The sequence below is a fragment of the Micromonospora polyrhachis genome, assembly GCF_014203835.1.
Lineage (GTDB): Bacteria > Actinomycetota > Actinomycetes > Mycobacteriales > Micromonosporaceae > Micromonospora_H > Micromonospora_H polyrhachis.
The window spans coordinates 4,288,387-4,344,119 of record NZ_JACHJW010000001.1; the positions used below are offsets into that span (position 1 = coordinate 4,288,387).

A 55,733-nucleotide genomic window follows, 5' to 3' on the forward strand; every position below is an offset into this window, starting at 1 on the left:
CGGCGTGGACGGGCGCGGCGGTGACGCCGGCCTGGCCCGGGGGCATCTCGACGCGCTCGGTGACGTGGCCGCCCGGTTCGCCAGCGATTCCGGAGGCGGGCAGCTCTCCAGCTTCCTGGCCTTCCTCACCGCCGCCGAGGACGAGGAGCGCGGGCTGGCTCCGGGCGAGGTGGAGGTGGTGGAGGGGGCGGTGCAGATCCTCACCGCGCACGCCGCCAAGGGCCTGGAGTGGGACGTGGTCGCGGTGGCCGGGCTGAGCCGAGGGGTCTGGCCGGGGCCGGTCCGTAACTCCGACCACTACCTGCGCGGGCTCGGTGTGCTGCCGTTTCCGTTGCGCGGCGACGCGGACGGGCTGCCCGAGTTGGATCTCGACAGTGCCGAGGACCAGAAGGGGGTGGCGCGGGCGCTGACCACCTTCACCGAGCACTGGTGGGCGCACGACGAACGTGAGGAGCGCCGGCTGGCGTACGTCGGGGTGACCCGGCCCCGGCGGTTGCTGCTCTGTTCCGGCTACTGGTGGGGGGAGGGCACGAAGCGGCCCCGAGGCCCGTCGGTGTTCCTGCAGGAGGTGTACGACTGCTGCCTCGACGGCCAGCGCGCCGGTGGCCCGGACGACGGCTACGTGATCGACACCTGGGCACCCGAGCCGGCCGGGGACGCGGTCAACCCGACCACCGAGGTGGTGCTACGGGCCGAGTGGCCGGCCGATCCGTTGGGTGCCCGCCGACCGGTGATGGCCGAGGCGGCGAATCTGGTCCGACAGTTCCTCGTCGCCGGCCCGCCGGCCGAGCCTGGCCCGCCGTTCGAGCCTGGTCCGTCGCCTGCGACCGGCCTGCCGGCCGAGCCTGGTCCGCCGTTCGAGCCTGGGCCGACGGCAGAGGTCGACTCCTCGCCCGATGCTGGGCCGACAGCAGAGGACGTGGCGGGGCCGACGACGGAGGGCGTGGCGGGGCCGGCCGCGGGGGAGGCCGATCCGGACATCGTGCGATGGCGGCAGGAGGCCGCCCTGCTGCTCGCCGAGCGGGACCGGCTGGCCTACCGGCACGGCCCGGTCGAGGTGGCCCTGCCCGGCCACCTGTCGGTCTCGCAACTGGTGGCGTTGCGCCGCGATCCGCAGGCGCTGGCGCGTACGCTGCGTCGCCCGATGCCGGTCCGCCCCGACCCGTACGCCCGCCGAGGCACCGCCTTCCACGCTTGGCTGGAGCAGCGGTTCGGCGCGGATCGTCTGCTGGACGTGGACGAGTTGCCGGGCGCGGCCGACGAGGACGCCGCCCCCGACGAGGCCCTGATCGAGTTGCAGGAGCGGTTTCTGGCCAGCGAGTGGGCCGAACGGGTGCCGATCGAGGTGGAGGTGCCGTTCGCCACAGTCGTCGCCGGGGTGGTGGTTCGAGGCCGGATGGATGCGGTGTTCACCGCCCCCGGTGGCCGGTACGACGTGGTCGACTGGAAGACCGGTCGGCAACCGTCCGGCCCCGAGGCCGCCGCTGCGGCGGTGCAGTTGGCCGCGTACCGGCTGGCCTGGGCAGAACTGGCCGGGGTGCCGGTCGAGCACGTGCGGGCCGCATTCCACTACGTCCGCGAGGGCACCACTGTACGTCCGGCCGACCTGCTCGACGTTGACGGATTGGCGGCGCTGGTGGCGGGGCTACCCGAGGCGGGACACCCCAACTGACCCAAGTAAGTCGGGCTGGAGCGAGCCGAGCCGACCCAGCCCGGGGTGGGCGAGCCCTGGCGGAGATGGGCGTCTGTGCTAGGATGATCGAGTTGCAGTTTTGGTTCCCAGAGACTCTGTGTGCGCCTGGCGGGATTGTGGCCCCAGGCGCGCTTTGTTGTGTCCGGAGTTCTCCGGGCGGGGCGACCAGCGCGACACCGATCCGCGCAAGTCGGCGCGGACGACCCTCCTCGGATCCGCTGCACAAGCGGGCCCGATCGTTCCGTCAAGGAGACGAAACAAATGGCAATTGGCACCGTCAAGTGGTTCAACGCTGACAAGGGCTATGGCTTCATCACCCCGGACGGCGGCGGCGCTGACGTCTTCGCCCACTTCTCCGCGATCCAGTCTTCCGGCTACCGCAGCCTGGAGGAGAACCAGCGGGTCGAGTTCGAGGTGACCCAGGGCCAGAAGGGCCCGCAGGCGGAGAACATCCGCCCCGTCTGAGCTGGGCATCGCTCAGTCCTACCGCGCCCTCCGGGCGCGGTGACGCGGCCGACCCGTGCCTACCGGCACGGGTCGGATCCCGCGCTTCTATTCCGGTTCGTGCTTGCGACCGTTGGCGGTGGTCCTACCCCAGCGGCAGCGCTCGCCTGTGCGGCTTTCCGCCTGACGAGCCTTCCTCGACACGTGCCGCCATCGAGGAAGGCTCCACATGACTACCCCTGCCATCAATACGTTCGCCGACACACAGTTGGCGCCCGTGCTGCACGCCGCGCTGGCCGCGAACGGCATCACCGAGCCGTTCCCGATCCAGGCGGCCACCCTGCCCGACTCGCTCGCCGGTCGGGACGTACTCGGCCGGGGCCGTACCGGTTCCGGTAAGACCCTCGCCTTCGGCCTGCCGCTGCTGTCCCGGACCGCCGGTCGCCGAGCCCGCCCGGGCCAGCCGCTGGCCCTGGTGCTGGTGCCCACCCGTGAACTCGCCCAGCAGGTCACCACGGCGCTGGCACCGTACGCCCAGGCGGTCAAGCTGCGGTGTGCCACCGTGGTCGGTGGCCTGTCGCTGCGCCGTCAGGCGGACGCCCTGCGGGCCGGTGCCGAGGTCGTCGTGGCCACACCGGGCCGGCTGCACGACCTGATCGACCGGGGGGACTGCCGGCTCGACCAGGTGGCCATCACGGTGCTGGACGAGGCCGACCAGATGGCCGACATGGGCTTCCTGCCGCAGGTCACGAAGCTGCTGGAGCAGGTCGCCCCGAACGGGCAGCGGATGCTCTTCTCCGCCACCCTGGACCGGGGGGTCGACCGGCTGGTCCGGCGGTTCCTGACCAACCCGGTGTCGCATTCGGTCGACCCGGGCACCGCCACCGTCACCGCGATGACCCACCATGTCCTGCACGTGGAGTTGGCCGACAAGGCCGCCACGCTCACCCAGATCGCCGCCCGCGAGGGCCGCACCATCCTGTTCATGGGTACGAAGCACCGTGCGGACCGCCTGGCCCGGCAACTGCTGGCCGCCGGCGTACGGGCGGCGGCCCTGCACGGTGGCAAGTCGCAGCCGCAGCGGACCCGGATCCTGGAGCAGTTTCGCACCGGCCAGGTGACCACCCTGGTCGCGACCGACGTGGCGGCGCGCGGCATCCACGTCGACGGGCTCGACCTGGTGGTCAACGTGGACCCGCCGACGGAGGCCAAGGACTACCTGCACCGGGGCGGCCGGACCGCTCGGGCCGGTGAGTCGGGCGGTGTGGTCACCCTGGTGCTGCCGGAGCAGCGCCGGGACGTGTCCCGGCTGATGAGCACCGCCGGGATCAAGCCGGAGTCGATTCGGGTCCGCCCCGGTGACCCGGAGTTGGTCCGGGTGACCGGGGCGCGCGTTCCGTCCGGGGTGCCGGCGACCATTGCGCCACCGGCCCAGCCGGCAGCGGCGGCTAAACCGGCACCGGCGGCTCGATCCGCGCACCGTGGCTCCGGTCGGCCGCGTCGCCCCCGGCGTCGCCCGGGTCAGCAGTCGACAACCTAGCGCGGCGCAGGTCGGCCAGAGCGTGTCCGGCGAGGACGATGCGGACCAGCGCGAGCGTGGTGGCGAGCACCGCGACGGCCACGCTGGTCTGCCCGAGGTCCGGTGCCCAGAGCAGCACCTGCGCCGGGCCGGCACCCGACGCGGCGGGTAGCCCCCAGACTGCCCCGATCGCCAGGGCGGCGCAGCCGACCAGCCAGCCGACGGTGGTGGCGAGGAGCCGGCCCCGGGTCGGTGCCCCGCTCGGCCGATTTGCCGACCGACGCCGCCGGATTGCCCGTACCAGCGTCCACACCAGACCGGCGAGCAGCAGGCCGGCGATCGTGACCATGGCGATGAGTGCCCCGGTCAGGAGGGGGTCCGGCTCCGCCATGGTGGGGGCGCCGCCGTGCAGGATCCGGGCGACGTCGAACGCGATGCCGGTCAGCGGTGGGTCCATCGCCAGGCTGTAGACATTGGACAGTACGACCACCGCCAGGTCCGAGCCGGGTACGAGCAGGACGTGGCTGAAGGAGTTGGGGACGGCCCCGGCGTGCCAGACGATCCGGGTGTCGGTGTCGGTGCCGGTGCCGGTGAGAACGGTGTCCCGCCAGCCCAGCCCGTATCGGCCACCGCCACCGACGGGCATCTGATTGGTGTGCGCCTGCGCGATGCCCGAAGCGGAGAGCAGTCGGGTATTCCCGTACCGCCCGTCGTTGAGCTGAGCGATGGCGAAGTGGGTCAGATCGTCGAGGCTCGCCGCCAGATAGCCGTACGGCACACCGGAGGTGTCGTACGGGAGGTCGAAGCGTTGCGGGCGACCGAAGTGGTAACGGTGGCCGGCGGTGAGGCCGACCGCCGCCGCCTCGGCCGAAGTGGTGGCGGTGTGCCGCATGTCCAGCGGATCGAGCACGTCGCGTCGCAGGTACGTCCCGAACGGTTGCCCGGTGACCGCCTCGACGAGCGCACCGAGGATCTGGTAGTTGGCGCTGCTGTACTGGTGGGTCTGCCCCGGGGCGGCAGTAGGGCGTAGCCGGGCGAGGTCCCGTACCGACCGGGTCAGGCCGTCCGGGGTGTTGTCGGCCCGGTCGGTCAGGTTACTGCCCTCGATGCCGGGCAGGCCGCTGGTGTGGGTCAGGAGTTGCCGTACGGTGATCAGCTCCGTCGCCGCCGGATCGGCGACGCGGAACCACGGGAGGTAGTGCCGGACCGGTGTGTCGAGGGCCACCCGTCCCGCCTCGACCAGTTGCAGCACCGCCAGTGCGGTGAACGGTTTGGCGACCGAGCCCAACAGGAACGGCGTCTGCCCGGTGACCGGCTGGCCGTCGCCGTCGACACCCCAGGCTCGCTGGTAGACGACCTGGTCGCCCCGCACGATCGCCACGCCACTGCCCGGTGTCTGGAGGTCGGCCAGCTGTCGGCTCAGGTACGAGTCCACTTCGGCGAACTCGTCGGCCGGCGGCGTACCGGCCGCTGGCAGGGCTGAGGTGAGTAGGGCGGCCAGAAAGGCCACGCCTGTCACCAGGCGTGCAAGGATCTTCATCTTTGTCCCCGTCTGGTCCGATCGTCCTGCTGCTCAACCGATCTGGCTGAGCAGCTTCTCCAGGGCGGCCAGGCGTTGTTTGACCGCTGCCAGTTCGGTGTGGGTGTTCTTCAGCTCCGCGCGTACGCCCTGGAGTTCAACCACTGTGGCCTGCGTACCGTCGGCGAACCTTGCCTCGGCGGTGGTGGCCTGTTCGGCGAGCGTGCGGTAGTGGGTCTCCCGGGTGGCGGAGTGCCGGGTGCGGTAGACGCTCAGGCCCACGAACGCGACGATGGCGACCAGCGCGACGAGCATCACCATCGAGCCGATGGAGGCCGTCTGGGCGAGGTCCAACGCGATGACAGGTGTGGTGTCCACTTACTTCCCTTTCTTTTCGGGGCTTTCGGTGCTCAGGGTCCGTACGGCTTCCGCGATCGCCTCCGGGGTGAGTGCCATCGCGAACGGCACCACCTCGAAGTACTTCACCGAGCTGCCGTCCCGGGATGTCTCCAACGTGCCGTTGACCAGGCCGGCAGCTTCAAGGCGCTGGAGGTGCATGTAGAGCAGCGGGCGGTTCATCTGGAGCTGGCGGGCGAGTTCGCTGACGTAGTTCCGTCCGGGAGTGAGCGCGGCGATGATCCGTAGCCGATGGGGACTGGCCAGGGCGGCCAGCACCAGCAGCAGTTCGTCGCCCGACGGCCCTGAGCCGTCGGTAGGTCCTGAGCCACCGGCCAGTCCTGAGTCGCCCGACAGTCCTGAGTCGCTGGGCAGTCCCGCTTCGTCGTGCATCCCGTCCCACGTCCTCCCCGGGTGTCAGAAATAGCTGACACCCCTGTCGGATCAGGCTGACACCCGGTTCGTCGTGAAGTCAAGTCGGATGGACGACTGTGCCGGGACGGGCGACCCGCGAGCCTGTTCCCCTAGGGAAGGCCCGGCGTCCCAGGAAGTCTGGAGAGGTGGCCATGGTTGGTGAGGCGGTGCGGGAACTTCTCGTGGTACTCACGCTCGCCCTCGTCGGGCTCCTGCTCGCCCTGCTCGCCGCGTTCACCCCGTGGTACGACGCAGCCACCTCGACCGATCTGCCGGTGGTGGTCGAGATGTACGCGCCGGGTCGGTCTCCAACGCCGGTACGACCGACGGAACACTCCGGGTCCAGGTCCGACCTGACCGCCTTCCCGGCCGGCTGACCCGAGCTGACGATCCGATGACTCGGGTCAGCCAGTCGGTGGTGTTCACTAGAGGGGATGGCTTCCACCACGCCCCCGCCCCCCGAGTCCGGACCGAGGTCCGGACCGAGTTGGTCGGCGGGCATGGTCACCCGGCTGGGGACGCCGTCGGTGACCGCCCGCTCCGACGCCGCTTCACCGGCATCCGAGCCGCGTAACCGTCAGCGGCGTCGACTGTGGTGGTTCGGCGGCGCGGCCTTGGCCGTATTGGCGGCCGGCCTGGCCGTCGTCCTCGCGATGGTGCTCTCCGGTGATCCCCGGATCCTCGGCGACGACTACGAGGCACCGCCCGACACCCGACCCCAGCTGGCTCGGATGTGCCCCCCGCCCGCCTCGCCCCCGGCGAGGACCGACCAGCCCCCCGTTGACCCCGGCCCGCCGCCGTCCGGTGCCCGGACCGTCGACCAGGAGGCCGGGATCTCGTACGCCGCCCTCGGTGCACCCTGGCAACCGTGGGACGTGCTGTGGAACGCCGGGGCGCTGGAGGTGCCGTACAAGGTCGGGCAGCACTTCGTCACCGAACCGCAGTACAACGGCTTCAGCGACTACCACGCCTCGATCCTGTCCGCCGCGGTGCCGGCCGCCGACAACGACGCCCTGATACTCGACATCGAGTGTGTCGGCCGGCGGGTCGCCGACGACGTGCGCGCCGAGTACTACCCGCAGCCGAACCGGATGGAGCCGATCCGGGACGAGCGGGCCACGATCGGCGGTCGACCCGCGTGGGTGGCGGTGTTCCGGCTGCACTTCAGCCGGCCGGGCCTACGGGCCACCGACGAGTTGGCGGCGGTGGCCTGCATCGACGTTGGTCGGCCGACCGCCGCCATCCTCTACATCTCGATTCCCGGCACCCACCGACAGTACGACCCGGTGGTCGACCAGGTGCTGAACTCGGTGCGGGTCCGCTAGTGCCCGCCGGGCAGACCTTGGTGGGAAATGACCCCTCGGGAGGCCACGATCCACCAGGGTCTAGAACGGTCTGGAACTGCGCTACCCGTATCCGATGCCTCAGCCGGCCGTGCTGTCCAATATCCCCCAACGTCGGCGGATGGCCCGGTCGGCCGCGCCGAATGCCGCGTCCACCAGCAGCCCCACCAGCAGGATCACGATCATGATCGCGATCAGCCGCTCGGCATCGGACAGTTCCCGGGCATAGGTGAGCTGTGCGCCGATGGAGGTCTTCGTCGCGATGACCACCAGCAGTTCACCAGCCATCAGACTGCGCCAGGCGAACGCCCAGCCCTGCTTGAGGCCGGCCACGATCGCCGGCAACGCGGCCGGTGCGATGACGTACCGGTAGAGGCTGATGCCCCGGGCTCCCAGGTTGCGGCCGGCCCGCAGCAACAGGGGCGGTACGTAGTCGACGCCGTGGATGACGCCGTTGGCGATCGAGGGTGCCGCGCCGAGCACCACCACGAAGAAGATGGCCTGTTCGCTGAGTTGGAACAGCAGGATCGCCAGGGGGAACCAGGCGATCGACGGCATGGTCTGCAAGGCCGTGATCATGGAGCCGAGGGCGGCGCGTAACACCCGTACCCGGGCCACGGCCAGGCCCAGGAGCAGACCTACCGTCACCGCTGCGGCGAAGCCCACGACGGCCCGCCGGCCGGTGGTCGCCAGGCCGTTCCAGAGTGCCGGGTCGACCAGGTAACCGCCCAGGTCCCGGCCGACCGTCACCGGACCGGGCAGGGCGTACTCGGGCTTCCAGCCACTCCAGACCACCGCCTGCCAGGCCAGCACCGCCAGGCCGAGAGCGGTGAGCTTGGGCCAGGTCGAGGCCCAGAGCAGCCGGGCCCGAGAGGCGGTCTTCTCCCGACTGGCGATCTCCAGGGCGTCGAGCCCGGAGATGGTCTCCCGGCCGGTTCCCCGGGTGGCGGCGTCAGCTCCCCGAGCGGCCGCGTCGGCTTCCTGGGTGGCGGCGTCAGCCTCCCGATTGGCGGCGTCGGTAGTCGCGGTGGTGGTGATCGTGTCACTGGCCATGGCGGCCCACCTCCGTACGCAGTCGGTCGGTGACCTCGGCGGCGATGGCCGCGATCTCGGGGGAGTCGATCCGGCGTGGCCGGGGTACATCGACCCGGGTGTCGTGGATGATTCGGCCGGGCCGGCTGGAGAGCAGCACGATCCGGTCGGCGAGGCGGGCCGCCTCGCGTACGTTGTGGGTGACGAAGAGGACGGTCAGTCGCCGCTGCGACCAGATCCGTTCCAGTTCGTCGTGTAGCAGGTCGCGGGTCATCGCGTCCAGCGCCCCGAACGGCTCGTCCATCAGCAGCACCGGGGTGTCCAGGGCGAGCGTGCGGGCCAACGCCACCCGTTGCCGCATTCCGCCGGAGAGTTCGTGCGGGCGGTGCCGGCCGAATCCGGTCAGGTGGACCGTCTCCAGCAGTTCGGCGACTTGGGCCCGGCGGTCGGCGCGGGCGAGGCCGCGCAGCTTCAACGGCACCTCGATGTTGGCCGCCACGGTCAGCCAGGGGAAGAGGGCCGGTTCCTGGAACATGAACCCGGGCCGGACGGCTGGACCGTCGAGCGAGTCGCCGGTGAGTTGGACCGCCCCGGAGGTCACCTGGTCGAGCCCGGCGACCAGGTTGAGCAGGGTGCTTTTGCCGCAGCCGGAGGCGCCGACGAGGCAGACGAACTCGCCGGCCCGGACGTCGAGGTCCACCCCGTCCAGGGCCAGTACGGCGTTGTCGCCCCGGCCGTACACCTTGGTCACGCCGGAGAGTGCGACGGCGGTGGTCGTGCGCTGCGGTGCGGTACGGGTGGTCATGGCTGGGGGATTTCGGTCTTGCCCTGGGCCTTGAGTACCTCGTTGAGGTAGCTCAGGTCGTACAGGCCGTCGAGGTCGACCGGCTGGGTCAGCTCGACGGCGACCGCGTGGTCCAGTCCGGTCCTGAGTGAGGACGCGATCGGGTCGTTGAGGAACTCCAACGTGGTCCAGGCCTGCTTGATGAGTGCGAGGTCGAGCGGCTTGCCGGTGATCTTGCCAATGTGCGCGGAGATCGCCTGCTGCGCCTCGTCGGGGCGGCTGTTGACGAACTCGTTGGCGGCCACCTGACCTTCGACGAGCTTGCGTACCACGTCCGGGTGGGCCTTGAGGAACTTCGTACTGACGATCAGGTTGGTGATGACGAACCGCTTGTCCGGCCACAGGTCCCGCTCGTCGACCAGCACCTTGCCGCCGGCGTTGACCAGTCGGGAGACGAACGGTTCGGGGACCCAGGCACCGTCGATGGCCCCGGTGCCGAAGGTCTCCACGGTCTGCGCGTTCTCCTGCGGCACGATCTGTACGTCGCCGCCGCCCTCCCTGGTGGTCCGGAGTCCCTTCTCCTTGAGCCAGTGGCGGATGGCCACGTCCTGGGTGTTGCCCAACTGCGGAGTGGCGATCTTCTTGCCGCGTAGGTCCTCGGCGCTGTCGATCCCGGGCTTGACGACCAGGGCCACCCCGCCGGAGGCGGCACCGGAGATGACGCGTACCGCGTCGCCCTTGGACTTGGAGTGGGCGTTGACCGTCGGGTTCGGGCCGATGTAGGTGGCGTCCAACGCGCCGGAGAAGATCGCCTCGATGGCGGCTGGGCCGGCATTGAAGGTCTTGGTGTCGAGCTTGACGTTGCTGCCGAGCTTCTCGGCGAAGATGCCGCGTTCCACGCCGACCACAGCGGGGGCGTGGGTGATGTTCGGAAAGTAGCCGAGCCGGAGGGTGACCGGGCCGCCGTTGGCGGTCGCGCTGTCGTCGCTGCCGCACCCGGTGGTGCCGAGCGTCGCGACGGCCACGGCCGCGAGGGCGGCCAGGGTGCCGAGTCGGCGGTACGGGAGACGTCTCATCGCGCCATCCAATCCATAGTTTTCCTACTTAGTTGATAGGAAGAGTGGGTTGATCGGCTGGCTCGGTCAAGCGGTCATCCACATCCTGGGAAGTCGGGCAAACCACCCGGGGTCCGTAGATCAGCGGGCGGACACGCTAGGGTCGGTGCGTGGCGGCGCGGAGATCGAGAATTCCAGCGACGAAGTATCCGGTCGAGCGGTTCACCCTCGACAACGGCCTTCGGGTGGTGCTCACCCCCGACCGCAGTGCCCCGGTGATCGGGGTCGCGGTCGTCTACGACGTGGGCATCCGATCCGAACCGGAGGGGCGGACCGGCTTCGCGCATCTCTTCGAACACCTGATGTTCCAGGGCTCGGAGAGTCTGGAGAAGCTGGCGCACTTCCGGCACGTGCAGGGGGCCGGCGGCACCTTCAACGGCTCCACCCACCTGGACTACACCGACTACTACGAGACGTTGCCCAGCAACGCTCTCGAACGGGCGCTCTTCCTCGAAGCGGACCGGATGCGCGGCCCTCGGCTGACCGAGGAGAACCTGCGCAACCAGGTCGACGTGGTCAAGGAGGAGATCCGGGTCAACGTGCTCAACCGGCCGTACGGCGGTTTCCCCTGGCTGAAGCTGCCCCCGGTCATGTTCGACACGTTCCCCAACGCCCACGACGGCTACGGGTCCTTCGACGACCTGGAGAGCGCCACCGTCGCCGACGCGGCCGACTTCTTCGACCGCTACTACGCCTGCGGCAACGCGGTCCTCGCGGTCAGCGGTGACCTGGACGTCGCTGAGGCCACCGCGCTGGTCGAGCGGCACTTCGGGGACGTGCCGGCCCGACCCGCCCCGACCCGCCCGGACTTCGCCGAGCCGGACCTCACCGCCGAGCGGCGTGAGTCGTACGTCGACCGGCTGGCGCCGCTACCCGCCGTGGCCAGCGGTTGGCGGGTGCCCGACCCGATCACCCACTTCGCCGACTACCTGCCCTACGTGGTGCTCGCCGAGGTGCTGACCGACGGGGACGCCTCCCGGCTCGTCGAGCGCCTGGTGCTGCGCGACCGTACGGTCACCAGCGTCGGCGGTTACCTCGGCTTCATGGGTGACCCGTTCGACGTACGGGACCCCACCGTGCTGCTGCTCCAGTCGCACCTGCCGCCCGGCGGCGACGTGGACAAGGTGCTGCGCACCGTCGACGAGGAACTCGACCGGCTGGCCACCGACGGGCTCGCCGACGGTGAACTCGACCGTATCCAGGCCCGCATGGCCACCCACCTGCTGCGCGATACCGACGCGGTGCTCGGGCGGGCGTTGCAGATGGCCGTCCTCGAACAGCAGCGCGGCGAGCCGGGGCTGCTCAACGAACTACCCCGGCTGGTCGGTGAGGTCACCGAGGAGCAGGTCCGCACGGCGGCGGCGGCCCTGAAGCCGCAGCGCCGGGCATCGATCGAGGTCGTCCCCGGAGGTGGCAAATGACGGTACGCACGCTGCCCGCCCTCGGGCCGAACCGCAAGCTCAAGGTGCCCACCGAGGTGGAACGGACGCTGCCCAACGGGCTGACGGTGATCGCCATCCGGCGGCCGGCCGTGCCCCTGGTCGAGCTACGGCTCTGGCTGCCGTTCGGCCCGGGACACCTGGCCCGCAGCGTGATGCTGTCGCAGACCCTGCTCGCCGGCACCGACACCATGTCCAGCGTGGAGATCGCCGCCGAGTTGCAGGCGGTGGGCGGCGGCCTGTCGGCCGGGCTCGACCCGGACCGGCTGATGGTCGCCGGTAACAGCCTGGCCACCGGCCTCGACCGGATCCTGGAACTCCTCGCCGGGGTGCTGACCGGTGCCGCGTACCCCGACGACGAGGTGGAGATCGAGCGGGACCGGCTCGTCGACCACATTCAGGTTGCCCAGAGTCAGCCGGCCCACCTGGCCCGGGAGGCGCTGCTCAAGCGGATGTACGGCACGCACCCGTACGCCGTGCAGACCCCGGAGCCGGAGCAGGTACGCGCCGTCCGCCCGGCCGACCTGCGCAAACTGCACGCCGAGCGGGTGCACCCGAACGGGGCGGTGCTGCTGCTCGTCGGCGACCTCAACCCGGAGCGGGCGATCGACGCCGCCGAGCAGGCGCTGGGCGGCTGGGACAGCACCGGTCGTCCGACCGAGCTGCCGCCCACGCCGCCGCTGACGCCGGGACCGTTGCTCCTGGTCGACCGGCCCGGCTCGGTGCAGTCGTCGATGCGGCTGGCGCTGCCGGCGGTGCCGCGTACCCACCCCGACCACGCGGCATTGCAACTGGCCAACCTGGTCTTCGGCGGCTACTTCTCCTCCCGCTGGGTGGAGAACATCCGCGAGGACAAGGGCTACACCTACGGGCCGCACTCGATGGTCGAGCATTCGGTGGCCGGCTCCGCGCTGGTCATCGCCGCCGAGGTGGCCACCGAGGTGACCGGGCCGGCGCTGCTGGAGACGACCTACGAACTCGGCCGGTTGGCCTCGCTGCCACCGAAGGAGGACGAGCTGGAGCAGGCCCGGCAGTACGCCCTGGGCACCCTGCAACTGGGGATGTCCACCCAGGCCGGGCTGGCGGCGGTGGCCAGCGCGTACGCCGGGGTCGGGCTGCGCCTGGACTTCCTCGCCAAGCACGCCGAGCGGCTGGCCAAGGCCACTCGGGACGACGTGGCGCGGGCCGCGGCGACCTACCTCGCGCCGGCGCGGGCGGTCACCGTCGTACTCGGTGACGCCGAGCGGATCGAGCCCTCGTTGGCGGTCCTGACCCCGATCGAACGGGCGGCCCTGCCATCATGACGGTCGAGCGGAGGGCCACGCCGTCATGACGGTCGGACGGGCGGCCACGCCGTCATGACGGGAGAGCGGGCGGGCCTGCCGCTGGCCCGTCCGACCCTCGATCGGGCCGCGCATCGGCGGACCGACGAGCAGTGGCTGGCCACGGCCTGGCAGCGGGCCCGGGTGCTGGTGGTGGACACCGCGGGCGGCGGCTTGGCCCTGGTCACCGCAGCGGAGGGCAGTCCGGAGCTGGTGTTGTTCGACGCCGGTGCCGTCGGTGTCCGGGACGTCGGTGATCGGCTGTTCCTCGGGGTGGCGTCCGACGGCACACCGGTGTTCGCGATCGACGCCCCACTACCGACGGTGCCGCAGACCCGGGCGGTGGCGCTGCGCGAGGTCGGGCACCTGCTGTCCGACTGGGACGCCGGGCTGTTCGCCACCGCCGTGGCGCTGGCCAACTGGCATCTGCGACACACGTACTCGGCCGACACCGGGTTGCCCACGGTGGCGGGCGAGGGCGGTTGGTCGCGATCGGACGACGCGGGCGGGCAGACCTGGCCGCGTACCGACCCGGCCATGATCGTCCTGGTGCACGATGGGGGAGCCGGCCCGGCCGGGCGCTGCCTGCTTGGCAACAACACCGCCTGGCCCGACCGGGACGGTGTCCGAAGGTTCTCCTGCCTGGCGGGTTACGTCGAGCCGGGCGAGTCGGCGGAGGCGGCGGTGGTCCGCGAGGTCGGTGAGGAGGTCGGGCTCGCCCTCGACGAGAGCCAGATCCGGTACGCCGGCAGCCAGGCCTGGCCGTATCCCGGCTCGCTGATGCTGGGGTTTCTGGCCCAGGCAGATCCGGAGCAGCCGATCCAGCCCGATCCCGCCGAGATCTCCCAGGCGCGCTGGTTCACCCGTCGGGAGATCGCCACAATACTGGCTGGTGAGCCGGTCGATGCCGGCGATGGTCGGCGGGCCAGCCTGCCGACGCCCGCGTCGATCGCGCACTTCCTGCTGCACCGGTGGCTGGACGAGGCGGTCGGTGAACGCGGTCTCCGGTCCGCCGGTCTCCGATAGCCAGAGCGGTCCCGATCTGTCACTGAGCTGTCCTGCTCGGTTGCTGAGCGGTCCTGCTTGGTTGCTGAGCGGTCCTGCCCTGTCATTGAGCTGTCCTGCTCCGGTGTTGAGATGTCTTGGTCCGTGATCGCCGTTGCCGCGACGATCACGGACCAAGATCTCAGGCCGTCGGGGCCGGGTTGCGACATGCGCGGATGCGCGGCGGGGGAGCCGGCCCGGCCGACGACGGTCGTCTAGGTGGGATGAACTGGCCGTCCGGGGCCGAGGGAGCCCTCCCGATCCCACCGGCGTGCCGTGGCGGGGAACTGGTCGGGGAGGGGTAATACCTTGACCCGCTGACGCCCGGAGCGCACCGCGCCGACCGTGGACAGCGCGCGGGCCAGCAGCATGGCAGCGTCTCGATCCTCCGCGTGGACGGTCTGCCGGCGTAGCTCAGGGCTGGTCTGCTCGTCCCGAAGTCGTCGGCCACCGGTCCATGCGGCGACCAGATCGCCTTCAGCGGCGGCGCGGATCTCGGTCCGAACGATTAGAAACCGCATGGCTGTCTCCGGATGAACCGTGACGGATAATGATCATGCGACTACATCTTGTGGTTGCCGCGTGGAACTTCCACGGCCGTTCTCTCCGTCATGTTACGCAGCGTTCCGGAGTCGGCAAGTCGAACCCCACGATCGGATTTTTACCTTGTCCGTTCGGATGATGCCTGGTCAATGGCCAAATGCCAGCCATATGCAGGAAGGCTGTCACCCCCGTGACGGGGGTGCCAGCCTTCCGGTGGAGCCTTCGGTCCGTGGCGGACCGTGATCGTCGAGAGGTTACTGCTCTGCCAAACTTTCGCCGCTACGCCGACTACGTTGGGTGGGCGGTTTGGTCCGCTGACCCAGCGGCAACGTGGATCGGCTCGATCGAGTGGACAACTCCTTCGCCTTCTCGGCCAGCCAGTCCCTGGTCTCCTCGGGTGTCAACGCCGCAGCCCGCAGCCAGTCGAAGACCACGCTGTAGCGGTGGAGTTCCTCGTGGTCGGTCAGCACCTGATTGGTGGAGATGCCCTCGATGGCGAGGGTCTGCGGATCCAGCGGATCGGCGAGGCGGTAGAGCGAGAACGCGGTGTGGGCGAGGTACCACTCGGCGATGATCGCGTCCCGGAGGAGCACCTGGATGGTGACGTTGGGCAGCTCCGCATCCTCGCGCAGCTTCGCCAGTTGGCCGCGGATCACCTCGGGCGGCCCAGCCCGGCGGCCCAGCGCTGCCTCCTCCAGCACCGCGTAATAATGCGGCGGCTCGAACGACTGACGCAGCAGGTCCTGCCGAGACTTCCGGGCCCTGACCTCGTTCTCCGGGGTTTCCGTCTCGTTCTTCTCCGGCTTGTCGGAGATGCTGGTCAACGGTCGCATCGACGTGATCCGGGTCATCGCGTACAGCTCGGTCTGTAGTAGGCCAGGCACGATCACCGGGCTGTACTCCCGGATCTCCGCGCAGCCGGACTCCAGTTCGGCATAGACCCGCTGGCTCTCGGTCATGGCCGGGAATCGGCGTAACCAGCTGCGGATGTCACCGGCTTCGCGGGTGATGGTGGTCAGTTCCGCACGGGTCTCCTCGCTGGCGTCGTAGACGTCGAGCAACCTGAGGATGTCGCGCTCGTCAGGCCGGCTACGCGCATTCTCCAGTCGGGAGAGCTTCGAGGCCGATGCCCAACCGGCGCGTTCGATCACCTGGTCGCCGGTCAGTCCGGCGCTTTCGCGGAGTTGACGCAGCGCGCTACCGAGGCGCTTGCGTCGGGACATCGGGCTGGGCTGCCCACCCTGGTTGGCGTGCCCGCTGGCGGGCGGTGCGGTGGTCGGACCGGACCGCGCCGTTGTGTCTGGTGGCGAGGTCCGATCTGGCTCGGCAGGATTGGTCGGGCTTGGCTGAGCTGGAGGCACGGAAAACCTCTTCTCTCGATCGTGTCGGCCCCGGCATCGCCCGGCACGGCGAAGATCACCGTCCGGAATGCATCCCCCACGATCAGTATGCCCATGTCCGTCTCCCGCTCCGACCTGGCCCTGAGCGTGTCCCAGGTGGAAATTGCCCGACAGTTCGGACCATCGGTCCTGATCTGTACCTGCTTCTCCGGCCTCCGGTCGGTGCCGGGGCACCGCCGGCCGTACCGGCCCACGGCGCCCCGAACCGGCGGTCGCGTCAGCCGGCGTTGGCGATCGTCGCCAACTGCTGCTTGACCTGCACGATCGACGGATTGGTCAGGGCCGTGCCATCGGTGAAGACCACGGTCGGCACCGTCTGGTTGCCACCGTTGACGCTCATCACGAACTCGGCGGCGGCCGGGTCCTGCTCGATGTCGATCACCGTAACCTCGATGTTCTCCCGATCGAGCTGCGACTTGAGCCGTGCGCAGTAGCCGCACCAGGGGGTGGAGTACATCGTCAGCATGATCAGGTCCTTTGGCTAGTTGATCTGATGGGCTAATGCCTGCAACGTCAGGAACGGCTGACATGATTCCTAGCTGTGGCGGTTGACTCAAGCGCGGAACGGGTGCTGGCCGGGCTGGACGCCGAACAGCGGGCGGCGGTGACGGCACCCGTCGGACCGGTCTGCATTCTGGCCGGAGCCGGTACCGGCAAGACCCGGGCGATCACTCATCGCATCGCCTACCGGGTGCTCTCCGGAGAGATCGCCGCCCGACATGTGTTGGCCGTCACCTTCACGGCCCGAGCCGCCGCCGAGATGCGGACCCGGCTCGCCAGCCTTGGGGTTGCCGGGGTGCAGGCGCGTACCTTCCACGCGGCGGCACTGCGGCAGGTGCGTTACTTCGCGCCGCGCCTGCTGGATGGCCGCGCCATGCCCGAGCTACTGGACAGCAAGGTCCGACTGGTTACCCTGGCGGCTGCCCGCGCCGGGCTGCGTACCGACCGGGCCGCCGCCCGGGACCTGGCCGGCGAGATCGAGTGGGCCAAGTCGTCCCTGGTCGAGCCGGACGAGTACGTCGTGGCGGCGGCCAAGGCGCTGCGGGAGACCCCGCACGAGCCGGCCCGGGTCGCCGAGGTCTTCGCCGCCTACGAGCGGATCAAGCGCGGCAACGGGGTCATCGACTTCGAGGACATGCTGCGGGCAGCAGTGTGGGGCATCGAGGACCATCCCGACGTCGGCGAACAGATCCGGGCGCAGTACCGGCACTTCGTCGTGGACGAGTACCAGGACGTCAACCCGTTGCAGCAGCGGCTGCTGGACGCCTGGCTGGGTGGCCGGGACGACCTGACCGTGGTTGGCGACGCCAGCCAGACCATCTATTCGTTCACCGGGGCGACCTCGGCGTACCTGATCGACTTCCCCCGGCAGCGGCGGGACACGTTGGTGGTCCGTCTGGTCCGGGACTACCGGTCCACGCCCCAGGTGGTGGGACTGGCCAACGCGGTCATCCAACAGGCGCGAGGGGCGGAGGCACGGCTACGGCTGGAACTGGTCGGGCAGCGTCCATCCGGCCCGGAGCCGGATGTGCGGATCTTCACCGACGAGCCGGCCGAGGCGGCGGCGGTCGCGGCCCGCTGCCGGCAACTGATCGACGGGGGCACCCCAGCCCGCGAGATCGCCGTGTTGTTCCGGACCAACGCGCAGTCCGAGGCGTACGAGAAGGCCCTCGCCGAGGCCGAGGTGCCGTACGTCGTACAGGGGGCGGAACGGTTCTTCGAGCGGACCGAGGTGCGGCAGGCCATGGTGGCGCTGCGGGCCGCCGTCCGTTCCACCCCGGGCGATACTCCGCTGGTCCAGGCGGTGGTGGACGCGCTCGCGGCGGTCGGCTGGGCCCCGGGCCAACCCCCGCCGGGCGGGGCCGCCCGAGAACGCTGGGAGGCGCTGGCCGCCCTGGTCCAACTCGCCGAGGAGTACTCACCGAGCGCGAGGAGCGAGCGTTTCGGGGCGGCTCGCGTGGGACGCGGCCGAGCCGAAATGCGAGAAGAGCTTGCGAGCCCCGCAGTCGTGAGCGAAGAGGGCATTGCTGTTTCGGAGCGGCCGGTGTCGCTGGCCGACTTCTGCGAGGAGTTGCAGCGACGGGCCGCCCAGCAGCATGTGCCGACCGTCGAGGGGGTCACCCTGGCCTCCCTGCACTCGGCCAAGGGGCTGGAGTGGGACGCTGTGTTCCTGGTCGGGCTCGCCGATGGCACGTTGCCCACCACGTACGCGAAGACGGCCGAGCAGATCGAGGAGGAGCGCCGGCTGCTCTACGTCGGGGTGACCCGGGCCCGGGAATGGCTCTGGCTGTCGTACGCCTCGGCCCGATCGCCGGGCGGTCGGGCCCGCCGCCCGTGCCGGTTCCTGCCGCAACTGGATCGTTCTGGTGGTGAGCGGCCGGCGGGCGGGGCCGGCGGCGGTCGGAAATCCGACCGTCGGCGTATCCAGGTGGTCTCCTGCCGGGTGTGCGGCGCGACCCTGATGGCCGGCACCGACCGCAAGCTCGGCCGGTGTCCGACCTGCCCGTCCGACCTGGACGAGGAGCTGTACGAGCGGCTGCGCGAGTGGCGGATCCGGGTCGCCGGTGAGCAGAAGGTTCCTGCCTACGTGGTCTTCACCGACGCGACCCTGACGGCGTTGGCCGAGCGGCGGCCGGGCCGGGACGAGGAACTGCTGGCGATCGCCGGGATCGGGCCTCGGAAGCTGGGGCTGTACGGTGCCGCTGTGCTCGCGCTGGTCGATGGCGCGGCGGTGGATGAGGTAATCCCGGAAAAAAGTTCCGCAACGGAGCCGTAAAACCGTTTGCCCTCGCGGTGGTATCAGGCATAGCCTCATGACGCACCTCGCGAGTGGCGGCATTAACGCTGCTCAGAGGGCACGACCGAGTAAGTGACGAGCATTCGACAGGAGGTGGTCCCGGTGGAGATCTACATGAACAAACTGCCGGTGGCGCTGCCTGCTGTCCAAGCTCCGGCGTCGGCCGTCCGGGTCTATCGGGCTGTCGAGGTCTTCTCGGCTTCGCAGGTGCACCAGGTCCAGGCTCAGTCCGAGCTGCTCCTGGCGGTTGCGCCAGCCGGAAACAAGGGGACCACTGGGTCCATGGGCGAGGGCATTCGCGTCAGCAACAAGCGGCGGACGGATGTTCGCGGTGTTCCACCTCGAGGTAGACCGGTCTGATTCAGACCCACCGGCTCACCTCGAGGCCGCGGAACCCGCTACCGGGATCCGCGGCCTCAGTGTTTTACACCGCCAAGTACGTCGAAACAGCGATCCACGAGATCGAAGTGAGAGAGAGGTGACCGGGCGATGAGTCTGGCGTTGGCCACGCTCGACGTGAGCGTCGAGTTTGAGGCAAACCTGCCCTGCCGGAAGTTCGACCCTGACCTGTGGTTCTCCGACTCGCCTACCGAGCTGGAGCTGGCCAAGTCGCTCTGCGGGGACTGCCCGCTGCGCGTCGAGTGCCTGGCTGGTGCGGTCGAGCGGGCCGAGCCGTGGGGTGTCTGGGGCGGCGAGATCTTCGAGCGTGGCGCGGTCATCCCGCGCAAGCGGCCCCGTGGCCGTCCGCGCAAGGAGGATGTCGCCCGGGACGCCGTCCTGCGGGTCGAGGCCGAGGCGCGGCTGGCGGGCAACGAGTTCGCCGAATCGCGCAGCGCGGTCCGGCTGGCGGCCTGACATGTTCCCGATCCGTTTTACCAACAGTGCCCCATTGGCGCTGATCAGCGAGCCGAACACCGAGAATTTCACCCTGAGCGGAGCCGCGAAGATGTATTTACTCCACGAAGCGTTGTCCAAGACTCGAATGCGCCGGCCTCAGGCCGGTCGCATCACCACGAGCACTGAGGCAACCCGATCCGCCCGTACCGTCGCACTGGAAGGCCGCCGTCGCGCGGCCCGCGATCTGGGCATCCGATAACTGTCGCGCGGATGCGGCAGTCCGGCATCCGAGGGCCGGCCGGGGAGACGAGGAATCGTCGTCCCGGCCGGCCCTCGGTCGTTTCGTCGCCGGTGTCGCTCACGCGGCTGGGCCGTGCTCGATCAGGCCGGGTGGGCGAAGCCGGGCAGCCAGCGTTCGAGGATCGACCGGTAGGGTGCCTTCGCGTCCAGTTGGCAGAGCACTCCGATCGAGCCGAGGGTCACCCGGTGGATCAACAGGTACGACGGTGGCAGGTTGAGCTGGCGGCTCAGCTGGTAGGCGGGTGACCGGGGATTGCCCAGTCGGGCGGCTTCGGCCCGCAACCAGGCTCGGGTGAAGCGGAAGTCATCGACTGAGAGCGGCTCCAGCATCGGCAGCACGAAGTCGAGCACCGCCTGGGCGTCGATGGGGTCCTCGCCGATGAACCCTTCTTCTCGGAGCCCGGCCACCACGGCCTCAGCCTCTCCGGCGAGAGCCAGCCGGAGCAGCCGGCCGATCGGTTCGGGAGCGCCCTCCGGGAGCCGGGCCACCCCGCCGAAGTCGAGGACCCCGAGCCGTCCATCCGGCAGGAGTCGGAAGTTTCCCGGATGCGGGTCGGCATGCAGTAGCTTGGCCCGGGCGGGCGCGGAGAGGTGCAGGGTGGCCATCAGATAGCCGGCCTGGTCCCGCTGGCTCTCCGTACCGTCCCGGATGATCTCCGACAGGGGGATGCCCTCCACCCAATCGGTGATCAGTACCCGGGGCGCGGCAGCGACCACCTCCGGAACGAAGATCTCCGGATCCCCGGCGTACGCGGCGGCGAAGGCCCGTTGCGACTCCGCCTCCAGTTCGTAGTCGAGTTCCTCGGCGATTCGTTCGCGCAGCTCGACCAGGAGCGGCTTGATGTCCAGCCCGGGTTGGATGGCGCGGAACATGCCACCGAGCCGGGACAGTTGCTTGAGGTCGGTAAGGAGCGCTTCGCCCGCGCCGGGGTACTGCACCTTCACCGCCACCGGTCGCCGGACGGTCTTGCCCCGCCGCCGGGTGGCCGGTGGGCCAGCGGTGTCCATTGGCGGTCCCTGCCAGATGGCCTGGTGCACCTGGCCGATGCTGGCAGCTGCCGCCGGCGTGTCGTCGAACTCGGCGAAGTGGGACCGCCAGTCCGGCCCCAACTGTTCGGCGAGCACCCTGTGCACGCTTGCTACCGGCAGCGGAGGGGCTGCTTCCTGGAGTTTCGTCAACGCCTGGCGGTACGGTGCGGCGATCTCCTCTGGCAGTGCGGCCTCGAAGACCGACAGCGCCTGGCCGAACTTCATCGCGCCGCCCTTGAGTTGACCGAGCACGCTGAAAAGCTGTTCGGCGGTCCGCTGTTGGATTTCGGCAGAGATCACTTCCGAGGCCAGGCCGGTGACCCGTTTGCCCATTCCGAGGACGGTGCGCCCGGCGAAGCCTAACGGCAGTGCGGCGAGCTTGGCGGTCCGGGAGACGGCCCGGCGTGGGATGTCGGTCACCAGATCATTGTTACCGAATTCGTCAGGTCGCCGCCGCCACGAACGGGTGGCCCGGGCCACGTCTGATGCCCTCGACGGTACTTATTGCGCGACAGAACGGACATGTCGCGTGCTATCGCCGACGGCGGGCGCACCCGCAGGCCGGATGCGGCGGCCAAGTCCGCCGCCGGAATCGACCCGGCGACTTGATCTCCACGGCACCGCCGACCGTCTCCGGGGTTCCGCCGTCGAGGAAGGCAAGGATCTCCCCGACGGCGAAACCGATCGCCGAAATCAGCGTCGAGGCGGCGCATGGTTCTGAGGAGGTGTCCCCGGCGAGTTGCGCGGCGAGCTCTGGCCAGGCCGGATCCCGGTCCTGCCGGTGCAGGTCAAGGCAGTTCAAGCACGGTCCACCGGTGGCGGGAACCAGCGGCCCCACGACGGGTACGCCGTCCCGGAGGCCGAGCAGCAGGTGTGCCTGGCGACGCTGGGCGTATCCGGCGGCGAGTAGCCCGGCGGGGCGGTCCGTGCCGACCTGCACCACGAGGCTGGCTCCGCCGCGCCGGATCGGGCGGGTGTCGGTGCCGGGTGCCACTCGGGCGATGGCGTCGGCAACCGCCTCGGCCCGCGGCCGGCGGATGTCGGTGGCGGAAAGGCTGCTGGCTACCGAGTCCGGTGGTTCGACCAAGCCGGTGAGTTCCGGGTGGACATGTCCGATGCCGGCCTGGGCGAGGGCGACCGCCACCGGAGCGGCGAGTCGGCCCTGCCCGGTCACCACGACCCGGGCGGCGGCGCGGCGACGCAGCACCTGGGCTGGTGTTCCCGATGCCTCTGGTCCCTGTAGGGCGATCGCGACCGCCTCGGTGGCAAGACGCTGCCGGGCCGGTTCGGGCAGGTCGTGGGGGAGCAGGGTGGGTCCGCCGAGAACCAGCCCGGCGGCCCGCAGCGTGTGGATCATGGTGCGTGCGTCCTCCCGGGCGACCTGGATCCTCGCCGCGTGGTCGAGGACCGCGCGTTCGCTGTGTGCGCCGTCGAGCAGATCGAGTAGCCGTACCGTGTTGGGGTTCGCGACCTCCAGCAGGACCGCCCGACCGGGCGCGAGGCCGAGCTGGAGAGTGTGCCGGTCGCGCCAGAGCCGGGCCAGGCCGGGCAGGAGTATCGGTCGGGGTATCGGTGGCGTCGAGGGGGAGGGAACCGGATCGGGGACGGGGGCGGTCGGGTGGTGGGAAGCCGTCATGAGGCGACACGCTGTCACCGTCACTGCGCGGTTCGTGCCTCGTTGTCCACAGCCGATCGGGCTCGCGGGAAGCCTTGTCCACAGGGATTGCCGGGTTATCCACAACTCGCCGGTAGTTTCTGTCGTGCCCGGGACACCGTTCCTCGTGTCCCCATCGCGACACTGCTGCCGAGGGGCCGTGACGGACGCGGGGCGGCACTGGCGGACCGCAGGGTGACGGCGACGCCTGGGAGGCGAGCCACCGGACGCGGGAAGGGGCGGCCCACCGGCCGCCCCTTCCCGCGGTTCGTGCTTACCGGAACCTGGTCAGACCTTCGCCTTGCCCAGGATCCGGTTGACTGTCGTGCTGCAGACCGGGCACTTGCCCTTGGCCATGTTCATGCCGGTCTTGGAGACCTCGACGGTGCCCTCGAAGTCGCGCTTCTCCTTGCACTTGACGCAGTAACCGTTGTAGGTCTGGGCCTTCTCAGCCACGGTGCCCTCCTCGTCCTTTGGCTCGCCAGATCTTGCTAATCCGGGCGGGCCTCCGGCAACGGGCCAGGTGGGCCCGGCGCCGGGGTTTCTCCGCGGCCACCCACGTGACCGCCGGTCCGCGGACCCTACCCAGATACGGGTGGTCCCATGTCGGCAATGCATCGACACTGTGAGGAAGCCGACGACGAGAGTGTGCATGCCGTAATAGGTCGGATAAGTCAGTTTCGCAGGGACACGCCGGGTGAACCGCCCAATCTGCCCCTTGGGCGGGCTTCGGAATCAGCACGGGGAGTGATCGTTTACGGTGAAGTAGTACGACCGCCGAGCGCCCAGTCGGGTCGTACGGGTCGGGGTGGCCCTGACCCGGGCAGGTGGGGTGGCTGACCCGTGTCGGAAAGATCATTTCCGAATTAGTGGTAGGAATTTTCTGGGATGATTCATCCCGAACCAGGATTTTTCTGACGCGTGTCGGCGCGTTGACCCTTGCGGTCCCCTGGCCATTACCCATTAGCTTTCCTTCGTGAGCGGAACCCGGGGCTGCGCGGGCCGGTAATGGCTGGGGCGCGAAAGCCGGTCGTCGAGGTACGGCGCAGTCAGCGTCGGCGCCGGACGGTGTCCGCCTATCGCGATGGCGAGCGGATCGTCGTGCTCATTCCGGACCAGTTCTCCCGGGCGGAGGAGAGCGAGTGGGTCGACCGGATGCTCGCCCGACTCGCCGCCCGCGAGAAGCGGCTCGTTCGTACCGACGATGAACTGCTGGTACGAGCCCGTCGCCTGATCAGTCGCTACCTGAGCGAACACGGTGCGGGGGCCATCCCGGACAGCGTCCGCTGGGTGACCAACCAGAACAGCCGGTGGGGTTCGTGTACCCCCGCCGACCGAACGATCCGCATATCGCACCGCATCCAGGACATGCCCGACTGGGTGATCGACTATGTGCTCCTGCACGAGTTGGCCCACCTCGTGGTGCCCAACCACAACACCCGCTTCTGGGCGCTGGTCGGGCGTTACCCGAAGGCCGAACGGGCCCGGGGCTACCTGGAGGGCATCGCCGCATCCGGGATCGAGCCCGCCCCCTGACGACACGGCGGAGGCATCATGATCACTGCCGTGTGGGCGGCGCGGTTACGGAAGCCGAACGCGCGGCGTCCCTGAGAGCAGCCCGCCACTGGCTACCCTCAGCGGATGGTGCGACGTGTGGTGGTGGCGCTGCCGGGGCGGGTCGATTGGGGACCATCCGGGACTGATCCGGCGACCTGGCGGACCGCGCTGGCCGAGGACGTGGTGGATCTGATCGCCACCCTCAACGAGGTGGAGCCGGCGATCGCCGTGGTCGCCGCCGACCGACCCCTGGCTGACACCGTGGCCTGGCCCGGGATGCCGATCTACGACATCCCGGCACGGACCGTCAACGCCGTCGCCGCTGCTGCCACCGCCGACGGGTACGACCAGGTGGCCGTGATCGTTACGGACGCGCCGGACGTACCCGGGCTGATCCTGGGCAAGCTGCTGCGCCCGCTGTCGAGTCGTACCGTGGCGCTGGCACCGAACAGCGGCGGAGCCGGACTGCTCGGCGTCGCCGTACGCCTACCGGCGCCGGACTGGCTGCCGGAGATCGACCTGGACACGGCGGACCTCGCCGGGGTGCGGGCGGCCGCGCCCCGCCCCGCCGAGGTGGCGGCGACGCCCGGCTGGCGTCGGCTGGGTGGTCCCGCCGATCTGCCCACCCTCGACCCGGCCGTCGAAGGCTGGGAGCTCACCCGGGCACTGCTCGCCCACTGAGGTGTTGGGAAGGGTCCCTTCCCGGTCAGAAACGCTGGGCAGGGACCCTTCCTCTCACTCGGGCTTGTCGAAGTTGAAGTCGCCGAAGTCGCCAAGGTCGCCGAGGTCGAGCTGGGACCGGGCGAACGCGTCCGGATCGGCGAAGTCCTCGCCGGAGGGGAGCAGGTCGGGGTGGCCCCAGAGGGCGTCCCGGCCGGCGATGCCCCGGTGCTCGGTCAGCGCGGCCCAGAGGGCGGCGGCCTCACGAAGTCGACGCGGGCGCAGCTCCAGTCCGACCAGCGCCGCGAAGGTCTGCTCGGCCGGGCCACCGGCGGCCCGACGGCGGCGGAACGCCTCGCCGAGCCGGACGACGTTGGGCAGCCGTTCGCCGGCCGCGCTGTCGACGACGTGGCAGACCCAGCCCTCGACCAGGGCCAGTGCGGTCTCCAGCCGGGCCAAGGAGGCCTTCTGTGCTGGGGTGTCCTCCGGCGTGAAGATGCCTTCCATGGCCATCGCCTGCATCGACTCCGGGTTGGTCGGGTCGACCCGCCCCATCGCCTCCTCGATCGCCTCCCGGTTGACGGTGATGCCGGAGGCGTACATCTCCACCGCGGTGAGGACGTGTCCCCGCAGCCACGGCACGTGCTCGAAGAGCCGCTGGTGTGCCGCCTCGCGCAGGGCGACGTAGAGGCGTACCTCGTCCTCGGGCAGCTCCAGGCCCTCGCCGTACGCCTTGATGTTGGCCGGGATCAGCGCGGCGGTGCCGGCCGGGCCGAGCGGCAGCCCGATGTCGCCGGCCGAGAGCACCTCGGCGGCGAGCGAGCCGAGCGCCTGCCCGAGCTGGCCCCCGAAGAGCGCACCACCGAGGGTGGCGACCATGGACTGCATCGGGCCGAGCTGGGCGCGGGCCTCCGGCGGCACGAGGTCACCCATGGCACCCACCATCCGGGCCGCCACCGGGTCGCAGAGCTTGCGCCAGACGTCGAGGGTCTTGTAGATCCACTCGTTGCGGTTCCAAGACACCAGGGCGTGGATGCCCGACGGCAGCGCGGAGGTGGGCTCCAGCCACAGGTCGGCCAGCCGGAGCGCCTCTTCCACCGCGTTGCGTTCGTACGGCGTGACGGCCGGGTCGCCGGTCGTGGCGAGCTGACTGGCCGCTACCTGGCGGGCCAGGTCCCAGTTGACCGGGCCGCTGCCCGGCGCGGCGAGCATCTGTTGCAGCTGCGCCATGAACTGCTGCATGGCGACGGGGTCGTTGGGGTCTGGTGGTTGACCACCGGGAAGGGCGAAGCCGAACGGAATATCAGGCACGACATCTACGGTACGCGCGCCGGAACGTTTATCGCCGGTCCAGGTGATGCGCCCAGAGCGAAGCTCAGGGAGAAGTAGGGGTTCATGCGCCGGGGGTGTCCCGGGCGCTCGGTACGCTCTGGCGCATGAGACGTCGCGGCATCACAGTTCTCCTCGGCGCGCTGGTCACTGCTCTGCTCAGCATCGGGGTGCTCGCGGCGCCCATCCCGTACGTGGTGCTCGGCCCCGGGCCGACGGTGGACACGTTGGGCACGGCCGACGGCAAACAGATCATCCAGGTCTCCGGTCGGGAGACCTCCCACTCCGCCGGGCAGCTCCGGCTCACCACGGTCGGCGTGCAGCCGAACGTGAAGTTGCTGTCGGCGATCGCCGGCTGGCTCTCCGGCGACGAGGCGGTGGTGCCGCGCGAGTTGATCTACCCGCCGGGGCAGACCCAGCAGGAGGTGGACGAGCGCAACGCGGAGGACTTCGCCGCCTCCCAGACGAGTGCGGAGACGGCGGCGCTGCGCAAGCTCGGCTACCCGGTCCAGGTGGTGGTCGGGACGGTGACCGCCGACGGGCCGTCGGCTGGTCAACTGCGACCAGGCGACATCATCACCTCGGTCGACGGGGAGGCGGTGACCTACGGCCGCATGCTCACCAGCCTGGTCCAGGCCAAGCCAGCCGGCAGCAAACTGGCCATCGGCTACACCCGGGGCGGGGCGCCGGGCACGGCGACCGTCACCAGTCGGGCCGACGACGGCGGCAAGCCGCGCATCGGGATAACCATCGAGCAGCGGCAACCCCACCCGTTCGAGCTGAAGATCGACCTCGGTGACATCGGTGGCCCGAGCGCCGGGCTGATGTTCGCGCTCGGCATCGTGGACAAGCTGACCCCGGAGGACCTGACCGGCGGGAAGATCATCGCGGGTACCGGCACCATCAACGAGGAGGGGAAGGTCGGACCGATCGGTGGCATTCCGCAGAAGCTCGTCGGGGCGAAGGCGGCCGGTGCGAAGGTCTTCCTCGTCCCGGCCGACAACTGCGCCGAGGCGCTGCGTAACCCGCAGCCCGGCCTGCCGCTGCTCAAGGTGGGTAGCCTCGACGAGGCACTGACCGCGCTGGAGACTCTGCGGGCGGGCGGGCAGCCGACGCGCTGCTGACCCGGCATGCTGACCAGGCACACCGACGGGGCACGCTGACCTTGGGCGACGACATTCAGGAACACCCCGTACTCTGGGTGCCTGGTCGGAGCCGGTCACACCGAGCATGCGGAGCCAACAGTGGTCATGCGAAGCAGTCCCCTACCGAGAATGAGCCGACGCGGCCGTGTCACGATCGGCGTACTGCTCGGGGTGTTCCTGCTCTTCACCCTCCTCGGGTGGGGAGTGCAGGCGTGGACGGACTGGCTGTGGTTCGACGAGGTGGCCTACACCCAGGTCTTCACCGGTGTGCTGGTCACCCGAATCTTGCTCTTCCTGGCCGTCGGGCTGGGCATGGCGCTCGTGATCGGCGGCAACCTGTGGCTGGCCCACCGGCTACGGCCGATGCTGCGACCGCACTCGGTCGAGCAGGCCACTCTGGATCGCTACCGGATGCTGCTCTCCCCCCGGATCCGTATCTGGATCGTGGCGCTCGCGTTGATCGTCGGCGTCTTCGCCGGTCTCTCCGGGCAGAGCCGGTGGAGCCAGTGGATGCTGTTCCGCAACGCGCAGGACTTCGGCACCAAGGACCCGGAATTCAAGATTGACATCGGGTTCTACGTCTTCCAGTACCCGTTCCTGCGTTACCTGTTGGGGCTCGGCTTCACCGTCATCGTGCTGGCGGTGATCGGCTCGCTGGCGATGCACTACATCTTCGGTGGCGTACGGCTACAGGGTGCCGGGGACCGGATGACCAATGCGGCACGGGCCCACCTGACCACCCTGGTCGCCGTCTTCGTGCTGCTCAAGGCGGTCGCCTACGTGCTGGACCGGCGGGCGATGCTGCTGGAGTACAACGAGGGCACCAAGCTCTACGGTGCCGGCTACGCCGACGTCAATGCCCTGCTGCCGGCCAAGGAGACACTGGCGCTGATCTCGATCGTGGTGGCGGTGGCGATCATCGTCTTCTCCAACGCGGTGATGCGCAACCTCGTCTGGCCCGGTATCTCGCTGGCCCTGCTCGGGGTATCCGCCGTGGCGATCGGCGGCATCTACCCGTGGGCGGTGCAGACCTTCGAGGTCAAGCCCAGCGCCAAGGACAAGGAAGCGCCCTACATCGAGCGCAGCATCAACGCCACCCGGGCGGCGTTCGGGTTGGACGCGACGCAGATGACGCCGTACGCGGCGAACAACCTGAAGCCGCCGGCGAGCCTGGCCACCGACACGACCGTGGTGCCCAACGTCCGGCTGCTCGACCCGCAGTTGGTCTCCGAGACCTACACCCAGCTCCAGCAGGTCCGTGGCTTCTACGACTTCGGTCCCAAGCTGGACATCGACCGCTACACGCTGGGTGCGGCGGACCAGCGTAAGACCCAGGACTACGTGGTCGGGCTCCGCGAGGTCAACTACGGCGAGTTGACCGACCAGCAGCGCGGGTGGATCAACCGCCACACCGTCTTCACCCACGGGTACGGCCTGGTCGCCGCCCCGGCCAACCGGGTGGTCTGCGGCGGCCAGCCGTTCTTCGTCTCCGGCTTCCTCGGCGACCGTTCGCAGCAGGAGGGGTGTTCGTCGCCGACCGAGGAGATCCCCACCGAGCAGCCACGTATCTACTACGGCGAGCAGATGGGCGACGGCGACTACGCGATCGTCGGTCAGGTCGACAAGGACCGGCACGTCGAGTTCGACCGGCCCACCAGCGCCGGTGGCGAGCAGCACTACACCTACACCGGCAGCGGCGGGGTGGAGATCGGTTCCTTCACTCGCAAGCTGCTCTACGCGATCAAGGAGCAGGAGACCAACTTCCTGCTCTCCGAGGCGATCAACGACGACTCCAAGCTGCTGTACGTGCGCAACCCCCGGGACCGGGTGGAGAAGGTAGCCCCGTTCCTGACCCTGGATGGTGACCCGTACCCGGCGCTGGTCGGCGGGCGTATCCAGTGGATCATCGACGCGTACACCACCTCGGCGACCTACCCGTACGCCCAGCAGGTCAACCTTCAGACGGAGACCGCCGACGAGTTGACCGGGCTGGGCACGTTCCAGCTCGCCAAGGCCAACGTCAACTACATTCGCAACTCGGTCAAGGCCACCGTCGACGCGTACGACGGCACGGTGAAGCTCTACCAGTTCGACGACACCGATCCGGTGCTGAAGGCGTGGAACAAGGCGTTCGGCGGGGACCTCGTGGTGCCCAAGGCGGAGATCCCGGCCGAGCTGGCGCAGCACTTCCGCTACCCGGCGGACCTGTTCAAGGTGCAGCGCAACCTGCTGGCGAAGTTCCACGTCACCGACCCGGGCGACTTCTACTCGGGGCAGGACTTCTGGGAGGTGCCGAACGTCCCGGACGCGCCGGACAGCGGCAAGAAGCAGCCGCCCTACTACCTGCTGACCCAGTTGCCCGGCCAGGACGGTGCCCGGTTCCAGCTCACCTCGACCGTCACCCCGGCCGGTCGGCAGAACCTCGCCGCGTTGATCTCCGGGTCGTACGTGGACGGCAAGCCGCGCCTGGAGGTGCTGGAGTTGCCGGACCAGACAGCGGTCTCCGGCCCGGTGCAGGTACACCAGCGGATGACCAACAACGCCACCATCCGGCAGCAGTTGAACCTGCTCTCCTCCAACCAGGCGCAGGTGCAGTACGGCAACCTGCTCTCCCTGCCCTTCGGTGACGGCATGCTCTATGTCGAGCCGGTCTACGTGAAGAGCAACCAGACCAACGCCTACCCGTTGTTGCAGAAGGTGCTGTTGTCCTACGGCGACGGCGGCTCGTACGTCGTGTTGGCCGACAACATGACCGATGGCATCAAGGCGCTCGTCGAGCAGGGTAAGAAGGCCGGGGCGACGACGCCCCCGCCGCCGGACGGCGGTACTCCGCCACCGTCGGACACCAACACCCCGCCCATGATCGGGGAGTTGGCGACGGCGGCGGCCAAGGTCCAGGCGGCTATCGCCGAGGTCAAGGCGGCGCAGGCCTCCGGCGACTTCGAGCGGTACGGCCGGGCGCTGAAGGCGCTGGACGAGGCGATGACCGCCTTCCAGGCGGCCCAGCAGGCGGCCAACCCGGCCCCGTCCGGTTCCCCTGCTGCGCCGACCGGGACACCCCCGCCGAGCGCGACGCCCTCGCCAGGGGGTTGACCGTCCGGCTCCGTCCCCGTACGCCGGTCCGGCTGCGAATTCGGGTGGGTTCCGACCTGTTTTGCGACCAGGTCACCCGATGCGCTACTGTTAGCGGGCCGACGCGGGGTGGAGCAGCTCGGTAGCTCGCTGGGCTCATAACCCAGAGGTCGCAGGTTCAAATCCTGTCCCCGCTACAACGAAGAACGCCCTCGTTTCAGGGAAACTGAAACGAGGGCGTTCTCTTTTGTGCGTGTCTCTTCCTGCTGCCGGCGTATCGACGAAGCCGCCGGTTCCCGGGGCTGGTCAGTCCACGTTCTTTTCGAAGACAGCTCAACCGGGCTTCTTCCCACCACCCCCCCGCGCGGCCATGTCACTCGATGCGCTACTGTTAACGGACCGACGCGGGGTGGAGCAGCTCGGTAGCTCGCTGGGCTCATAACCCAGAGGTCGCAGGTTCAAATCCTGTCCCCGCTACCAATCGAAATGCCGCAGGCTGGTTCTCGCAAGTTGGAGGATCAGCCTGCGGCGTTTTTGTGTGCCTTTTGGTAGTCGCCGGTCTTCCGGTCCGCTCCTGAGCTTTGACGAGCCGCCGCTGTCTCCGGCGAGCTACGTTACCTTCGCATAGCTCACAGCATCCATTCAGCTTCGATTGGTACGGTCCACAACGAAGTGCTCCATAGTGGACGATGATGATCTCGACTGCGTCGACTCACGCGCTCACGGCGGGGAGATGGAGCGGGCAGGTGTCACCCGTTGTTGGGAGAGTTGAGTGGTGTTTAAGAGGATGCTGGGGGCCTTCGGCGTGGGGGGTCCGAGCGTCGACACGGTCCTGACCAACCCGAATACCCGCCCCGGGCTGCCGCTACAGGGGCAGATCAACCTCGCCGGTGGCAGTCACGACGTGCACATCGAGCACCTGACGGTGAGCCTGGTGACCCGCATCGAGGTCGAGGGCGGTGACGCCGAATACGACGCCATGGTGGAGTTCCTGCGGGTCGGCGTCGGTGGACCGCTGCACCTGGCGGCGGGGCAGCAGGTGTCGGTCCCGTTCCAGGTGCTGATGCCGTGGGAGACCCCGGTGACCGACCTGAACGGGCAGCGGCTGCACGGGATGACGATGGGGCTGCGTACCGAGGTCGCGGTGTCGGGCGCGATCGACAAGGGAGACCTGGACCCGGTGTACGTGTATCCGCTGCCGGTACAGGAGCGGATCATGGAGGCGTTCGGCCGGCTCGGTTTCCAGTTCAAGGGGGCCGACCTTGAGCGGGGCCAGCTGTACGGCGTGCCGCAGACGCTGCCGTTCTACCAGGAGATCGAGTTCTTCGGGCCGCCGCAGTACCACGGCATCGCCGAGGCCGAGCTGACGTTCGTGGCCACGCCGCACGGTGTCGAGGTGATCCTGGAGTTCGACAAGCGCTCCGGGATGTTCGGTGGCGGCAGCCACGACGCGATCAGCCGGTACACGGTGGGGCACGCCGAGGCGGACACCGTCGACTGGGTTGCCCGAGTCGACGGGTGGGTACGGCAGGCGGTCGACCGGCACCAGGCGGCCCTTGCCGCGTTCGGTGGTAATCCGTACGGGGCGCCGGCCGGATACGGCCCGCCCGGCTACCCGCACGCCGGTGGCTATCCGCCCGCGTACGGACACGGCGGCCACTACGAGGAGCACCACGATCGCGGCTCGGGCATGGGCGGAGTCGTCGCGGGCGCGGTCGGCGGCGCGGCCCTCGGCTTCGCCGGTGGAATGCTCATCGACGAGGTGTTCGACGGCGACGACGAGTCGGCCGAGGCCGACGGTGACGACGAGTGAGCTGAAGTCGACGGTGACGACGAGTCGGCCGACGCCGACGGTGGCGCGACTCGACCACCTGGTCGATGCCGAGCTGGCTAAGAGCCGTCACCTCTCCGATCTGGCCACGGCCGCGGTAGGTCCGCCGGTCGACGCTGTCCCTACTGGACGAGCGGTCGTTCGGGTGCCGCTGGGACCGTGGCCCGCACAACGGTCCGGCGTGGGGCCGGGCCATCTGAAGGGAGTGCACATGCTGGGACTGGAAGCGAAGCTGTCCAAGGAGTGGGAGGGCAGGAGCGCTCAGGAACTCGCGGAGGCCCCGGTCACCGCCATCCAGGGGGTCTCGGCGGGCGACGCCGAGCTGCTGCTCAAGGCCTTCGGTATCAAGACCGTCCGCGACTTCGGCACCAACAAGTACTTCCGGTGGGCTGAGTCCATCGTGACCTTGGCCGACTAGGCGGCAATGCCCGCAGATCGGCGGGACGGTGTCACCTCGGGCGCCGTCCCGCCGATCTGCGCTCATCCAGGTGCCGGACTTGCGCCGACCAGGCAGGATGAGGTCATGTCTGCATTGAGTACGTGGTGGGCGCGAGTGAGCACGATTGTCGGCACCGCGGTGCTGGCGGTGTTGGTGCCGGCGGCGGCGTGGGCGTCGACCGACGTGGGGGTACTCGCTCTGGAGACGGCCAGGCGGCGACCCCGGGGATTCGGTGGCTTCTTCGGCGCGATCTGCTGCCTCTTCGTCGTCGGCATCGTGGTAGTGATCTTGTTGCTGGTGATGCGGGGACGGCGAAACGGGCGTCGCTGACGGAGCGACACCGTCCGCAGGCACGACTCTGGCGTGCCGTGCGACCGGTGTGATTCCGAGGGCGTTCAGTTGGCCAGGGTGGCGTTTGCCCGGGCGACGAATTCGACCGAGGCTGTCCGGCTGGTTCGTCGCCCGGACCGGACATCCGCCGCGGCGGTGGCCAGCAGAGCCTGGACCTTGCCATGGCCGTTCGGTGGGGGGAGCGGGGTCGGCCCGAACCAGCTGCTCATCGCGTTCGCATAGGCTGCGGTGCGCCGCAATCCCGGATCGGTCAGGGTCTGCTCGACAGCCCGGCGGACACTCAGGTTCGCGTTGACACCACGCTCGTTGCCGAGGATCTGCCCGACCTCGACCTCGTTGGTCAGAAAATCGATCACGTCGGCGACCGTCTCCGGGTGTCGAGTGCCGTGGTACGCGGCCCAGTACATCGGTGCTCGTTCCCAGTGGGCCTCCGGCGCCCCGGGATAGCAGACCAACGCCAGTTCGTCCCGGGTGTGCCGCTGCAACCGTGACAGTTCGTCGGACCAGGCGAAGACGGTCGCGACCTGGCCGGTCACGATCGGGTGCTTCGCCGGGTCGGTCGACACGGTCCCCCGGTGCGCTGCGGAGCCCAGGGTTGCCCGGCTGGTCCGGGCACCTCGCCACAGTTCCCACCACCGGGTCAGATCCTCGGCGGTACAGCCGATCTGCTGGCCGTGGTAGAGCTCCTTGCCATGCGTCCGCAGCCACAACCACAGCACCTTGTAGTCGGCCGACGGATCGATGGTGCCGGCGACGCGGCCGTCACTGCGCTGGGTGACCGTGGCAGCCCAGCGTAGGAACGCGTCGTACGGCATGCTGATGCGCGGCTCCGGCAGGCTCAGCCGCCGCAGTAGGTCCCGGTTGTAGATCAGCGCGGGCGTGTCACTGGCGGCGGCGACGGCCACCGTACGTCCCCCGACCCGCCCGTAGTCGACGAGGCCGGCGGGGAGGCCGCCCAGTCGGATCCGGTCCCGGACGACGAAGTCGGTGAGATCCAGCAGGATCCGGCGGTGGGCGTACTCACTGAGGTGTCCGTCGTCGATCTGGAGTAGATCCGGCACGTTTCCGCCGATCGCCTGAGTGGCCAGCCGGTCGTAGTAGCCGGTGGCCCCCTGCCAGGTGGTCCGGAAGGTCACGTTCGGGTTCCGTCGGGTGTAGAGGTGCAGGGCCCGTTCGGTCAGATCGGCCCGCTCGTCGCCACCCCACCAGAAGACCGACAGTTGGACCGGTCCGTCGACCGGCGGGGCGGGCTCCTTGGCGCAGCCCGGCACGCCGGGTATCAGCAGCGCCGAACCGGCGAGCGCCGTCGTCCGGAGCAGGTGTCGCCGGCTCGTTCCCGCGCCGGTCGTCCGGAGCAGGTGTCGCCGGGTCGGTCCCGCGCCGGCCGGTCGGTGGATCGGAGCGGGAAGGGAAGCGGACACGGATTCTCCTGACGGTACCCGGCCACCGGCGCGGTGATCATGAACATGTGGATGATCCTGACCATTTACACAGCCCACTGCGGTGGGTGTCAACGGCCGTCCGGGCACGCGAAAACGACCGTCGCGGTCGACCGTGCTCTACTAGTGCCCGTGGAACTGCTGCATTCGGGCAAGGTCAGGGATGTGTACGCCGACGGGGACGACCTGATCCTGGTCGCCTCCGACCGGTTGTCGGTATACGACGTGGTGCTACCGACGCCGATCCCGGACAAGGGCAAACTGCTCACCGCGCTCTCCCTGTGGTGGTTCGAGCAGTTGGCCGACCTGGTGCCCAACCACGTGATCTCCGCAACCGACGTACCGGCCGAGTTCGCCGGGCAGGCGATCCGCTGCCGGCGGTTGCGCATGGTGCCCGTCGAGTGCATTGCCCGGGGCTATCTCACCGGTTCCGGCCGCAAGGAGTACGACCAGCTGGGCAGTGTGTCCGGTGTCGAGCTGCCGTCCGGTCTGGTCGAGGCGTCGAAGCTGCCCCAACCGGTCTTCACGCCCACGTCGAAGGCGCCGATCGGCGAGCACGACGAGTCGATCACCTTCGCCGACGTGGTCGCCAAGGTGGGCGCGGAGACCGCGGCCGAGCTGCGAGACCTCACCCTGGCCGTCTACCGCCGGGGGGCCGAGTTGGCCGCCGAGCGGGGCATCATCGTGGCGGACACGAAGATCGAGTTCGGTTGGACGCCGGAGGGGGAGCTGCTGCTCGCCGACGAGGTGCTGACCTCCGACTCGTCCCGGTTCTGGCCGGCCGAGTCGTACCAGCCCGGCCGGGTCCAGTTCTCCTTCGACAAGCAGTACGTCCGGGACTGGGCGGTCGGCACCGGCTGGGACAAGCGGGGGCCGGCTCCCGAGGTGCCGGCCGAGGTGGTCGAGGCGACCCGGGACCGGTACGTCGATGTCTACCAGCGGCTCACCGGGCGTATCTGGTGACCGTGGCACACCGGATGTGCCTGGTAATCGGTGGGACCGCCCCGGGGTGCGGGCACAGCGGCCGTTAACATGCCGCTGTGCGTGAAGAGATCGCTGTGTTCAGCGGAAGTGCCCACCCGGAACTCGCGGCGGAGATCTGTGCCCACCTCGACGTACCGCTGCTGCCGGTGCGCACCTCACGGTTCGCCAACGACTGCCTGGAGGTGCAGTTGCAGGCCAACTGTCGGGAGCGCGACGTCTTCCTGATCCAGCCACTCGTGCCGCCGGTGCAGGAGAACCTGGTGGAGCTGCTACTGATGCTCGACGCCGCCCGAGGCGCGTCGGCGGCGCGTACCACGGTGGTCCTGCCGCACTACGCCTACGCCCGGTCGGACAAGAAGGACGCTCCTCGGATCTCCATCGGGGGGCGGCTCGTCGCCGACCTGCTGGTCTCGGCGGGGGCCGACCGGGTGCTGGCGATGACCCTGCACTCGCCGCAGGTACACGGTTTCTTCAGCGTGCCGGTCGACCATCTGCACGCCCTGCGTGAGCTGGCCAACTACTTCAAGCGCTACGACCTGACCGACACCGTCGTGGTCTCACCCGACCTGGGCAACGCCAAGGAGGCGGCGGCCTTCGCCCGGATGCTCGGTACGCCGGTGGCGGCCGGGGCGAAGCAGCGGTTCAGCGACGACCGGGTCAAGATCAGCGCGGTCATCGGGGATGTCGTGGACCGGCACGTCATCGTGCTCGACGACGAGATCGCCAAGGGCAGTACGGTCATCGAGCTGATGGACCATCTGCGGGAGCAGAAGGTCCGCTCCATCCGGCTGGCCTGCACCCACGGGCTGTTCTCCAGCGACGCACTCGACCGGCTCAGTCAGCAGGACGGGGTGTTGGAGATCGTCTGTACGAACACCGTCCCGATTCCGGCCGACAAGCGAGTGCCGAAGCTGGAGGTGCTCTCGGTGGCACCGGCGCTGGCCGAGGCGATGCGCCGCATCCACAACGGCGAATCGGTCAGTGCTCTGTTCGGCTGAGGCTGCTCTGTTCGGCTGAGTCTGCTCTGAGCGGGTTGAGTCTGCTCTGAGCGGGTTGAATCTGCGCTGAGCGGGTTGAATCTGCGCTGAGCGGTTGAGGTCGCCCTCGTCAGCTTAGGTCGCCGTACGGCATGGGCCAGTCGGCGCGTTCCTGGTTGGCCGGGGCCACCGCGGTGCTGATCCGTACCGTGGTGCCCCGCGCCCCGGTCAGCACCACCAGGTCGTCGCTGAGTTGCCGGGCCAGCCACAGTCCGCGACCGCCTGCGGTGTCCGGTGCGGGTCGGGTTCGGTTGCCGAGTTGATCGGTGGCGATGCCCTCGCCGGTGTCGGACACCTCGCATCGGACCGTGCTGTCCTCGCGCCACAGCCGTAGCCAGCCCCGGCCACCACCGTGCCGAACCGCGTTGGTGATCAATTCGTTGACGGCCAGGACGAAGTCGTCCAGCCGTTGGCCGGCGAGCCCGGACTCCTCGGCGTAGGAGGCCACCGCGTGCCGTAAGCCGGTCACGTGGGCTCCGTCGAACGCCTCGGCGACCAGGACAGGCAGGCCAAGGGGCGGCACCTTGTTGGGTGCGAGAGGATCCTCTTCAGCCATTGCACGTCCCGCCGTCGATGTCGAGGGCATAAGCGGCTTTTCAACCCTACGTCAACGTATGCACCTTCGCACTTCTTGCCCGCCGGGATCGGTCGCCGATCCCAGGGAGATCATGCCACCGGCCGTCTCGCGGGGGGTGCCGGTTCGGTCCCGTTGTCACCGTCCGGCCCGTCCAGGCGGACCACCGCGGTGACGGTGGTCCCACCCACGCCGGTGTCGATGACCAGGTCGTCGCAGAGCTGCCGGCAGATCCACATACCCCGACCGCCGATCGCCAACCGGTCGGGAGGACTGGTGCCAACAGTGGGGTCGGCCAGCCCTGGACCGCGATCACTGATCTGTAGGTGCAGTTGTCCGTGATCGCGCCACATGCGCAGCCGGCCGGCGCCGCCGCCATGCCGTACGGCGTTGGTGGCCAGTTCACTGGCCATGATGAGCAACTGTTCCACCAGCACCGGGCTGGCACCCAGATCGCTGGCGTGAGCGGTCAGGGCGGCCCGGAGCGAATAGAGCGCGTCGGAGTCGAAGCGCTGATCAAGGTTGACCACCTCCGGTACGACCGCCCGCGCCGGTCGCCTGGAAGCCGTCGCGGGCGGGTCAGGGCTGGTCATGAATTCGTTGTACCCGTAGTTGTGGCACGTTACCCGCACCGACCAGATCCAGGACGGTGGCGGCCAACCGGCGGCAGGTGACGGTCATCCGCCGGGACGGCGGCAGCCGCAGGGCGGTCTGCACGATCGCTCCCGCGCAGGACCCGTCGATGTAGTCCAGCCGGCTGAGGTTGACGTGCATGTGCCGGTCCAGTCGCAGTGACTCGGCCAGCGCCTGCTCCAGCACGTCCTGGTGGCGATAGTCCAGTTCGCCGGCGACCCGGATGCCGGGCGGGCTGTACTGACGGCAGATCCTGAGCAGAGGATGATCGTGGTAGACCTGTGCGGCCACCGCCCTCGGGTGGGCCTTGGCCGCGAAGGCGAGCGTGACCCCATCGAACCGGTCCCGATCGTACTGGCAGATCAGGCACAACCGGCCGTCGGCGAAGAGTCCCGCCACCTCGGTCTCGAAGGCCAGCAACTCGTCCGCCGCCGACGGTCGGGTCGCCCAGCACATGTCCGCCGTGACCCGCAGTCCCGGGTAGCCCTCCCGGCCGGCGCGGGCCAGTTCCCCGGCGAGTACCTCGACCATGCCGGCGGCACCGTTGCGGTGCGGCCCGGCCAGCGGATCGCCGATCGTGGCCAGGACCAGTTGCCCCCGACGCAGGGCGGCACCGGGGCGTACCGAGCGGGCGGCGAGCTCGCCGACGAGGCGGTCCGGGGCGACCGAGTCGGTCCAGCAGACGACCTTCTGACCGCGCCGTAGGCCGTCCCGTACGAATGCGGCAACCAGGTCCATCCGCTCGTCAGCGTCGGAAAAGGTCAGACACGCGTGATCACCTGCGGCCAGCCTGTCCACCGTCGCCGTGTCCGCCATTCCGGCCACCTGTTCATTGTCGAAGGTGACCTCACGTTAGAGCATGACCATCCGCCAGTCGTGCCCGTATCCCGCCCCGCGAGCCGTGCCACCCCGGCTGCGTAGCCCCGGGGCCCGCCGTCGGCTGGTGGACGGCCGGATATGGCAGGGTCAGGGCCATGCCGTCACCTCCCGGCAGCCTGCAGACGCCGTTCTGGCGCTCCATCGCCGTCTTCCGGTTCGCCTCGCTGGCGTACGTCACCGTCCTGGTCGCGCGCAACGTCCGGGACTACGCGCATCCTGTTGCCGGTGGAACCGTTCTGCTGATCATGGCCGGCTGGACCGTGGTCACCGCGTACGCGTACGCCCGACCGGCCTGGCGACGCTGGCCGCTGCTCATCGCCGACCTGGGCGTCACCCTGGGGGTCCTGCTGGCCACCCCCTGGGTGGTCGGGCGCGCGGCGCTGGCCGCCGGCTTACCCACCCTCCCGGTGGCCTGGCTGGGTGGACCGGTGCTCGCCTGGGCGGTCTCCGGCGGACGCCGCCGGGGGGTCGCGGCGGCGCTGGTCCTCGCCGCGGCCGACCTCGCGGTACGGGAACGACTCACCCAGTCGTCCCTCACCGCCGGCATGCTCATGCTGCTCGCCGGGTTGGCGGTCGGACACGTCGCCCGGCTGGCGGTGATCGCCGAGGAGCAGCTGCACCGTGCGGTCGAACTGGCCGCGGCGACCCGGGAACGGGAACGCCTCGCCCGGGACATCCACGACTCGGTGCTCCAGGTGCTGGCCCTGGTGCAGCGGCGGGGCGCCCATCTGGATGGTGAGGCGGGTGAGTTGGCCCGGCTTGCCGGCGAACAGGAGGCGGCGTTGCGTGCCCTGATCGCCACCCGGGCAGCCGAGGACGACGCCGGGCCACCGGAAGCGGAGGAGGTCGACCTGCGTACGGTGCTCGGCGGTTACGCCTCCCCGACGGTGTCGATCGCCAGCCCGGCGACCCCGGTCCGACTGCCCGCCCCGGCAGCCCGGGAGTTCGGTGCGGCGGTCGGGGCGGCACTGGACAACGTCGCCCGACACGGCGGCGGCCAGGCCTGGGTGCTGGTCGAGGAGGAGACGGATGGCGTGACCGTGTCGGTACGTGACGACGGGCCGGGCATCCCCGCCGGGCGGCTCGCCGAGGCGGCCCGGCAGGGGCGGTTGGGGGTCGCACAGTCGATCCAGGGCCGGATGACCAGCCTGGGCGGCTCGACGCAGATCACCTCGGTGCCCGGGCAGGGTACGGAGGTCGAGTTGCGACTGCCCAAGCCCCGATGATGGGCAGCGGTGACGGCTGCCCCACGCCGCCGGAGGCCGTGGAAGCCGTACGACGATGCTGGGTGGCGGAACGTTGGCGTCTAGGGTGGGCCGCGTGAGTGGAGACGGTACGCCGATCCGGGTGATGGTGGTCGACGACCATCCGATGTGGCGGGAGGGCGTGGCCCGCGACCTGACCGAGGCCGGGCACGAGGTGGTGGCCACCACCGGGGAGGGCGGTCAGGCGGTCCGGATCGCCGCGGCGGTCCGGCCGGACGTCGTCGTACTCGATCTTCAGCTACCGGACATCTCCGGCGTCGAGGTGATCCGGGGCCTGCTGGCAGCGGTTCCCGGGGTACGGGTGCTGATGCTCTCCGCCAGCGGTGAGCAGCAGAGCGTGCTCGACGCCGTGAAGGCCGGGGCCACCGGCTATCTGGTCAAGTCCGCCGGTCAACAGGAGTTCCTGGACGCGGTCAGGAGCACCGCCGCCGGCGAGACCGTCTTCACCCCGGGGCTCGCCGGCCTGGTGCTCGGCGAGTACCGCCGGCTCGCCACGACCACCCCGACCACGGCCGCCGCCGGCCCTACGCCCCGGCTCACCGATCGGGAGACCGAGGTGCTGCGGCTGGTGGCCAAGGGCATGTCGTACAAGCAGATCGCCGAACGGCTCAGCCTGTCCCACCGGACGGTGCAGAACCATGTACAGAACACCCTGGGCAAGCTGCAACTGCACAACCGGGTCGAGCTGACCCGGTACGCCATCGCACAGGGGTTGGACGACTGACCCGTACCGCGGTCAGTGCCGACCATGCTGGTGATCCTCAGTCCGGCGGTTCCGTCTCGTGCACGGCCAACTCCTCGGCCGCCTGTCCACCGCCCGCGACCCCGGCGTCGAATGCCACCGAGTCGGGCTCCCGGTCCGGGCTGATGCCCTCGTCCGGTTCCATCAGCCGGCCCACCGGAGCCCCCTCGGAACCGGACAGCTTGCCGTAGTCGTACAGGGACACGGCGGAGTTCGGGTCCGAGGTCGGGCCGGGATTCATGACGTCGGCGTCCAGTTGCGCCTCGGCGGCGGCCTCGTCGCTGTCGGCCTCGCCGCGTACCGCCGGATCGGCGGAGGCGGACAGGGGGTCGTCGACGGCGCGCTCTCCCTGCTCTCGCGCGACCTTGTAGTCGAGGGATTCTCCCTCCCGCTGCTCCTCGGCGGTGTTACCGAACCGGTCCACCGCCATCGGCCGGTCGGCCGGAAGGGCGGCGGGATCCAGCCCGTCGGCCTCCCGGCCGGTGGCGACGTCGTCGTTGGCGGTCGAGTCGTCGTCGGCGATCCCGGGCAGCCCTTCCGCCTCCGGGTCGGACACGGGGGTCAGGTAGTCGTCATCGCGCATGTCAGGTCACTACCCCATGTCTGCGACCGTAACCGCCCTTCGACCGGTTCGTCCTCGGCGGTCAGTACCGCCCAGACGAGTTTCCCGTTCTCCAACAGGCTGGTGCCCCAGCGGGTGGCCATGTTGTCGATCAGGAGCAGGCCACGACCGCCGATCGAGGTGGACGGCACCGGCCCGGCGAAGTCGGGCCGCTTCGGCGAGTAGTCCCGTACGGCGACGTGCAGGGCCTTTGCCCGACGGGCCAGCCGCAGGGTCATCGGAGTACGCGCGTGCGTGACAACGTTGCTGACCAGTTCGGTGACGGCGACCTTGGCCGAGGCGGCCAGATCCTGTAGCGCCCAGCGACGACATCCCTCGGTGACCAGTTCCCGGGCATGTCGGGCCGCTCCTGGTGCAGGGGCCAGGTCGACGTCGATGGCATCTGCGGGGGTGCCAGCGGAGGGGCCGGGGTGGGGAAGGGCCCCTCTCAAGGCAGAAAGCGACAGGAAGGGGCCCTTCCTATCCTCTCGGCTGGGCAGGGGCAAGGCCGCTCGCTGTCCTGGGCCGCGGAAGAGCAGTTCCCCGGTGGGCCAGTCGGCGATTTCACGACCGGTCGAGAAGAGGACCGCCATGGCCTCGGGGTCGTCCGCCCGGAGGCGGGAGACGTCGACGAGGAGCGTGGTCGGCCGGTCGGCGATACAGGTCAGCAGCGCCCCTCGTACCTCCCGCGCCGTCGGAAGATCGAACTCACCAAAGAACCGGACGAGTGAGTACGCCTCATTCGTTTCCACCAGCCAGCGCATTTCGATGGACATGATGCCTCCATTGCGCGACGGGCGCATATGTCGTGATCACACAGTTGACGTTGGGGGTGTCTCGCATTCCCTAGCCGTACCCGGCAGCACCACCCGTCATGCGGATCGAACGCATCCAGATGTGGACAGCCATCTGTCACGATCGTCCGGTCGTGAGTTCAGCCGCGCGGCATGTGGGATCGGTTGAGCGATCGGGAGCCGGATCGAGTTGCAGGTTTCGGCTCGGTCCGGCCCGGTTAAATGGGAGCCTCTGATCGGAAGCCCCTTGGTCCGATGGAGGTGAACCATGCGCGTTGGCCTGGTCTGCGCGCACGCCAGGCCGCCCCGTCCGCCCGGACCGAACGGCGCAGACCAGCAGGTGGCCGGAACCCACCAACACGTCGCCCGGGTCGCCGCCGAGTTGGCCATCCGGGGACATGACGTGCATGTCTACGAACGGCGGGACGACCCGGACCTGCCGGCCGTGACCGACGACGGCGGTTACCGGGTGGAGCGGGTGCCGGTGGGACCGTCGACGCGTACGCCGACCGCCGCCCTGGTGCCGTACGTGCCCGACCTGGGCCGGTGGTTGACCGACCGGTGGTCCGGGGACTGGACGCCGGACGTGGTGCACGGTCACTTCTGGATCGGCGGCCTGGCGGCGGCCAGCGCCGTTCGGCAGATGAGCATCCCGGTCGTGCAGACCTTCCATTCGATCGGCGTCGAGCAACTACGTCATCTTGGTCGTGCCTATTCCGGCCCGGGGGAGCGGATACCGCTGGAGCGGGCGTTGACCCGGGCGGTCGACCTGGCCGTGGCACAGTCCACCGACGAGGTGGAGGAGCTGACCCGGATGGGTCTGCATCGGGCAGCGGTGGCCGTGGTGCCGGCCGGGGTGGACACCGACCGGTTCAGCCCGGACGGGGAGTCGGCTTCCCGGGAACGGCAGGCCCGGATCCTGTCGGTGGGTGGGCTGGCACCCGGTCATGGACATGAGGACCTGATCCAGGCGATGCGGTTGGTCGGCGACGCCGAGCTGATCATCGTGGGTGGCCCGGCAGATGGCGAGCTGACCGACGACACCGATGCGGCCCGGCTCCGCGAGATCGCCCGACGGTGCGGGGTTTCCGACCGGGTACGACTCATCGGGGCGGTACCGCACGAGCAGATGGCCTCCTGGTACCGCTCAGCCGACGTGGTGGCCTGCGCGCCGCGCTACGCCTCGGCTGGCCGTGTGCCGTTGGAGGCCATGGCCTGCGGAGTCCCCGTGGTCGGCTACCGCCTTGGCGGGGTGGCGGACACGGTGGTGGACGAGGTGAGCGGACGGCTGGTGCCCCCGGGCGACGTACGGAGCCTGGGCAGCACCCTGCGTCGGCTGCTCGCCGACGACGCGGAACGGTTCGCGTACGGCCATGCGGCAGTGGACCGGGCACGATGCAGTTACACCTGGGACCGTGCCGCTGGCACGCTGGAGCGGCTCTACGAGCGGGTGCTCAACCGCCCCCGCTGAGCGGCCCCGTCCTTGCTGTTGGGAAGGGCTCCTTCCAAGGCGGAAGGCGACAGGAAGGGGCTTTTTTTAGCACCGGACGGCAGGGCAGGGCGCTCCTCGGTGGGCGCAACGGTGTGGTGGTGCTGCGGTTCGGCGTACCTGGTCAATCCGATCACCGCAGCCAGGGTGACCAGGAAGCCGGTGGCGGCCAGCCATTCCCGGCCCGGCCAGATCTTGTCGTCGAGCAGCAGCAGACCGACGATGGCGGCGGGTACCGCCCCGGCCGCGTCCATGGCCGCGACCGCGGCGGTGGTGGAGCCCCGCTGCATCGCCAGCCCCAGCAGCAACTGGCCGACGATCGAGTGGGCGATCAGCAGGTAGAGCAACGGGTCGCGCAGGAACCCCTCGAACGACTGGACCGAGGCCAGCGGCCGGGCAGCCACGGCAGCGGCGGAGAACGCCAGCCCTGCCAGCGAGCCCAGCGCCACCGAGCCGGGCGCACCGTGTAGTCGTACGGCGAAGAAACCGAGCACCCCGATCAGGCCGAGAGCGGCGGCCAGTGCGATCGTTCCCGCTGTCCCGAGTGGTCGGGACGGGGCCGGTTGAGCGGAGAGGATCAGCGCGGTGATCCCGGCGAAGAGCAGGACCAGCAGGGCGACCTCGGCGATGGGCAGTCGCCACTTCAACACCAGTACGCCGAGCACCGCGGTGACGCCCAGCCCGGCGGCGACACTCGCCTGGACCAGGAACAGCGGCAGGTCCCGCCGGGCCAGGAAGGCGAGTACGAAACCGAACATCTGGCAGGTGAGCCCGACCAGGTAGGTCCGGTGGCAGGCCAGGCGCAGCAGCAAGCCGGGATGGAAGCTGTGATGCAGGGTGGTACGTGTCGCCGCGACCGATTGAAGCATGTTGGCAACACCGTAGGCAATGATCATCATTGCCAGGAACCACCAGCCGGAGGACGCCACCTGGCGAGGATAGAGGGTGCTTGCCCAGACTGCTCGACAGGCTAACCCAGCCGATCGAGCAATGCCTGGTGAAGCCGGCCATTGGTGGCCAGCACGCTGCCCCCGTTGCCCGGACCTGGTTTCCCGGACAGATCGGTGAGCGTGCCGCCGGCCTCGGTGACGATGGGGATCAGGGCGGCCACGTCCCACAACGACAGCTCCGGCTCGGTCATCGCGTCGACCGCACCCTCGGCCACCAGCATGTAACCGTAGAAGTCGCCGTAGGCCCGGGTCCGCCAGGCCGTTCGCAGGACGTCGAGCATCGCGGGGAGCCGACCGGTGGCCTCCCACCCGTCCAGCGAGGAGTAGCAGAAGCTGGCGTCGGCGAGCCGACGTACGCCGGAGACCCTGATCGGCGCGGCCGAGGCCGGATGCCTACCGGCGTACGCACCGTGGCCGGTGGCGGCCCACCAGCGGCGGCCGAGCGCCGGCGCCGAGACCAGCCCGACGACCGGCTGGTCGTCCTCCAGCAGCGCGATCAGGGTGGCCCAGATCGGTACGCCCCGGATGAAGTTCTTGGTGCCGTCGATCGGGTCGATCACCCACCGGCGGGTGCCCGGTCGGGCCGATCCGTCGGCGGTCGCCTCGGTGCCGGCGACGCCGGTCGCCTCGGCGGTTCCGAACTCCTCACCGAGCACGCTGTCCCGGGGACGGGCCCGGGAGAGCGTGGCCCGGATCGCGCGTTCCACGGCGGTGTCCGCGTCCGACACCGGGGTCAGGTCCGGTTTCGACTCGACGGCCAGGTCGATGGCGCGGAACCGGGTCATCGATATCGAGTCGGCGGTGTCGGCCAGCACGTGGGCAAGGGACAGGTCGTCGGCGTAGCGGGCCATGGGCGGAAAGGTATCCGATCCCGCGTGCCGGGCGTGATCAGGGACGACCGGTACGCGTGTTCCCCGGCGTGTCCACCGGGCCAGCGACGCCGGTCACGAACAGCGCCGGACCAGCGACGCCGGTCACGAACAGCGACGAGCCAGCGACGCCGGTCACGAACAGCGACGAGCCAGCGACGCTGGCCGTCTGGCCCTACTCGACCTCGCCGGCGCGGGATGCCAGCAGCCGGCGGTACGACGCCAGCCGGCGCGGGTCGGCGTGCCCCGCCGCGACCCAGGCGTCCAACTTGCAGTCGACCTCACCAGCGGTGTGTTCGCAGTTCACCGGGCAGTCGAGGGTCCCCTCGACGAGATCCGGGAAGCCGTGCAGGAGACTCTCGGCCGAGACGTGGGCCAGCCCGAAGCTACGGATGCCCGGGGTGTCCACGATCCAGCCCGGGTCTCCTTTCCGTTTCCGACTGGGCGGTTCCGGCGGTGGTAGACGCAGGGCGACCGCACTGGTCGAGGTGTGCCGGCCCCGGCCGATCGCACTGACCGTGCCGACGGCTCGTTCGGCGGCCGGCACCAGCCGGTTGACCAGGGTGGACTTGCCGACACCGGAGTGGCCGACCATGACCGAGACGTGGCCGCTCAGCAGCCGGCTGACCTGCTCCGGGTCGGAGTCCGGCCGGACCAGCACGTACGGCAGGTCCAGCTCGGCGTAGTAGTCGAGTACGGCGTCCGGCGCGGCCAGGTCGGCCTTGGTGAGGCAGAGCAGCGGTTCGATGTCCGCGTCGTACGCCGCCACCAGGCAGCGGTCGATGAACCCGGTACGCGGTGGCGGGTCGGCCAGTGAGCTGACGATCACCAACTGGTCGGCGTTGGCCACGACCACCCGTTCCAGCCGGCCCTCGGCGGTGGTCTCGTCGTCGTCGGCGGTGCGCCGCAGCACCGAGGTGCGCTCGGCGATCCGGACGATCCGGGCCAGTGCCCCGGTCACCCCGGAGGTGTCGCCGACCAGCGCGACCCGGTCGCCGACCACCACCGACTTGCGGCCCAGCTCGCGGGCGCGCATCGCGGTGACCGTCCGTTCGTCCGGTCCGCCCCCGGGCACCCCGGGATCGGCCGGATCGGTGACCACGCAGGTGTAGCGGCCCCGGTCGACGGCGACGACGAATCCCTCGACCGCGTTCTCGTGCCGGGGTCGGGTGCGGGTACGCGGGCGCGAGGAACGACCGGGCCGGACCCGAACGTCCTCCTCGTCGTACTCCCGCCGCTTGGCCGCCAGGATCGCCCCCTCGTTACGCGGTCAACTCGTACCGGTCACCATCGCAGACCATAGTGCCGGGAACTCGGGCAGGGTCTTGGAGGTACACGCCACATCACTCAGGTTGACCCCGGGTACGGCCAGGCCGATCACCGCCGCCGCGTGCGCCATCCGGTGGTCGTTGTAGGTCTCGAAGACGCCGCCGTGCAGTGGCCGAGGCCGGATCTCCAGTCCGTCCGGGGTTTCGACCACGTCCGCGCCGAGGCCGGTGAGTTCGCGGCCGAGCGCGGCGAGCCGGTCGGTCTCGTGCCCCCTGATGTGGGCCACCCCGGTCAGCCGGGACGGGGAGTCGGCGACCGCCGCCAGGGCGGCCAGCACCGGGGTCAGCTCGCTCACGTCGGAGAGGTCGGCGGCCAACCCGTGTACGACTCCGGTGCCCCGTACGGTCAACCCGTCGGTACCCAGCGTCACCTCGCCCCCCATCTGGTGCAGCAACGCCCGCAACCGGTCGACCGGCTGGGCGCTGCTGCGGGGCCAGCCGAGCAGGGTCACCGTACCGCCGGTGATCAGGGCGGCGGCGAAGAACGGGGCCGCACCGGAGAGGTCCGGCTCGATCTCCCAGCCCCGCCCGGAGAGCCGGCCCGGTTCGACCACCCAGACGTCGGGCGTGGTGTCGTCGACGCCGGCGCCGGCCGCACGCAGCATCTGCACGGTCATCCGCAGGTGGGGGGCGGACGGGACCGGCGGACCCTGGTGCCGGACCACCACGCCCCGGTCGAACCGGGGGGCGGCCAGCAGCAGGCCGGAGACGAACTGGCTGGAGGCGGAGGCGTCGATCACCACCTCGCCACCGGTCACGCTGCCGGTGCCGTGCACGGTCAGTGGTAGCCCACCCTCAGGGGAGGCGTCGATGCGTACGCCGATGGAGCGCAATGCCCCGACGAGCGGCCCGAGCGGGCGGGTCCGGGCGTGCGGGTCGCCGTCGAAGGTGACCGGCCCCTCGGCCAGCCCGGCGACGGAGGGGGCGAACCGCATGACGGTGCCGGCGAGTCCGACGTCGACGTGCGCCGGACCCTGGAGCGGTCGGGGCCGGACCAGCCAGCGTTCGTCGTCCACGGTGGACATGTGAGCGCCCATCGCCCGCAGGCCACCGGCCATCAGTTCGGTGTCCCGGGCCCGGAGCGGTCGATACAGGGTCGACGGACCGGCCGCCACGGCGCTGAGCACCAGGGCCCGGGCGGTCATCGACTTGGAGCCGGGCAGGCGCACGGTGGAGGAGACCGGGTCGGTCGCGGTGGGCGCGGTCCACGGCTGCGGTGGACGGGTCGCGGTCAGGTTCGCCACCCCTACAGTCTGCCGTGTCCCGTTGGCGGCCAGTGATCGCCGTACCGATTCTCTCGACTGTCGGGATTTGCGGGAGTTGGCACAGCGGTGGAATGTCCCAGGGGCGGGCTAGCGTGGGCGGCATGTGTGGGAGGTATGCCACGACCCGGAACGCGGCGGACCTGAGCGCCCTGTTCGAGTCGTCCGACGAGACCGGCGACGGGCTCGCCGTCGACTACAACGTCGCCCCGACCGATCCGGTGCCTATCGTCCGGATGGCCACCGCCCCGGATGACGCGGACGGCCGACGTCGGGTGCTCTCCCTGGCCCGGTGGGGTCTGGTGCCGGGATGGGCCCGGGACACCCGGGGCGCGGCCCGGATGATCAACGCACGTGCCGAGACCGTCGCCACCACGAAGGCGTACGCCAGTTCGTTCGCCAGACGGCGCTGCCTCGTTCCGGCCGACGGTTGGTACGAGTGGGTTCGCCGCGACAGCGGCGGGAAGCAGGCCTACTTCCTGACCCCGGCCGACGGGGGTGTGCTCGCGTTCGCCGGCATCTGGTCGCGCTGGGGCGACGGGCCGGACGCGCGGCTCACCTGCAGCGTCCTCACCACCCCGGCACTCGGTGACCTGGCGCTGGTGCACGCCCGAATGCCGCTGCTGCTGCCCCCTGACCGGTGGGCCGGTTGGCTGGCTGACGGGAGCGAACCGGACGAGCTGCTGATCCCGCCGAGCGTCGGGACATTGGCCGAAATCGAGATCCGGCCGGTCGGTAGACAAATCGGCGACGTCCGTAACGACGGTCCGGGACTCATCGAACGCGTCGACGCCGAACCGCTCGGCACACCGCCGCGTGAGCACGTCGATTTGACGTTGTTCTGAACGTGCCGCGCAACATTGTCGCGTACTAATTTGCCAGAGTTGTGGGTGAAACGTCGGCCCGTCTTTTCGTCAGCTTTGCGGTAGCCCCTTGTCACCGACCGTGTAAGTGCGATAGAACACAGCGCCGGCATTTGATGTCGATTCGCACCAGGGCGAAGGACACTTCCCTATTTTTGCCGGTCCCACGGGGGAGGTGGGTGAATGACACGGGCGCGGATGCCACGCCCGCACGAGGTTGCCGCTGCACGACGAGACCCGAGGTTGCTTCGGGCGGTCAGCGAGCGGAGCCTGGATGACGCATGGCGGACCAGGGGTGCCTGCCGGAGCGTGGACCCGGAGACCTTCTTCCCGGCACCGAGTGAGCCGGTGGAGGCCGCGGTGGCGCTCTGTCGTACCTGCGACGTCCAGGGCTCCTGCCTGGCTTGGGCGTTGGAGGTCGGGGACTGTCACGGGGTCTGGGGGGCGACCACCCCACGCGAGCGGCGGGCCATGCTGGTGGCCTGGCGAGGCCAGGTGAGACCGGACCCGGAGGCGGCCGACGACGAGCTGCCACCGATACACGACCGGATGCTGACCCTGGTGCCCCTGGCCTGACGGGCCAGGTTGGCCGTACTCCGGCTCGGAACCGCCGGCACAATGAGCCGGTGCGTCACGGTGAAGAGGTGGAGACGCCCCGAGGGTCGGCACGGATGGACGTCGACCTGCCTGCGGCAAAGCCGACCAGCCTGCTCGTCCTCGGGCACGGGGCCGGTGGCGGCGTGGACGCGCCCGATCTGATCGCGGTACGCGACGCGGCGGTCTCCGCCGGTGTGGCGGTAGCCCGGGTCACCCAGCCCTACCGGGTCGCCGGCCGCCGAGCGCCGGCGCCCGCCGGGCAGCTCGACGAAGCGTGGTCGACGGTGGTGGGGGTGTTGCGTGCGCGGCATCCCACCGTCCCCACGATCGTCGGCGGCCGGTCCAGCGGGGCCCGGGTGGCCTGTCGTACCGCCGCGTCGGTCGGTGCCCTCGGGATCGTCGCGCTCGCCTTTCCGCTGCATCCGCCCGGCAAGCCGGAGCGGTCCCGGGCCGGCGAGTTGGCCACGGGCGTGCCCACCCTGGTCGTCAACGGCGACCGTGACCCGTTCGGCGTGCCGTCGGCCGGGCCAGGCGTCCGGGTGGAGATCCGACCGGGGGAGCGGCACGACCTCCGGCGCGATCCCGAGGCGGTGGCGGCGGTGGTGCTGGGTTGGTTGCGGGAGTACGGCTGGGCCGGACCGTTTCCCCCGGCGTAGGTGATCGTTGCATTCCATGGTGCCGATCCGCGCCGGGGAACTTTCACCGGTTTCCCGGATCGAGGCGGCATCGTCCTCCCAGGCCCTTCCTGGTCCCAGCGGTGGCGGAGCCCATGGCGTCCAGCGGTGGCGGAAGCCCACGGCCGGGACCAGGAATGGGGAGATCGGTTCCGGAATGCCCGACCGGTGGCGTGGTGTTACAGCTCCTGGAAGCTATCCACGGCGAGGGGGGTCGACCGGTGCGGACCGAGACACGGAGCCCGGAACGCGATGATCGCGGGACGCGGCAGCTCCATCGGCTGCTACACGGACCGGAATGGTCGGCACTACCGGAGCCGCCCGGATCGGCCGGGGTGAGTACTGGCACATCGGCCGAAACTGGATCTACCTCCGCTCGGTTGCGCGTATCCTCAGCGGGACGGCATACGACGCGAGGGGACGTGCGGTTGACCCAGCCGGAGAAGACAGAAGAGCGCCGGACACGGTTCGAGCGCGACGCGCTGCCTTTCGTTGACCAGCTCTATGCCGCCGCTCTGCGGATGACCCGTAATCCCGCCGACGCGGAGGACATAGTCCAGGAGACCTACCTGAAGGCGTACTCCGCCTTCCACCAGTTCGAAGAGGGCACCAACCTCAAGGCCTGGCTCTATCGGATCCTGACCAACACCTACATCAACTCGTACCGGAAGCGGCAGCGTCAGCCGATCCAGGCACCGACCGACGAGATCACCGACTGGCAGCTCGCCGAGGCGGAGTCGCACACCTCCAGTGGGCTGCGTTCGGCGGAGACCGAGGCGCTCGACCGGCTTCCCGACACCGACGTGAAGCAGGCGTTGCAGCAGCTCCCCGAGGAGTTCCGGCTGGCGGTCTACCTCACCGACGTCGAAGGCTTCTCCTACAAGGAGGTCGCCGACATCATGGGGACGCCGATCGGCACAGTGATGTCCCGACTGCACCGGGGTCGCCGTAACCTGCGCAAGATGCTTGAGCGGTACGCGGCCGAGCGGGGGTTCTCGTCGGCTTCGACGCCCCGCGCCGCCACGGCCGTTACCCGGGAGGTGTGAGCACTGTGAGCTGTGGTGACGCCCACGAGACCAACTGCCGCGAGGTACTGGCCGAGGTCTACCTCTATCTCGACCTGGAGTGCGCCGAGGAGCGCACCATCCTGATCCGCCAGCATCTGGACGAGTGCTCACCCTGCCTGCGCGAGTACGGCATCGAGCAGGAGGTGAAGGCGCTGGTCGCCCGCTGCTGCGGCAACGAGACCGCCCCGGTCGAGCTGCGCGAGCGCCTCCGGATCCGACTCGCCGAACTGGTCTTCGAGACCGAGACCCGCGAATATCTGCCCGACTGACCGGGGCGAATCGGCGGCCGGGGGCCGGGGTGATCAGTGATCGCGCATCCGCGATCACCATGCCCCGGCCCCGTCACTGACGAGCCGTCGCTCAGGAGTTTGGGCGCTTGCCGTGGTTGGCGCCGCTCTTCTTCCGAGCCTTCTTCTTCCGAGCCTTCTTCGCCATGTTGGCCTCCCGTTACCGCTGTGCCGCACCCGCTCCGGGCGTGGCTGGACAGGTTCTCCCGGGACCGGGAGTGACCCGCTGATGTTAGTCCGCCCGGTCGGACTCGTTGAGCGGGCGGCCACATGATTGGATACCGTTCGCACGCACACTGCGCGGATGAAGGAGGGCCACACCATGGCCGAGGAGATCCGAGCCGAGATGGTGGCGAACGTCTGGAAGGTCGTCGTCGCCGCCGGTGACTCCGTCTCCGAGGGGGACACGCTGGTCATCCTGGAGTCCATGAAGATGGAGATCCCGGTGGTGGCCGAGTCGGACGGCGTGGTGCGGGAACTGGCCGTCAACGAGGGGGCCGTCGTCCAGGACGGTGATCTCATCGCGGTCATCGAATGACCGACCTTACGGTGCGGCGCGCCGAGCCGGCCGACTTCGACGCCATCGGCCGGTTGACCGTCTCGGCGTACGCGGCGGACGGGCAGTTGGCCGGCGGGAACGGCTACGAGCGGGTGCTCGCCGACGTGCCGCCCCGGGCGCGCGAGGGCGAACTGCTGGTGGCCGCGGACGGCGGTACCGGGCAGGTGCTCGGCTCGGTGTTGTTCGTGCTGCCCGGCACGGCGTACGCGGAACTCTCCGACCCCGGTGAGGCCGAGTTCCGGATGTTGGCGGTGGATCCCGCCGCCCAGGGGCGAGGCGTGGGTGCCACCCTGGTACGGGCCTGTATCCGCCGGGCGACCGAGCTGGGGTGCCGGGCGATCGTCATCTCCACCCGTAGTTTCTCCCTTCCGGCCCAGCGGCTCTACGCCCGGCTCGGATTTCAGCGGATGCCGGAGCGGGACTGGTCCCCGATGGCCGGGGTGGATCTGTTCGCCCTACGGTTGGACCTGGCCGGTCAGTCTGCGCCGCTGGACCTGGCCGGTCAGTCTGCGCCGCTGGACCTGGCTGGTCAGTCTTCGCCGGCTGGGTCGGGACCGATCCGATCGACCAGCTCGTAGGCGACCACCAACGCCAGTCGCTTCCGTTCCTCGTCAGTGATTCGTGACGTCTGCGGAGCGGACCAGCCGTGGTAGATGGCGAAGAGCGCCAGCCCAGCCCGCAGCTCGGCGCCGGGTGACTCGTCGCCCCGGGCGAGCAACCCGGCCAACTGTGCCAACTGGTCGCGCATCCGCTGCGCGGTGGTCAGGTGCGTGGCAGCGGTCTGGTTCTGTTCGAGGAACCGGACCGCCAGGGGAAGCCCGGTGGTGAAGAACCGGTCCGCGTAACCGGCGACGATCGCTCGCCGGCCCGGCGTGTCGACCGGTTGCTGCCGGGCCCAGGCGATCAGTTTGTCGAGGTCGGAGAGCCGGTCGTCGAGGTAGTTGTCGACGATTTCGTCCTTGCTCCGGAAGTGGTGGTAGAGCGCCGCCTTGGTCACCCCGAGCCGTTCGGCTATCTCCCGCAGGGAGGTCCGCTCGTAACCCTGCTCGGTGAAGAGCTGTAGGGCGACGACCTGGATGCGGGACCGCGGGTCGGCTGGCTGGGCGGGTGCCCGGGGGTCGTCTGGGCGGATACTCACGAACCTCTCCTCGGCGGCTTCCGAACGGCCGACTAGTGCCGAACCTACCGCCGTGGCCACCGCGGCGGGCCCGCCCCGCCGGGTTTCCCGCCGGATGGGCGGGGCAGTCGACCATACCGACCTACGCCGGTGACCTAGTGCGCAAAGCTGTTCATTACGTTGCTCTTTCTGCTTCAATCGTGCAAGACTGCGCATGAAGCGCGCGATATCGCGCAGGACGGGAGGTTCTTGTGACACAGCCGGGTGCTGGCATGGCAGCGGACGTAGCTGAGCAGCCAGCGGGTTACGCACGACTGCTCGAACCGGAGCACGCGAACGCGATCGCGCAGGTCGCTGCGACCATCGCCGAACGTCGACCACGGCACGTCGTGTTCACCGCCCGCGGCACCAGCGACCACGCCGCGCTCTACGCCGCCTACCTGACCGAGATCCGGCTCGGCCTGCCTGCCGGCCTGGCCTCGCCCAGCGCGATCACGGTCTTCGGCGCCCGGCCCGACATGTCCGACGCGCTGGTCGTCGGGGTCAGCCAGAGCGGCGGCTCACCGGACCTGGCCGAGGTGCTGCGGGTGGCCCGCTCCACCGGCGCGTTGACCCTGGCGGTCACCAACAACCCGTCCTCGCCGTTGAACGAGGTCGCGGAACTCTCCGTGGACATCGCCGCCGGACACGAGCGGGCGGTCGCGGCCACCAAGACGTACACCGCCGAACTGCTGGCCCTGCTCATGCTGATCGAGGGCGTACGGACCGGCAACGGCGTACTCGACGCACCGGAGCGGGCCGCGCTCGCCACCCTGCCGGAGTTGGCGGCCCGTACCCTGGCCGACCCGACTCCGGGCGAGTTGGCATCCCGGTACCGCTTCGCCCGTCGACTGGTCACCACCGGCCGTGGCTACGCCTACCCGACCGCGCGGGAGGCCGCCCTGAAACTGATGGAGACCTCCTATTTGCCGGCCCTCGCCTTCTCCGGGGCCGACCTGCTGCACGGTCCGCTGGCCATGGCCGACCCGGACGTACCGGTGCTCGCGGTCGTCGGATCGGGGCCAGGCGGGACGGCGATGCGCGAGGTCATCGCCCGGCTCGGCGAGCGCCGGGCCGACGTGGCCGTGATCGGCCCCGCCGACATCGACGGCGCCGCCGCCCGGATGCCGGTGCCGGAGGTGGACGAACGGTACGCCCCGCTGCTGGACATTCTGCCGTTGCAGCAGCTGGCCCTGTCCCTGGCGCTGGCCCGGGGGGAGGACCCGGACGCGCCGAGGGGCCTGAAGAAGGTCACCGCGACCCGCTGACGTGAGGTCTCTCCGGCCCGCTGACGTGAGGCCACCGCAGCCCGGTGGCCCGGTCGTGGCAGGCTAGCCCTCGTGTCCACGCTGCGTGACCTCGCCGAGGAGCACACCAGTCTCCGCCCGGCCGACATCGACCATCTGCACCGGGTCGCCGGCGACTGGCAGTTGCTCTCCGACCTGTCCTTCGCCGATCTGCTGCTCTGGGTGCCGGTCGGCGGGGACGACGACGCCTTCCTCTGTGTCGCCCAGGTACGCCCGACCACCGCGCCGACGGCGTACCTGGACGACCAGGTCGGGCGGATCGTCGGCGGGCCGGAGGTGGCCCACCTGGGCATCGCCTACCGGCAGGCCCGGATCTGGCGGGAGGGCGACCCGGTCTGGTACGGGGACACCCCCGCCCGGCACGAGGCGATCCCGGTCCGGCTCCGTACCGCCGCCGGGGAGGCCGGCGAGGTCATCGCGGTGGTGGGTCGGGACACCAACCTGTCCACCGCGCGTACCCCGAGCCAACTGGAACTCAACTATCTGACCACCGCCGACGACCTGGCGCAGATGGTCGCCGACGGCACGTTCCCGCCGCCCCGGCACCCCGGCGAGACCACCTCCGCGCCCCGGGTCGGCGACGGTCTGGTCCGGCTGGACGCCAGCGGCAAGGTCACCTATGCCAGCCCGAACGCCCAGTCCGCCTACCGGCGGCTCGGCTTCGCCTCCCATCTGGTCGGGGAGGACCTGTCCGCGCTCAACACCCGGCTCGCCGCCGATCCGCTGGACGGCACCGACGCCGGCAACCGGGTGCTCGCCGCGCTGCGCGGCGAGGCCCCACCCCGCAAGGAGATCGATGCGCGGGGAGCCACCATGCTGACCCGCGCACTGCCGCTGATGCCGGCCGGGGTGCCGATCGGGGCACTGGTCCTGGTCCGGGACATCACCGAGGTACGTCGACGCGACCGCGCACTGATCACCAAGGACGCCACCATCCGGGAGATCCACCACCGGGTGAAGAACAACCTGCAGACCGTCGCCGCGCTGCTGCGGTTGCAGGCCCGTCGGGTCGGCATCCCGGCCGCCAAGGCGGCGCTGGAGGAGTCCGTACGCCGGGTCGCCTCGATCGCGTTGGTACACGAGACCCTCTCCATGTCCAGCGACGAGGTGGTGGAGTTCGACGGGATCGTCGACCGGGTGGCCGCCGCCGCCAGCGAGGTGGCCGCCACCGAGTCCACGGTGCGGATGCGCCGGGACGGCACGTTCGGCGTACTGCCCGCCGAGATCGCCACGTCGCTGGTGATGGTGCTCAACGAGCTGCTGCTCAACGCGGTCGAGCACGGCTTTCCTCCGGCCGGCGAGACGGCTGGCGAGACGGCTGGCGAGCCGAGTGACGCCCCGGTCGCCGAGCCGGCCGAGGTCGTCGTCT

Annotated in this window: 56 protein-coding genes, 2 tRNA genes and 1 pseudogene (2 of these 59 only partly in view); 34 read left to right on the forward strand and 25 right to left on the reverse strand. The window is 70.0% G+C overall.

The genetic code is table 11. From position 1 onward, the window contains the following. The 3 genes from FHR38_RS18815 to FHR38_RS18825 form a co-directional block, all read left to right on the forward strand. Window positions 1-1,672 carry the end of an ATP-dependent helicase gene (locus FHR38_RS18815; RefSeq protein WP_184535896.1) on the forward strand. 1,874 nt of this gene lie to the left of the window's left edge, so only the last 1,672 of its 3,546 coding nucleotides appear in the window; the start codon falls outside the window, past its left edge; it ends in the stop codon at window positions 1,670-1,672. Between the two features lie 282 nt (window positions 1,673-1,954). Beyond that, entirely contained in the window at window positions 1,955-2,158 is a 204-nt protein-coding gene (gene cspE / locus FHR38_RS18820) for a transcription antiterminator/RNA stability regulator CspE (RefSeq protein ID WP_184535897.1), read from the forward strand. Window positions 2,159-2,366: 208 nt separating this feature from the next. After that, on the forward strand, window positions 2,367-3,677 hold the full coding sequence (locus FHR38_RS18825) for a DEAD/DEAH box helicase (RefSeq protein WP_184535898.1): 1,311 nt from the start codon (window positions 2,367-2,369) through the stop codon (window positions 3,675-3,677). On the opposite strand, the gene FHR38_RS18830 is transcribed toward FHR38_RS18825, so the two are convergent. The 3 genes from FHR38_RS18830 to FHR38_RS18840 are packed head-to-tail and all read right to left on the reverse strand — an operon-like array spanning window position 3,586 to window position 5,964. Then, window positions 3,586-5,196 carry a serine hydrolase domain-containing protein gene (locus tag FHR38_RS18830; protein WP_184535899.1) on the reverse strand — a complete coding sequence of 537 codons (1,611 nt, stop codon included), beginning with the start codon at window positions 5,194-5,196 and terminating at the stop codon, window positions 3,586-3,588. The two genes, FHR38_RS18825 and FHR38_RS18830, sit on opposite strands and share 92 nt — an antisense overlap. Window positions 5,197-5,229: 33 nt before the next feature. Further along, window positions 5,230-5,553 carry a hypothetical protein gene (locus FHR38_RS18835; protein WP_184535900.1) on the reverse strand — a complete coding sequence of 108 codons (324 nt, stop codon included), beginning with the start codon at window positions 5,551-5,553 and terminating at the stop codon, window positions 5,230-5,232. Beyond that, window positions 5,554-5,964, reverse strand: coding sequence for an ArsR/SmtB family transcription factor (locus FHR38_RS18840; protein ID WP_184535901.1), 411 nt, complete (start codon window positions 5,962-5,964; stop codon window positions 5,554-5,556). Between the two features lie 167 nt (window positions 5,965-6,131). On the opposite strand from FHR38_RS18840, the gene FHR38_RS18845 reads away from it, so the two are divergent. Further along, a complete protein-coding gene (locus tag FHR38_RS18845; protein WP_184535902.1) occupies window positions 6,132-6,362 on the forward strand; it encodes a hypothetical protein in 231 nt (76 codons plus the stop codon). A 57-nt stretch (window positions 6,363-6,419) separates the two neighbouring features. After that, complete coding sequence (locus tag FHR38_RS18850) at window positions 6,420-7,310, forward strand: hypothetical protein (protein WP_184535903.1); 891 nt, start codon at window positions 6,420-6,422, stop codon at window positions 7,308-7,310. Between the two features lie 99 nt (window positions 7,311-7,409). On the opposite strand, the gene FHR38_RS18855 is transcribed toward FHR38_RS18850, so the two are convergent. Genes FHR38_RS18855 through FHR38_RS18865 form a run of 3 tightly spaced genes read right to left on the reverse strand, consistent with a single transcriptional unit; the run spans window position 7,410 to window position 10,220 of the window. Further along, window positions 7,410-8,381, reverse strand: coding sequence for an ABC transporter permease (locus tag FHR38_RS18855; RefSeq protein WP_184535904.1), 972 nt, complete (start codon window positions 8,379-8,381; stop codon window positions 7,410-7,412). Further along, on the reverse strand, window positions 8,371-9,165 hold the full coding sequence (locus FHR38_RS18860; protein ID WP_184535905.1) for an ABC transporter ATP-binding protein: 795 nt from the start codon (window positions 9,163-9,165) through the stop codon (window positions 8,371-8,373). Before FHR38_RS18860 ends, FHR38_RS18855 begins: the two co-directional genes overlap by 11 nt. Then, window positions 9,162-10,220, reverse strand: coding sequence for an ABC transporter substrate-binding protein (locus FHR38_RS18865; RefSeq protein ID WP_184535906.1), 1,059 nt, complete (start codon window positions 10,218-10,220; stop codon window positions 9,162-9,164). Before FHR38_RS18865 ends, FHR38_RS18860 begins: the two co-directional genes overlap by 4 nt. Before the next feature lie 149 nt (window positions 10,221-10,369). On the opposite strand from FHR38_RS18865, the gene FHR38_RS18870 reads away from it, so the two are divergent. Genes FHR38_RS18870 through nudC form a run of 3 tightly spaced genes read left to right on the forward strand, consistent with a single transcriptional unit; the run spans window position 10,370 to window position 14,046 of the window. Beyond that, complete coding sequence (locus FHR38_RS18870) at window positions 10,370-11,680, forward strand: M16 family metallopeptidase (protein ID WP_184535907.1); 1,311 nt, start codon at window positions 10,370-10,372, stop codon at window positions 11,678-11,680. Next, the gene (locus FHR38_RS18875; protein ID WP_184535908.1) at window positions 11,677-13,002 is read left to right on the forward strand and encodes a M16 family metallopeptidase; all 1,326 of its coding nucleotides are present in this window, start codon (window positions 11,677-11,679) and stop codon (window positions 13,000-13,002) included. Before FHR38_RS18870 ends, FHR38_RS18875 begins: the two co-directional genes overlap by 4 nt. Window positions 13,003-13,056: 54 nt before the next feature. Next, entirely contained in the window at window positions 13,057-14,046 is a 990-nt protein-coding gene (gene nudC, locus FHR38_RS18880; RefSeq protein ID WP_184535909.1) for an NAD(+) diphosphatase, read from the forward strand. Window positions 14,047-14,279: 233 nt separating this feature from the next. Here nudC and FHR38_RS18885 read toward each other — a convergent pair whose 3' ends face one another. The 3 genes from FHR38_RS18885 to FHR38_RS18895 all read right to left on the reverse strand — a co-directional run bounded on the left by FHR38_RS18885 (window position 14,280) and on the right by FHR38_RS18895 (window position 16,473). Continuing rightward, the gene (locus FHR38_RS18885; RefSeq protein ID WP_246446613.1) at window positions 14,280-14,585 is read right to left on the reverse strand and encodes a hypothetical protein; all 306 of its coding nucleotides are present in this window, start codon (window positions 14,583-14,585) and stop codon (window positions 14,280-14,282) included. A 276-nt stretch (window positions 14,586-14,861) separates the two neighbouring features. Beyond that, a complete protein-coding gene (locus FHR38_RS18890) occupies window positions 14,862-15,830 on the reverse strand; it encodes a helix-turn-helix domain-containing protein (protein WP_184535910.1) in 969 nt (322 codons plus the stop codon). Between the two features lie 394 nt (window positions 15,831-16,224). Then, window positions 16,225-16,473: a mycoredoxin gene (locus tag FHR38_RS18895; protein WP_184535911.1), complete on the reverse strand. Its 249-nt coding sequence runs from the start codon at window positions 16,471-16,473 to the stop codon at window positions 16,225-16,227. 75 nt (window positions 16,474-16,548) lie between these two features. On the opposite strand from FHR38_RS18895, the gene FHR38_RS18900 reads away from it, so the two are divergent. The 3 genes from FHR38_RS18900 (at window position 16,549) to FHR38_RS18905 (ending at window position 19,659) form a co-directional block, all read left to right on the forward strand. Further along, window positions 16,549-18,783, forward strand: coding sequence for an ATP-dependent DNA helicase UvrD2 (locus FHR38_RS18900; protein ID WP_184535912.1), 2,235 nt, complete (start codon window positions 16,549-16,551; stop codon window positions 18,781-18,783). A 123-nt stretch (window positions 18,784-18,906) separates the two neighbouring features. After that, the gene (locus FHR38_RS32345; RefSeq protein WP_312882574.1) at window positions 18,907-19,164 is read left to right on the forward strand and encodes a hypothetical protein; all 258 of its coding nucleotides are present in this window, start codon (window positions 18,907-18,909) and stop codon (window positions 19,162-19,164) included. Window positions 19,165-19,293: 129 nt separating this feature from the next. Then, complete coding sequence (locus FHR38_RS18905) at window positions 19,294-19,659, forward strand: WhiB family transcriptional regulator (protein ID WP_184535913.1); 366 nt, start codon at window positions 19,294-19,296, stop codon at window positions 19,657-19,659. Between the two features lie 363 nt (window positions 19,660-20,022). On the opposite strand, the gene FHR38_RS18910 is transcribed toward FHR38_RS18905, so the two are convergent. The 3 genes from FHR38_RS18910 to FHR38_RS18920 form a co-directional block, all read right to left on the reverse strand. Next, window positions 20,023-21,390, reverse strand: a complete 1,368-nt coding sequence (locus tag FHR38_RS18910; RefSeq protein WP_184535914.1) for an ABC1 kinase family protein — start codon at window positions 21,388-21,390, stop codon at window positions 20,023-20,025. A gap of 112 nt (window positions 21,391-21,502) precedes the next feature. Beyond that, on the reverse strand, window positions 21,503-22,606 hold the full coding sequence (locus FHR38_RS18915) for a hypothetical protein (protein ID WP_246446615.1): 1,104 nt from the start codon (window positions 22,604-22,606) through the stop codon (window positions 21,503-21,505). Window positions 22,607-22,912: 306 nt separating this feature from the next. Beyond that, complete coding sequence (locus tag FHR38_RS18920; RefSeq protein WP_184535915.1) at window positions 22,913-23,080, reverse strand: DUF5679 domain-containing protein; 168 nt, start codon at window positions 23,078-23,080, stop codon at window positions 22,913-22,915. Between the two features lie 552 nt (window positions 23,081-23,632). On the opposite strand from FHR38_RS18920, the gene FHR38_RS18925 reads away from it, so the two are divergent. Both FHR38_RS18925 and FHR38_RS18930 read left to right on the forward strand, forming a co-directional pair. Then, complete coding sequence (locus FHR38_RS18925) at window positions 23,633-24,160, forward strand: M48 metallopeptidase family protein (protein ID WP_184535916.1); 528 nt, start codon at window positions 23,633-23,635, stop codon at window positions 24,158-24,160. 105 nt (window positions 24,161-24,265) lie between these two features. Then, window positions 24,266-24,862, forward strand: coding sequence for a hypothetical protein (locus FHR38_RS18930; RefSeq protein WP_184535917.1), 597 nt, complete (start codon window positions 24,266-24,268; stop codon window positions 24,860-24,862). A 54-nt stretch (window positions 24,863-24,916) separates the two neighbouring features. Here FHR38_RS18930 and FHR38_RS18935 read toward each other — a convergent pair whose 3' ends face one another. Further along, on the reverse strand, window positions 24,917-26,083 hold the full coding sequence (locus tag FHR38_RS18935) for a zinc-dependent metalloprotease (RefSeq protein ID WP_184539889.1): 1,167 nt from the start codon (window positions 26,081-26,083) through the stop codon (window positions 24,917-24,919). A 194-nt stretch (window positions 26,084-26,277) separates the two neighbouring features. Between FHR38_RS18935 and FHR38_RS18940 the strand changes: the two genes are divergently transcribed. The 7 genes from FHR38_RS18940 (at window position 26,278) to FHR38_RS18970 (ending at window position 32,987) form a co-directional block, all read left to right on the forward strand. After that, window positions 26,278-27,294 (forward strand): YlbL family protein, encoded by a 1,017-nt coding sequence (locus FHR38_RS18940; RefSeq protein ID WP_184535918.1) that lies wholly within the window; start codon window positions 26,278-26,280, stop codon window positions 27,292-27,294. A gap of 126 nt (window positions 27,295-27,420) precedes the next feature. Then, entirely contained in the window at window positions 27,421-30,408 is a 2,988-nt protein-coding gene (locus FHR38_RS18945; RefSeq protein ID WP_184535919.1) for a UPF0182 family membrane protein, read from the forward strand. A 102-nt stretch (window positions 30,409-30,510) separates the two neighbouring features. After that, window positions 30,511-30,584 (forward strand) — tRNA-Met (locus tag FHR38_RS18950). Between the two features lie 206 nt (window positions 30,585-30,790). After that, a tRNA-Met gene (locus FHR38_RS18955) sits at window positions 30,791-30,867 on the forward strand. 292 nt (window positions 30,868-31,159) lie between these two features. Then, the gene (locus tag FHR38_RS18960) at window positions 31,160-32,200 is read left to right on the forward strand and encodes a sporulation protein (protein ID WP_184535920.1); all 1,041 of its coding nucleotides are present in this window, start codon (window positions 31,160-31,162) and stop codon (window positions 32,198-32,200) included. Beyond that, entirely contained in the window at window positions 32,187-32,636 is a 450-nt protein-coding gene (locus tag FHR38_RS32350) for a hypothetical protein (protein WP_246446617.1), read from the forward strand. Before FHR38_RS18960 ends, FHR38_RS32350 begins: the two co-directional genes overlap by 14 nt. A gap of 135 nt (window positions 32,637-32,771) precedes the next feature. Next, complete coding sequence (locus FHR38_RS18970; RefSeq protein WP_376771418.1) at window positions 32,772-32,987, forward strand: hypothetical protein; 216 nt, start codon at window positions 32,772-32,774, stop codon at window positions 32,985-32,987. Window positions 32,988-33,052: 65 nt separating this feature from the next. Here FHR38_RS18970 and FHR38_RS18975 read toward each other — a convergent pair whose 3' ends face one another. Further along, complete coding sequence (locus tag FHR38_RS18975; protein ID WP_312882268.1) at window positions 33,053-34,429, reverse strand: ABC transporter substrate-binding protein; 1,377 nt, start codon at window positions 34,427-34,429, stop codon at window positions 33,053-33,055. A 150-nt stretch (window positions 34,430-34,579) separates the two neighbouring features. On the opposite strand from FHR38_RS18975, the gene FHR38_RS18980 reads away from it, so the two are divergent. Together FHR38_RS18980 and FHR38_RS18985 are read left to right on the forward strand one after the other, a co-directional pair. Beyond that, window positions 34,580-35,410, forward strand: a complete 831-nt coding sequence (locus FHR38_RS18980; RefSeq protein WP_184535923.1) for a phosphoribosylaminoimidazolesuccinocarboxamide synthase — start codon at window positions 34,580-34,582, stop codon at window positions 35,408-35,410. 77 nt (window positions 35,411-35,487) lie between these two features. Further along, on the forward strand, window positions 35,488-36,429 hold the full coding sequence (locus FHR38_RS18985) for a ribose-phosphate diphosphokinase (RefSeq protein WP_184535924.1): 942 nt from the start codon (window positions 35,488-35,490) through the stop codon (window positions 36,427-36,429). Window positions 36,430-36,538: 109 nt separating this feature from the next. Here the strand turns inward: FHR38_RS18985 and FHR38_RS18990 are convergent, their stop codons facing one another. The 3 genes from FHR38_RS18990 to FHR38_RS19000 form a co-directional block, all read right to left on the reverse strand. Then, entirely contained in the window at window positions 36,539-37,024 is a 486-nt protein-coding gene (locus tag FHR38_RS18990) for an ATP-binding protein (RefSeq protein WP_184535925.1), read from the reverse strand. Between the two features lie 110 nt (window positions 37,025-37,134). Further along, window positions 37,135-37,635, reverse strand: a complete 501-nt coding sequence (locus FHR38_RS18995; protein WP_184535926.1) for an ATP-binding protein — start codon at window positions 37,633-37,635, stop codon at window positions 37,135-37,137. Continuing rightward, window positions 37,622-38,491, reverse strand: coding sequence for an MEDS and STAS domain-containing protein (locus FHR38_RS19000; protein WP_184535927.1), 870 nt, complete (start codon window positions 38,489-38,491; stop codon window positions 37,622-37,624). The genes FHR38_RS18995 and FHR38_RS19000 overlap by 14 nt, the downstream gene beginning before the upstream one ends. Window positions 38,492-38,649: 158 nt before the next feature. Here FHR38_RS19000 and macS point away from each other — a divergent pair, with 158 nt between their 5' ends. Together macS and FHR38_RS19010 are read left to right on the forward strand one after the other, a co-directional pair. Further along, on the forward strand, window positions 38,650-39,780 hold the full coding sequence (gene macS / locus FHR38_RS19005) for a MacS family sensor histidine kinase (protein WP_184535928.1): 1,131 nt from the start codon (window positions 38,650-38,652) through the stop codon (window positions 39,778-39,780). Between the two features lie 124 nt (window positions 39,781-39,904). Then, window positions 39,905-40,543 carry a response regulator gene (locus FHR38_RS19010; RefSeq protein ID WP_184539893.1) on the forward strand — a complete coding sequence of 213 codons (639 nt, stop codon included), beginning with the start codon at window positions 39,905-39,907 and terminating at the stop codon, window positions 40,541-40,543. 37 nt (window positions 40,544-40,580) lie between these two features. Here FHR38_RS19010 and FHR38_RS19015 read toward each other — a convergent pair whose 3' ends face one another. Both FHR38_RS19015 and FHR38_RS19020 read right to left on the reverse strand, forming a co-directional pair. After that, a complete protein-coding gene (locus tag FHR38_RS19015) occupies window positions 40,581-41,144 on the reverse strand; it encodes a DUF5709 domain-containing protein (protein ID WP_184535929.1) in 564 nt (187 codons plus the stop codon). Next, the gene (locus FHR38_RS19020) at window positions 41,123-41,938 is read right to left on the reverse strand and encodes an ATP-binding protein (RefSeq protein ID WP_246446619.1); all 816 of its coding nucleotides are present in this window, start codon (window positions 41,936-41,938) and stop codon (window positions 41,123-41,125) included. Before FHR38_RS19020 ends, FHR38_RS19015 begins: the two co-directional genes overlap by 22 nt. A 286-nt stretch (window positions 41,939-42,224) precedes the next feature. Between FHR38_RS19020 and FHR38_RS19025 the strand changes: the two genes are divergently transcribed. Continuing rightward, a complete protein-coding gene (locus FHR38_RS19025; protein ID WP_184535931.1) occupies window positions 42,225-43,427 on the forward strand; it encodes a glycosyltransferase in 1,203 nt (400 codons plus the stop codon). Here the strand turns inward: FHR38_RS19025 and FHR38_RS19030 are convergent. From FHR38_RS19030 to aroA, 4 genes are all read right to left on the reverse strand, one after another. After that, complete coding sequence (locus FHR38_RS19030) at window positions 43,397-44,341, reverse strand: hypothetical protein (RefSeq protein ID WP_184539895.1); 945 nt, start codon at window positions 44,339-44,341, stop codon at window positions 43,397-43,399. The genes FHR38_RS19025 and FHR38_RS19030 overlap by 31 nt on opposite strands. A gap of 74 nt (window positions 44,342-44,415) precedes the next feature. After that, complete coding sequence (hisN, locus tag FHR38_RS19035; RefSeq protein ID WP_184535932.1) at window positions 44,416-45,246, reverse strand: histidinol-phosphatase; 831 nt, start codon at window positions 45,244-45,246, stop codon at window positions 44,416-44,418. Between the two features lie 193 nt (window positions 45,247-45,439). Then, complete coding sequence (gene rsgA / locus FHR38_RS19040) at window positions 45,440-46,513, reverse strand: ribosome small subunit-dependent GTPase A (protein WP_184539897.1); 1,074 nt, start codon at window positions 46,511-46,513, stop codon at window positions 45,440-45,442. Between the two features lie 21 nt (window positions 46,514-46,534). Next, complete coding sequence (gene aroA, locus FHR38_RS19045; RefSeq protein WP_184535933.1) at window positions 46,535-47,836, reverse strand: 3-phosphoshikimate 1-carboxyvinyltransferase; 1,302 nt, start codon at window positions 47,834-47,836, stop codon at window positions 46,535-46,537. A 122-nt stretch (window positions 47,837-47,958) separates the two neighbouring features. Here aroA and FHR38_RS19050 point away from each other — a divergent pair, with 122 nt between their 5' ends. The 5 genes from FHR38_RS19050 to rsrA all read left to right on the forward strand — a co-directional run bounded on the left by FHR38_RS19050 (window position 47,959) and on the right by rsrA (window position 51,324). Further along, on the forward strand, window positions 47,959-48,699 hold the full coding sequence (locus tag FHR38_RS19050) for an SOS response-associated peptidase (protein ID WP_184535934.1): 741 nt from the start codon (window positions 47,959-47,961) through the stop codon (window positions 48,697-48,699). A gap of 201 nt (window positions 48,700-48,900) precedes the next feature. Beyond that, window positions 48,901-49,293: a WhiB family transcriptional regulator gene (locus FHR38_RS19055; RefSeq protein ID WP_184535935.1), complete on the forward strand. Its 393-nt coding sequence runs from the start codon at window positions 48,901-48,903 to the stop codon at window positions 49,291-49,293. A gap of 95 nt (window positions 49,294-49,388) precedes the next feature. Next, window positions 49,389-49,970: an alpha/beta hydrolase family protein gene (locus FHR38_RS19060; protein ID WP_221449843.1), complete on the forward strand. Its 582-nt coding sequence runs from the start codon at window positions 49,389-49,391 to the stop codon at window positions 49,968-49,970. Between the two features lie 239 nt (window positions 49,971-50,209). After that, window positions 50,210-51,034, forward strand: coding sequence for a sigma-70 family RNA polymerase sigma factor (locus FHR38_RS19065; protein ID WP_184535937.1), 825 nt, complete (start codon window positions 50,210-50,212; stop codon window positions 51,032-51,034). Window positions 51,035-51,039: 5 nt separating this feature from the next. Further along, window positions 51,040-51,324 (forward strand): mycothiol system anti-sigma-R factor, encoded by a 285-nt coding sequence (gene rsrA / locus FHR38_RS19070; protein ID WP_184539899.1) that lies wholly within the window; start codon window positions 51,040-51,042, stop codon window positions 51,322-51,324. Between the two features lie 91 nt (window positions 51,325-51,415). Here the strand turns inward: rsrA and FHR38_RS33575 are convergent, their stop codons facing one another. Beyond that, on the reverse strand, window positions 51,416-51,490 hold the full coding sequence (locus FHR38_RS33575; protein ID WP_369700219.1) for a 50S ribosomal protein bL37: 75 nt from the start codon (window positions 51,488-51,490) through the stop codon (window positions 51,416-51,418). 174 nt (window positions 51,491-51,664) lie between these two features. Between FHR38_RS33575 and FHR38_RS19075 the strand changes: the two genes are divergently transcribed. Beyond that, on the forward strand, window positions 51,665-51,880 hold the full coding sequence (locus FHR38_RS19075; protein ID WP_184539901.1) for a biotin/lipoyl-binding carrier protein: 216 nt from the start codon (window positions 51,665-51,667) through the stop codon (window positions 51,878-51,880). Continuing rightward, window positions 51,877-52,371, forward strand: a pseudogene (locus tag FHR38_RS19080) (GNAT family N-acetyltransferase); the annotation flags it as partial. The gene FHR38_RS19075 and the pseudogene FHR38_RS19080, both read left to right, overlap by 4 nt. A 59-nt stretch (window positions 52,372-52,430) precedes the next feature. Here the strand turns inward: FHR38_RS19080 and FHR38_RS19085 are convergent. Then, on the reverse strand, window positions 52,431-53,039 hold the full coding sequence (locus FHR38_RS19085; protein WP_312882269.1) for a TetR/AcrR family transcriptional regulator: 609 nt from the start codon (window positions 53,037-53,039) through the stop codon (window positions 52,431-52,433). 251 nt (window positions 53,040-53,290) lie between these two features. On the opposite strand from FHR38_RS19085, the gene FHR38_RS19090 reads away from it, so the two are divergent. Both FHR38_RS19090 and FHR38_RS19095 read left to right on the forward strand, forming a co-directional pair. After that, on the forward strand, window positions 53,291-54,325 hold the full coding sequence (locus tag FHR38_RS19090; protein WP_184535940.1) for an SIS domain-containing protein: 1,035 nt from the start codon (window positions 53,291-53,293) through the stop codon (window positions 54,323-54,325). Between the two features lie 72 nt (window positions 54,326-54,397). Then, on the forward strand, window positions 54,398-55,733 hold the 5' portion of the coding sequence (locus tag FHR38_RS19095; protein WP_184535941.1) for a PAS domain-containing sensor histidine kinase. It continues 227 nt past the right edge of the window; 1,336 of the gene's 1,563 nt are visible here — the first part of the coding sequence; the start codon lies at window positions 54,398-54,400; its stop codon lies beyond the right edge, outside the window.

Bases quoted from the DNA above. Each gene is read 5' to 3' on its own strand.
- FHR38_RS18825 (WP_184535898.1), top strand. From the start codon at position 2,367: ATGACTACCCCTGCCATCAATACGTTCGCCGACACACAGTTGGCGCCC.
- FHR38_RS19020 (WP_246446619.1), bottom strand. From the start codon at position 41,938: ATGTCCATCGAAATGCGCTGGCTGGTGGAAACGAATGAGGCGTACTCA.
- FHR38_RS19075 (WP_184539901.1), top strand. From the start codon at position 51,665: ATGGCCGAGGAGATCCGAGCCGAGATGGTGGCGAACGTCTGGAAGGTC.
- FHR38_RS18940 (WP_184535918.1), top strand. From the start codon at position 26,278: ATGAGACGTCGCGGCATCACAGTTCTCCTCGGCGCGCTGGTCACTGCT.
- FHR38_RS18860 (WP_184535905.1), bottom strand. From the start codon at position 9,165: ATGACCACCCGTACCGCACCGCAGCGCACGACCACCGCCGTCGCACTC.
- FHR38_RS18850 (WP_184535903.1), top strand. From the start codon at position 6,420: ATGGCTTCCACCACGCCCCCGCCCCCCGAGTCCGGACCGAGGTCCGGA.
- cspE (WP_184535897.1), top strand. From the start codon at position 1,955: ATGGCAATTGGCACCGTCAAGTGGTTCAACGCTGACAAGGGCTATGGC.
- FHR38_RS18865 (WP_184535906.1), bottom strand. From the start codon at position 10,220: ATGAGACGTCTCCCGTACCGCCGACTCGGCACCCTGGCCGCCCTCGCG.
- FHR38_RS18830 (WP_184535899.1), bottom strand. From the start codon at position 5,196: ATGAAGATCCTTGCACGCCTGGTGACAGGCGTGGCCTTTCTGGCCGCC.
- FHR38_RS19010 (WP_184539893.1), top strand. From the start codon at position 39,905: ATGGTGGTCGACGACCATCCGATGTGGCGGGAGGGCGTGGCCCGCGAC.
- FHR38_RS19025 (WP_184535931.1), top strand. From the start codon at position 42,225: ATGCGCGTTGGCCTGGTCTGCGCGCACGCCAGGCCGCCCCGTCCGCCC.
- FHR38_RS18925 (WP_184535916.1), top strand. From the start codon at position 23,633: ATGGCTGGGGCGCGAAAGCCGGTCGTCGAGGTACGGCGCAGTCAGCGT.
- FHR38_RS19000 (WP_184535927.1), bottom strand. From the start codon at position 38,491: ATGGCGGACACGGCGACGGTGGACAGGCTGGCCGCAGGTGATCACGCG.
- FHR38_RS18875 (WP_184535908.1), top strand. From the start codon at position 11,677: ATGACGGTACGCACGCTGCCCGCCCTCGGGCCGAACCGCAAGCTCAAG.
- FHR38_RS18890 (WP_184535910.1), bottom strand. From the start codon at position 15,830: ATGTCCCGACGCAAGCGCCTCGGTAGCGCGCTGCGTCAACTCCGCGAA.
- FHR38_RS18935 (WP_184539889.1), bottom strand. From the start codon at position 26,083: ATGCAGCAGTTCATGGCGCAGCTGCAACAGATGCTCGCCGCGCCGGGC.
- FHR38_RS18990 (WP_184535925.1), bottom strand. From the start codon at position 37,024: ATGGCTGAAGAGGATCCTCTCGCACCCAACAAGGTGCCGCCCCTTGGC.
- FHR38_RS19050 (WP_184535934.1), top strand. From the start codon at position 47,959: ATGTGTGGGAGGTATGCCACGACCCGGAACGCGGCGGACCTGAGCGCC.
- hisN (WP_184535932.1), bottom strand. From the start codon at position 45,246: ATGGCCCGCTACGCCGACGACCTGTCCCTTGCCCACGTGCTGGCCGAC.
- nudC (WP_184535909.1), top strand. From the start codon at position 13,057: ATGACGGGAGAGCGGGCGGGCCTGCCGCTGGCCCGTCCGACCCTCGAT.
- FHR38_RS18915 (WP_246446615.1), bottom strand. From the start codon at position 22,606: ATGACGGCTTCCCACCACCCGACCGCCCCCGTCCCCGATCCGGTTCCC.
- FHR38_RS18995 (WP_184535926.1), bottom strand. From the start codon at position 37,635: ATGACCAGCCCTGACCCGCCCGCGACGGCTTCCAGGCGACCGGCGCGG.
- FHR38_RS19055 (WP_184535935.1), top strand. From the start codon at position 48,901: ATGACACGGGCGCGGATGCCACGCCCGCACGAGGTTGCCGCTGCACGA.
- FHR38_RS18855 (WP_184535904.1), bottom strand. From the start codon at position 8,381: ATGGCCAGTGACACGATCACCACCACCGCGACTACCGACGCCGCCAAT.
- FHR38_RS19060 (WP_221449843.1), top strand. From the start codon at position 49,389: ATGGACGTCGACCTGCCTGCGGCAAAGCCGACCAGCCTGCTCGTCCTC.
- FHR38_RS18840 (WP_184535901.1), bottom strand. From the start codon at position 5,964: ATGCACGACGAAGCGGGACTGCCCAGCGACTCAGGACTGTCGGGCGAC.
- macS (WP_184535928.1), top strand. From the start codon at position 38,650: ATGCCGTCACCTCCCGGCAGCCTGCAGACGCCGTTCTGGCGCTCCATC.
- FHR38_RS18895 (WP_184535911.1), bottom strand. From the start codon at position 16,473: ATGCTGACGATGTACTCCACCCCCTGGTGCGGCTACTGCGCACGGCTC.
- FHR38_RS18885 (WP_246446613.1), bottom strand. From the start codon at position 14,585: ATGCGGTTTCTAATCGTTCGGACCGAGATCCGCGCCGCCGCTGAAGGC.
- FHR38_RS19090 (WP_184535940.1), top strand. From the start codon at position 53,291: ATGGCAGCGGACGTAGCTGAGCAGCCAGCGGGTTACGCACGACTGCTC.
- FHR38_RS18905 (WP_184535913.1), top strand. From the start codon at position 19,294: ATGAGTCTGGCGTTGGCCACGCTCGACGTGAGCGTCGAGTTTGAGGCA.
- FHR38_RS19030 (WP_184539895.1), bottom strand. From the start codon at position 44,341: ATGATCATTGCCTACGGTGTTGCCAACATGCTTCAATCGGTCGCGGCG.
- FHR38_RS18930 (WP_184535917.1), top strand. From the start codon at position 24,266: ATGGTGCGACGTGTGGTGGTGGCGCTGCCGGGGCGGGTCGATTGGGGA.
- FHR38_RS18945 (WP_184535919.1), top strand. From the start codon at position 27,421: ATGCGAAGCAGTCCCCTACCGAGAATGAGCCGACGCGGCCGTGTCACG.
- FHR38_RS19015 (WP_184535929.1), bottom strand. From the start codon at position 41,144: ATGCGCGATGACGACTACCTGACCCCCGTGTCCGACCCGGAGGCGGAA.